Raw genomic sequence first — 57,671 nt, 5'->3', positions numbered from 1 at the left:
AGAAGGCTACCCGATTTTAGATGCAATCAGTAAACGAGATATTTTGCTTTATTATCCGTACCATAGTTTTGATGCGATTTGTGAATTATTTCGCCAAGTTTCGTTTGATCCGAATGTTATCTCGATAAAAATCAATTTATATCGTGTAGCTTCCCGCTCACGTATTATCCAAGCGTTAATTAATGCGGCGAATAACGGTAAAAAGGTTACGGTAATTATTGAATTACAAGCTCGTTTTGATGAAGAAGCGAACATACATTGGGCTAAAATGCTTACCGATAATAATATCAAAGTAGTATTTTCATCGCCGGGTTTTAAAATCCATTCCAAGCTCTTTTTAATCAGCCGTATGGAAGAGGGCAATTTAATGGAATACGCACACGTAGGCACAGGAAATTTCCATGAAAATACCGCAAAAATTTATACGGATTTTGCTCTACTGACGAAGAACCCGAAAATTACCAAAGAAGTTAAAAACGTTTTCCGTTTTATTGAAATGCCTTTTAATCCGATTAAGTTTGATCATTTATTGGTTTCTCCGGTAAATGTTCGTAAAAACTTAACGGAATTGATAAGACGAGAAATCAAAAATGCGAAAGACGGCAAAAAAAGCGGTATGATTTTTAAAATCAATAATTTGGTCGATCAGGAAATTATTGATTTACTGTACGAAGCCAGCCAAGCCGGTGTAACGATAAAAATGATTATTCGAGGTATGTGCGCATTACGTGCCGGAATGAAAAATCTGAGTGAAAATATTCATATTATCAGTATCGTAGATCGATTCTTAGAACACCCTCGCGTTTATTATTTTGAAAATGAAGGCGATCCGGACGTATATATTTCATCCGCAGATTTGATGACTCGTAACTTAGACCGCCGCATTGAAGTAGGTACGCCGTTATATGACGCTCACGCAAAACAATGTGTGATCGATATCTTGAATATCCAACTTGCGGATAATGTAAAAGCTCGTATTATTGATGCGAACGAAAAAAACGAATATGTTCATAATGACAAGCCGATTTGTCGTTCTCAGATTGCCATTTATGAATATTTAGCAAATAAAGCCAACACTAAAAAGTAATTAGGGAGTTATGATGAACACAGAAAAACCGGCTGAAAACCTAGCACACTTTGCCGCCGTAGATTTAGGTTCCAATAGTTTTCATATGATGATTGTCCGTATTGTTAATGGATCAATTCAAGTATTATCTCGTTTAAAGCAACGTGTACAGCTCGCGAACGGATTAGATAACAACAATCATTTAAATCAGGTCTCAATTCAACGAGGCGTAGATTGCTTAGCACTATTTGCCGAACGTCTTCAGGGGATTCCGGTTGAAAATGTACGTACTGTAGCCACCTATACGCTTAGAACAGCCGTTAATAATCAGGATTTTTTAAAAGCCGCCAAAGCGGTTTATCCTTTCCCTATTCAAGTAATTTCCGGTCAAGAAGAAGCCGAATTGATTTATTCGGGCGTTTCTCACACCCAACCGGAAAACGGTCGCAAAATGGTAGTGGATATCGGCGGTGGCTCGACAGAAATGATTATTGGCGATGGCTTTACCTCATTACGCTGTGAAAGTCGCCATATGGGATGTGTGAGTTTTGCTAAAGCATTCTTTAAAACTGACAAAATTAATGAAAAACAATTTCAGAAAGCGCAAAAAGCCGCTTTAGCAAAAATTGAAGATTTGGCTTGGGATTACCGTAACTTAGGTTGGCAAGCCGTGTTAGGTTCATCCGGTACGATTAAAGCTATCAGCCAAGTGGTGCAAGCTAATTACCATAGCGATGTGATTACCGCCGAACATTTGCAAAAAATTATTGAACAAGTCTTAAAATTTGACAGTTTGGATAAACTTAAGATCGATGGATTGGAAGACGATCGCATCGCCTTATTTTTACCGGGATTGGCTATTTTAAGTGCGGTATTCGAAACCTTTGGTATTGAGCAAATGCGTTATTCCGACGGTGCGTTACGCGAAGGGGTAATGTACGGCTTAGAACAAAGTTTTCAAGTGGACGATATCCGCCAACGTACGGTAAACAGCTTAATGAAAAACTTTGCAATTGATCGATCCCAAGCCACTCGCGTCAATCATACCGCTGAAGTATTGGCTAAAGCATACGAGCGTTGGCATCATCCGGAACAATTCGACGAAATGCTTCGAATCTTATCCTCCGCCGCCCAATTACATGAAATCGGATTAGTACTAAATCATAGCAAAGTACAAAAACATTCCGCTTATATGTTAAAAAGTTTGGATTTACCCGGTTTTGCACTGGAACAAAAACAGCTTTTAGTTAATTTAGTCCGCTTTCACATTAAGTCTTTCAAAGCGTTAAATTTACCTAAAGACGGCTCATTCCATAAAAAGGATATGCTTGCCTTAATCGTACTATTGCGCTTAGCCGTAATTATCAATCGTTCTCGTCAAGCGGCGGAACTTACTGATAACTATACTTTACACGTCAATCACGGCGGAGAAAATTGGACATTAGAATTTGAAAAAGATTATCTGGAACGCAATCCGTTAGTGTTGAATGATTTAGCGGAAGAACAAATGACATTAAAAACGATTGGAATTCAATTTAATTATAGATAGTCAATCAGTTTCAATTTGAGAAAGGCATAGAAAAAAAGAAACCCCGTAGAAAACCTACGGGGCAAATTCTTTTGTTCTAATTCTGGAGGTATGAATCACTGTTTTATAAAAGGAGACAAATAAAACAAGAACAAAAGCAAAACTAAAGGAAATTAGTGGCTCCTCCTGCGGGACTCGAACCTGCGACATATGGATTAACAGTCCACCGTTCTACCGACTGAACTAAGGAGGAACATTTCGGAAAAAAATAATATCGCTAAACCGTTTTAGCGTCAAACGCTATAACCTAACTTGTCAATTCTTTTCAATTCTTGAACATTACCTTTCTATCCACAACAAATCTCACAATTTTGAAGTTTTGGTAGCTTCATTTCCCTTACTGAAAAATGTAAGCCGTCAATCATCAATAATTTTCCGGAGAGACTTTTGCCGATATTCAACAATAATTTAATCGCTTCCAACGCCTGCAAACTGCCGACCACACCGACAATCGGTGCAATCACGCCGGCTTCCACACAGCTTAAAGTGCCGTCACCGAATAATTGACTCAAACAGCTATAACAAGGCTCGTTTTCCGCATAAGTAAAGACTGAAATTTGCCCTTCAAAGCGAATTGCCGAGCCGGAAACAAGCGGTCTTTTTTGCGCAAAACATTGTAAATTCAGCTGATTTCTCACCGTAACATTATCGGTACAGTCCACCACTAAATCCACTCGCTCAATCAACTCGGCAAATTCGGCATCACTACATTGTTTATTAACCGCTTCAAGATTAATATGCGGATTGATTTGGCTTAAACGCATTTTTGCCGATTCCACTTTAGGCTGACCGATATTGGCATCCGTATGCAAAATTTGGCGCTGTAAATTGGATAATGAGACCTCATCAAAATCAACCAAGATCAAATGCCCGACACCGGCTGAAGCTAAATATTGCGCGGCACTACAACCCAAGCCGCCCAGCCCGACAATCAATACACGGCTGGCTTTTAGCTTTTCTTGTCCGTCAAAATCCACACTTTTTAAAATAATTTGACGGTTATAGCGCAACATTTCCTGATCGCTAAGTTCCATATTCACTCACTATCTCAATAAACTGTTAAACGGCTGAATCGTCACTTTTTCACCGGCATTCACATTGCCTCGTTCCGCTTCTAATACGATAAAGCAATTACTTTCGTAAAAGGCACTGAAAATATGCGAACCTTGCGAACCGACCGGACGAACCGCTACTTCGCCCTGTTGATTCACATAATAGAAACCGCGTTGGAAATCTTGTCGTCCCACCATTTTTTTCAAATTCGTATCCGCTATAGCGGTTAAATTTTGGGTAAGATTTGCGATGCGTTCGGCATTTACACCGGCTAATTTAGCTAATGCTGGTTGCACCAGTTGGTAAAAGGTGACTAAAGCGGAAACCGGATTACCCGGTAAACCGAAGAACCAAGCGTGTTGCAATTTACCGAAAGCAAACGGTTTGCCCGGTTTCATCGCAATTTTCCAAAAACCGATTTCACCCAGTTTTTCTAACACCTCTTTGGTGAAATCCGCTTCACCGACCGACACACCGCCGCTGGTAATTAATACGTCCGCTTGCTGTTGCGCTTGAGTGAATGTTTGTTCAAACACCGCAGGCTCATCCGGTAAAATACCAAAATCCAAAATCTCACAATTCAGTTTTTCTAACATTAAACGCACCGCAAAACGATTGGTATCATAAATTTTACCTTGTTCTAGCAGCTGACCAACCGAAGTTAATTCATCGCCGGTGGAAAGAATCGCCACTTTTAAACGGCTAAATACCGGCACTTGCGCAATACCTAACGAAGCTAACAACGGCAAAGTGGTTACATTTAATAAACTGCCTTTTGCCAATACCGATGCATCTTGTTTTACATCTTCACCGATTCGGCGAATGTTTTGCCCAAGCTTCGGCATTTTGCAAAATTTCACTAAAATTTGACCGCTTGTAAGTGTCTCTACTTCCGCTTCTTCTTGCATCACCACTACATCACAGTCTGCCGGCACCATCGCCCCAGTCATAATGCGAACACATTCGCCGGCTTTTACTTCGCCGTTAAACGGATTACCGGCAAAAGATTTACCGGCAACGGTTAAGTATTCAAATTGAGCAAGATCCGCTAAACGACACGCATAGCCATCCATTGCGGAATTATCAAAACTAGGCACGTTAATCGGGGAAAAAATATCTTCTGCCAAAATACGATTGGCACATTGATTTAGCGGTAAATTTTCGATTTTAGTCGGGGAAGGTAAGCGTTCCAACATATTGGCTAACGCTTCGGATAAAGGAAGTAATGCCATAACTATTTATAAGTACCTTAAAATGTATAAAACGATAAAGGGCGTAAATACGCCCTTTTAAAAATATCTATTGCTACTTTGATTGTTCTCTAAGTTTAGAGATTCTCTCCGCTTCTTTTTTTAAATAGTGGCTAAAATAGATAAGCGCACAACTTGCAATTAATAATAAACCAATAAATTCATAATTCATCACTTATCCTCCTCTATTATTGATAATTCACGTATTCTCTCACGGATAACCTTGGCTACGATTAGACACCAATAAGCAATAAAAAGCAAGACTACTGCATTTATGCTTTTGAATATAAATCCCTCTTTTCCGAAAAGTAATACAGGAATAGCTAAAACAGCAACTTTAGCAAAATCTTCCAACATTCTCGCCCAAGCTTCTATCGTTTCTTTTTTAGTTGGGAAGCAAAATAAATTCCACATAATTTCTCCTTTTTTTCATCGTGAAAAATGTAAAAAGAAGATGAATAAAACGCCAGTATTTTGGTGCTATTTTGCGATCAAAATCGCAAAACTCACAAACGGCATAAAATAAGGTAAAATAGCTGAATTTTGTAAACTTATCCTCAAAACAGACCGCTTATAATGATTTTTTTCACCGATCTTATCTTAAAACGTGGACAATCCGTCCTTTTAGAAAATACCTCCGTCACCATTCATACCGGTCAAAAAGTTGGACTGGTCGGCAAAAACGGTTGTGGTAAATCTTCACTTTTCGCTTTAGTGAAAGGTGAATTACAACCGGAAGGCGGCGATGTTTCTCTGCCGAAAAACTGGGCGATTTCTTGGGTAAATCAAGAAACACCGGCACTTGAAATTTCCGCATTGGATTATGTAATCCAAGGTGATCGCGAATATACCGGTTTAATGAGCCAATTAGAAAAAGCCAATCAAGAAAACAATGGTAACCAAATTGCGATGATTCACACCCAGCTGGATACGATTGACGCATGGACGATTCAAGCCCGTGCAGCAACCTTGTTAAACGGTTTAGGCTTCACTAACGAACAACTTGCTTTACCGGTAAAATCATTCTCGGGCGGTTGGCGTATGCGTTTGAATTTAGCACAAGCGTTGATCTGCCGTTCTGATTTGCTGTTACTTGATGAACCAACTAACCACTTGGATTTAGATGCGGTGATCTGGCTGGAAAAATGGCTGACCAATTATCGAGGTACGCTATTGCTCATTTCCCATGACCGAGATTTTCTTGATCCGATAATTGATCGCGTGATTCATATCGAAAATCAGCAGCTAAATGATTACACCGGTAACTACACTTCATTTGAAATTCAACGAGCAACCAAAATCTCGCAACAAAATGCCGCTTATGCACAACAGCAACGTAAAGTTGCTCATTTACAAAGCTTTATCGACCGTTTTAAAGCCAAAGCAACCAAAGCGAAGCAGGCACAAAGCCGTATCAAAGCATTGGAAAAAATGGAACTGATTGCGCCGGCTTATGCGGATAGCCCGTTTGAATTTGAATTCCGTCCGCCGCTCGCTTTGCCAAGCCCGTTATTAATGATGGAAAAAGCCAGCGCAGGTTATGGTGACAAAACCATTTTAGAATCGGTTAAGTTAAATTTAGTGCCCGGCTCACGTATCGGTTTACTCGGGCGAAATGGCGCGGGTAAATCCACGCTGATTAAATTACTCGCCGGCGAATTAGCTCCGCAAACCGGACATATTCAATTAGCTAAAGGTGTGCAATTAGGTTATTTCGCTCAACATCAAGTGGATACATTACGCTTTGATGAAAGTCCGTTATGGCATTTACAAAAAATTGCGCCGGAACTAACCGAACAAGAGGTGCGTAATTATTTAGGAGGCTTTGATTTTAAAGGCGACAAAGTAAAACAAAATGTCGGCTCGTTTTCCGGCGGAGAAAAAGCCCGTTTAGTGTTAGCGTTAATTGTATGGCAACGCCCAAATTTACTGTTGTTGGACGAACCGACCAACCATTTAGATTTAGAAATGCGTCAAGCACTCACCGATGCGCTCACTTATTATGAAGGCTCGCTAGTAGTGGTTTCGCACGATCGTCATTTATTGCGTAGTACGGTAAATGAATTTTATCTAGTACATGATAAAAAAGTGGAAGAGTTTAAAGGCGATCTGGAGGATTACCAAAAATGGCTGAACGAGCAAAATGCGCTTGAAGCTGCAAAAAATTCGGGAAATTCGACCGCTTGTACAGAGGAAAAAGCAGATAATAGTGCGGCAAATCGTAAGGAGCAGAAGCGTTTAGAGGCGGAGTTACGCCAACAAACCGCACCATTACGCAAAAAGATCACACAGTTAGAGAAAGATCTTGAAAAAGCGAGTGAAAAGCTAAATCAGTTCGAAGCATTACTGGCTTCAAGCGAGATCTATGAAGCGGAAAATAAAGCGCAACTAACAGAAACGCTCGCAAAGCAAATCGAAGCAAAAAAAGCCGTTGAAGAAATCGAAATGGAATGGCTAGACTGCCAAGAACAGCTTGAGGTATTGCTCGGCTAATTTTGCTTCCTTGGTGCATTTCTGAAATCCTAGCATGACAAAGCCGTACTAGGGCTGGAAATTCCAAATAACAAGCGGTAGGATTTGCAACTTTTTTTGCAAACCCTACCGCTTATTTTCATTTCCATACATTCCGTGGCGATTAAAACACTAAGCCACGAAATATCTATACCTTCTCACTCACCTTTTCTTCAGCTTTCGCAAAAATCGTGTTTTTAACCGAAGTTAATAATTGTTGGCGAATGGCAGAAAGTTTCGGTTTTTCGCCCGCTTGGAAAGCAACCGGACGGCAAAACTCCATCGCTTTAATGCCTAATCTTGCAGTAAGTAAACCTACACCAATGCCCTGTGCGGCACGTAACGAAAGTTTAGCGGTTAGATTTTGTGAGAAGAATTCCATACCGACATCGCTCACCACTTCAGTTGCACCGGCAAACACCATATTGGTTAATACCATCTTGAATAATTTCAAACGGCTGAAATAACCTAATTGCATACCGTAGGTTTTACTAATTTTATTAACCAATGCAATATTTCGCCATGCGACTATCAACACATCCACAACGGCTAACGGGCTAACCGCTACGATAATTGCATTTTCAGTCGCACTTTTTGAAATCATTTTTTTCACTTGCTTATCAAGCGGTGTGAGCACAGTTTCACTAAATAGGTAAAGTACTTCTTTTGCATTGTAAGCCTCATTTAATTGGCTTTGCCAACGCTGTTGCGAATGTTGTACGCTTGGCACATTTTTTAAATTCGCTACAACCTCATTGCAAAAACTTACCGCTTTTTCACCGCTTGTCGTTGAGAGTTCTGCTAAAAGTAATTGTTCGCTTACTTGCTGTTGTTGCTGATGATGACGTAAAAAAACTAACTTCCGCCATTCGCCGATAATCGCAACCACGCCGGTTAAACTGATTAAGGCAAACACAATTGCAAAAGCAAAATAAATCCATTGACTAGCTTGGAAGGTATCAATTAGCCATTGTACACTTTGTGCAATCACGGCAATGCTAAACAATCCCAACGCAAACAGTAATACTCTTACCCAAAAACGCGACGGCTTTAGGCTTTCTTCAACAATTAATTCCGCCTCAACCTCTTGATATTCCTCTTCAATTTGAATATCTTCCGAAGCCTCAAATTCCTGTTTCGCCACAAATTGTTGTTCGGTTGTGACTTCTTGTTCACTAAATATTTGTTTCTTCATTGTTTTCTCTTTTCAATTAACCACGGAATACACTCACAGCCTTTTCTGTGTATTCTGTGTTTTCCGTGGTTAAAACCCTATTGTTAAATCTCTTGATTTACCGCTCGTTCAATATGCGCTTTTAGCCCGTCATAGCCGTGTTCCGTTTTAAGTATTTGGAACAAATCTTTGGCTTCCGGATATTCTTTATCCAAATAATGTAGCCATTGCTTGATACGTGCAACATGATAAAAGCCCGAGTCATGCTCATTTTCCATATTTACATATTGAAACAGCAATTGCAGTACTTCATTCCATGCCATTTTAGGCTGATTAAATTTCACCACTCGGCTGAGGTTCGGCTTGTTTAATGCACCTCGTCCGATCATTAAACTCGAACAAGCGGTCATATTTTGACAATTTTTTGCAGATTCAAAATCCCAGATTTCGCCATTGGCAATCACAGGAATCGAAAGGCATTTTTGGATTTCGCCGATTGCCTGCCAATTAATTCGTTCCGCTCGATAGCCGTCTTGTTTAGTACGACCGTGTACGGTAATTTCATCTGCACCGCCTTGTACCACCGCATCAGCAATTTCAAAACATTGATCTGCCGAATCCCAGCCTAAACGTACTTTCACCGAAACGATCTGATCCTGTGGAACCGCTTCTCGCATTGCTTTGGTTGCACGATAAATCAAATCCGGGTCTTTTAGCAATGATGCCCCGCCATTACTGCCGTTTACCGTTTTAGACGGACAGCCGCAATTCAAATCTACTCCGTGCGAGCCCAACTCAATCGCCAACTGAGCATTTTCTGCCAGCCATTGCGGATGTTGCCCCAACAACTGTACTCGCACAGGCGTTCCCGAATCGGTTAAACCGTCTTGCAATAATTCGGGCGCAAGGCGATAAAACGCTTTCTTCGGCAATTTTTGATCCACCACTCGCACAAATTCGGAAATACATAGATCGTAATCATTTACGGCGGTGAGTAACTTTCGAACAAAGGGATCAAGCACACCTTGCATAGGTGCTAAAATAACTTTGGGTATATTATTCATTCTCTCTCAATTAAAAAGGAAAGCGGTCAATTTTTGCAAAATTTTTACCAAAAATGACCGCTTGAAATATTACGCTTACTTCCAACCTTTGGTCTTACAAATCAAATCGTAAGCCGCTTGAATTTGTTGTGCTTTTTCTTTTGCCAGCTCCATCATTTCATCCGGTAAACCTTTTGCTGCCAATTTATCCGGATGATGCTCATTCATTAATTTACGATAAGCACGTTTAACCGTATTCTGATCATCATTTTCCGACACGCCCAATACCGTATAGGCATCTTGAACATTCGGGCCACTTGGACGGTAGCCGCCATAATTTCCTTGTGACTGATGAGATGAGCCGCTCTGTTGTTGATATTGTTCTTGATAAAAACTACCGGAACGAAATTGTTGTGCGGCCATTACCATTGCAATCATTTGCTCGAATTGGAAACGACTCATCCCCATCGTTTCGGCAATGGTAAATAAAATTTGCTGCTCATTCGAGTCTAACTGCCCGTCTTGCAATGCCGCTTGCATTTGTACTTCAACGAAGAAACGTAATAAATCGGCACGCTGACCGCAAGCCTCTCTAAATTCCTGAATGACTTGACGCAAAGGAAAATCAGCCTCTTTACCTAAAGTAAATGCTTGTTGGGCGAGCTGTTGAGCATTTGCATCTAACTTAAGACGCACCATTAATTGACGCGCCAAATGAATATCATCTTCCGTCACTCGACCTTTTGCCTTAGCAATATGTCCCAACACTGCAAATGTGGTTTGAGTAAATAATGACTGGCGGGTAAGATTTTTACCGAAAACGGATGAACGAACCGAGCCTAATTCATAAAGTTTTTTATCGGCCAAATGCCCGATAAATAATCCAAGTAAACCGCCAAAAATACCACCGAATAACTTATAGCCAATAAAAAAGCCGATAATTTTTCCAATAAATTGCATATGATTCCTTAATTTCTATTCATAAGAAGAATATTCACTAAAAGTAATAATATTTTAGCTTAAAAAGCTGAAAAAATAATTAAATCTTTCTATTTGTTCTCGTAAACATAAACATCAGTAAGCCGGAAATAAAGACAATTAAATACCCCAAAATACTCCAGCCGTCCGGAAATTGTTCGAATATAAGAGCACCAAGCAATGCGCTAAATAATACGGAAGCATAGCTGTAAATCGAAATATCCTTGGCCGCCGCATACTTATATGCCAATGTCACACAGAACTGACCGACCGTTGCGGTCATACCGGATAAGACTAAATAATTGATTTGAATTGCAGTTATGGGGACGAAATCTAAAAAAACAAATGGCAATAACACGATGGTAGAAAATGCGGAAAAGAAGAATACAATAGTATTTGAAGTTTCCGGCTTGCTTCTCTGCCCTAAAACGCGTAAGCAAAGATAAGCCAACGCCGCAAAAATTGCCCCGATTATCCCGACAAAATACGGCAAAAATCGAATTTCCAAAGCAGGTTTAATAATAAATAGCGCACCGACAAATGCCAATAAGCATAATCCCCATTGTACTAAAGAAGCCTTTTCTTTTAAAAAAATAGCCGACAAAATGATTAAAATAAAGGACGTGAGTTTACCAATCATATCCACATCACTTAATACCAAGTGATCAATAATATAAACTCCGCATAAAATACCGAGTAGTCCGGTAATGGAACGTAACAACAATATTGTTCTGTTTTCCGATTGCCCTAAAAAGGATTGTTTGTTTCGCCAAATTATATAACCGCTAATTAAAGCTGTAATTGCATTACGGAAAATCGCTTTCTCTGCTAGCGGTAGCTCTCCGGCTAAACGCATAAAAAGAGCCATTAGAGAAAAACCTAATGCGGAGAATAAAATACAAATAATTCCCTTAACTAAGGGGGAAATGCGATTCCAAAAGTTCATCATTATCGTTGCAAATAAATGCGGAAATTTAACCGCTTATAAAATAAATAAAGCCCTGAAAATTCAGGGCTTTATTTTGTCTATTCAGTAATGAAATACAAATTAGTATTCTAATACTGCACGACGGTTTTTAGCGTAGTCAGCTTCAGTGTGACCTAACACAGCTGGTTTTTCTTCACCGTAAGAAACAGTTGAAACTTGGTTAGCACCTTTAGTTGCTAAGTAGTTTTTAACTGCATCTGCACGACGTTGACCTAACGCGATGTTGTACTCTGGAGTACCACGTTCGTCAGCGTGACCAGCAACTGTTACTTTACCGTTTGCTGATGTTAAGTATGCAGCGTGTGCATCTAAAAGTTGTTGGTACTCACCTTCAACCGCATAGCTGTCGAAACCGAAGTACACAGTGTTGTAACGAGTTTGTAAATCTTGTGCTGTCATACCGCCAAATTGGCCTGCTGCGCCATTTGCGTTAGCGTTTGCGTTTGCATTGTCTGATGAGCTGCTGCAAGCTGCTAATACGAATGCTGGTGCCGCAATCATCAATACTTTTGCTAGTTTTTTCATTTGTTGCTCCTAAAAAGAATTTTATTTTATTTAGTCAAATACGGTGACCAAGCAGGAAACTTGAATTGTCCACCTGCTCCCGGCAAGTTAGCTTTGAAACGGCCATCTGCGGACACCAATTGTAGCACTTTGCTCGTACCTTTGGTAGAGCTATAGATAACCATAATACCATTTGGCGAAATACTTGGACTTTCATCTAAAAACGTTGAACTTAAAACTTCCGTGCCACCCGAAGCAAGATCACGTTTTACAACTTTATCACCGGCAATCATGATTAAATTCTTACCATCAGACGATACTTTAGCGTTATAGCTACCGCTACCGCCCATAGGGCTTACGCCACCGCCTGATGAACTCATTCTATACACTTGCGGCGAACCAGCTCGGTCTGAAGTAAAGTAGATTGTACTACCGTCAGGAGACCAACTCGGCTCGGTATTATTTCCCGCATTCGCTGTTAATTTCGATGGAGAACCGCCACCTGCACCAACAACATAAATATTCAACTCACCGTCTTGGTTTGACGCAAATGCAATACGTGAACCGTCAGGAGAGAATGCTGGCGCACCATTATGTCCTTTTAACGCCGCCACTACACGACGAGAACCGGAACGCAAGTCATGTACCACCACTTGAGCTTTTTTATTCTCAAAAGTTACATAGGCCAGTTTACCACCTTCCGGCGACCACTCCGGCGACATTAACGGTTCTTTACTTTTCACTACCGTAAAAGCATTATAACCGTCATAATCGGATACGCGCAATTCGTATGATGATACACCACGTTGTACCACATATGCAATTTTTGTTCTGAATGCACCGCGAATCTGTGTGATTTTTTCAAATACTTGGTCACTTACTGTATGCGCACCTTGACGAATCTGCGCTGCTGGTACATTAAAAGAACCTTGTGCAAGCACTGCAGCCGGATTACTTAACGTATCAACTAATTGATAAGCAACATTATAACCGCCGCCGGCCGGACTCACTTGACCGACAACAACCGTATCTACCCCGATGTCTGTCCATTGTTGAGAATTCACTTCTGCAGCCGAACCGGGCTGTGCAGGTAATTTAGAACGTTCTACAGGGGTAAACTTACCGCTATTACGTAAGTCATCAGCAACGATTTGCCCCACATCAGCAGGTACTCCGCCATTTGCTTTAAATGGAACAACCGCAATAGGTTGTGCCATACTGACGCCCTCATCAACTGAAATCACTACATCGGAATCAGCCATAGCAAAATGGCTAAAAACTAATGTAAAAACGCCGATAATACTCGTTAAACGAGATTTTAATTTCATTTTAAACCTCTAGGTTATTATAAAACTTTCAAACCAAATTTAATAATCGGAGATTTATATTTATTATAAGTCTCTTCATTTGGTGCTCTAGGTACATTTCTTGCCGCACTAATTGCAGTTACCGCCGCGCGACAAATATCATCCGGACCTGATAATACTTGATGATTAGTGATATTACCTGCCGGGTCAATAAAGATCTTAACTTGGCATTCACGTCCGCTAAAACTCGGATCTACACGATAAGTCCTTGCTAATTTTTTCTTAATTAGCTGAGCATATCCGGTATCCGCAACACCTTTTCCATCTCCGATCCCCTTGGAATTGCCATTGCCTTGTGAACCCGCAGTATTTTTATTGCCGCCTTTACTAGAACCGCCACCAATATCTCCGCCACTTAGGAAGTCATCGAGTGCTTTACTATTTTTAGCTTGAGTGGCTTTTGCTGCAGCATCCGCTTTAGCTTTTGCATCGGCAGCCGCTTTCGCTTTTGCTTTTGCTTCTTTCTCAGCTTTTTCTTTAGCTTCTTTTTCTGCCTTAGCATTGGCTTCTTTTTCGGCTTTAGCCTTAGCTTCTTTTTCCGCCTTCGCTTTGGCTTCTTTCTCCGCTTTTTCTTTAGCTTCTTTTTCTGCCTTCGCTTTAGCTTCTTTCTCTGCTTTTTCTTTGGCTTCCTTTTCAGCTTTTAGCTTCGCTTCTTTTTCTGCTTGCTTTTGTTCTTCAAGTTTCTTTTGCTGCTCAAGTTTTTTCTGAGCTTCTTTTGCCTTTTTCTCTTCTTCAGCCGCTTTTGCCGCAGCCTCTAAATTCTTAGCTTCCGCTTCAGCTTTTAGACGAGCAGCTTCTGCAGCTTTCTTACGTGTAGCCTCTTCCGCTTGCTCTTTTTTGAGCTGTTCTTGTTTTGCAATCTCTTGCTGACGTTTTTCTTCCGCCTTTTGACGCTGCTCTTCTTTACGTTGCTCTTCTTGCTTTTTCTGCTCTTCAATCATTGCAACACGTTGTTGTTCTTTCGCCTGTTCTTCAGCTATTTCCTGAGGTGTAGGTTCTTCCTCTGCTACTTCTTCCTCCGGTTTCGGTTCTTCTTTTTCCTCTACCTTCGGTTTAGCATTGCCTTTTTTATCAGATTTTAAACGCCCATACTCAGCAGCAACCTGCCCGGTATCAACCATTACCGCCTCAAACTCTTCTCCACTTCCGCCACTACCGCCGGCTGCTTCCTCCAACGTAGTTTTAGTAAAAAATGAACCGAGTATCAACAATCCAATCAACAATGCATGTAATAGAATTGAAACTATAACCGCCAGTTCCAGTCTGTCGTTTTTAGATTTCACACATTATCCTTGCTTTTATTTGCCCTGAGTCATTAATCCTGCGTTTTTAATACCTGCGTCTTTTAAAAGAACAATCCCTTTAATCACTTCTTCATAAGGAATATTTTTTTCCGCAGCTACAAGGAAAAGAGTATTCGGGTCTTTTTGAAACGCCTCTCCGGCATATGCAATAACTTCTTGTTCGCCAAGATCTTCTTGACCGTTACTGCCCTGAACAAAATTGCCATCAATTTTTAATTTATACAAACCTACATCGGCAACTTGTAAAATGACTGGGGTTTTATCTTCATTAGATACCGATTGACTATGCTTATCTTCCGGTAAATTTACTTCGACGCTTTGGCTAATAACCGGCGCTGTTGCCATAAAGATAAGTAATAGAACAAGCAATACGTCCAAAAAAGGAACGATATTGATTTCAGATTTAATGTCATTACGTTTACGACGGTAAGACATATTTTCCTCTTATATATTAGTGAATATAAGATCCGAACTGTGTTCGGATCTACTGATGATTTATCAACAAACTCTATTATTTTTTAGAGAAAGCCTGACGATGTAAGATCGTTGTAAACTCATCGATAAAGTTCGCGTACTCTTGCTCTAATTTATTTACACGTAAACTTAAACGGTTATATGCCATAACGGCAGGAATCGCCGCGAATAAACCGATAGCCGTTGCAATAAGCGCTTCCGCAATACCCGGAGCAACCGATTGTAATGTCGCTTGTTTTACCGCACTTAATCCCATAAATGAGTGCATAATACCCCACACCGTACCGAATAAACCGATATACGGGCTAATTGAGCCTACCGTACCTAAAAACGGAATGTAACTTTCTAAGTTTTCAACTTCACGATTAAGCGCAAGATTCATTGCACGGCTAGAACCTTTCATTGTTGCTTCAGGTGCATCCGAGTTTACTTGTTGTAAACGCATATATTCTTTAAAACCGGCATAAAAAATTTGTTCTGAACCGTTCAGAGCATCACGACGATTTTCTAGCCCTTCATGCAAGCGATGTAAATCTTCGCCCGACCAGAATTTATTTTCAAACGCTAACGCATTTTTCTTTGCTTCCGTTAAAACTCTGCTGCGTTGAATAATGACAGCCCAAGATAAAATCGAGAAGCTGATTAAAATCAAGATAACAATTTTAACCACGATACTTGCCTGCATAAATAACGAGACAAGATTAAATTCAGTTTCCATTTAGTAAAACTCCAAATAAATAATTTGCTAAAAATTAGACCGCTTGTAGGACTTGTCTGATCTCGACAGGAATAGCTACAGGCTTCATTTTGGTTAAATCAACACTTGCAACGGTAACAAGGGCTGAACTCAAACAAGTATCATCTCTCCATAGCTGTTGCCGAAAAATAATCGTTGCTTTTTTTAACTCGATTATCTCTGTTTCAACACGGAGTAAATCATCAAGACGAGCCGGAATTTTGTAATCAATTTCTAACTTCTTGACAACAAAAGCAAACGACTTAACCAATAATTCTTGTTGAGAGAAACCCATTTGACGTAAAAACTCGGTACGTGCACGCTCAAAGAAACAAATGTAATTGGCATGATAAACCACACCGCCTGCATCCGTGTCCTCATAATACACTCTAATAGGGAAATTCATTCTACTTCCAAAAATTCGCAAAAATGAAAAACGCCCAAAAATTAGGCGTAAATTGCCAGCTATTTTAGAGAGAGAAAAATCGTTGTGCAATAGGAAAATGAAAATATTTTTTGAAAAGAAAATTAATAAAATAGTATGAGTTTATCTCATACTATCGTAAAGAAATTAAATACGCTAACGAACTTAAAATAATTAGGTAGCCTAGCAATGGAAGAAAGACTGTTTTCCAAAATTTATGTCTAATTTCAAAGCCAATTCCGTGAATCCATAAGATAGTCATACCATAAAAAGTAATTATAGCTCGATATACAGCTAAACCGCCAAAATGTTGTGCAAATAGATTTGAATTCATCATGATCATTACAAACATAGCGGAAGCTAAAATAAAAGAAAGGGCTTTTAACCAGCCCTTTCTTGTTATGTCATAGAGCGAATGGATCATTCACTATAACCTTATTCGTCAAATTTGCCTGTTTTCTCAATGCTTACAGTAATTACCGTTGCAAAAAGAATCGCAAGTAAAACGCCTAATACCCAAGTTACATAAAACATCTGTTTATCTCCTTAGTATGCACTTGCTTTGTTATCTTCTAAGTATTTAGCATCTAAACGACCATACATTTTGAAGTATGACCACGTAGTATAAGCTAATACTAAAGGTACAAAAATACATGCAACAACTAACATTACCGTTAATGTATATTGGCTAGCTGTCGAATCCCAAACCGTTAAACTCATTTCAGGATGAGATATTGACGGCATAATGAATGGGAACATTGATACTGCAGCAGTCACAATCACACCAATCAGCATAATTGATGATGAGAAGAACGCAAAGCCTGAACGATTCGCTTTAGAAGCCACAATCGTTAATAATGATCCTAGTACCGCTAATGCAGGAACCACCCATAATACAGGCATTTCAGCAAAGTTTCTGAACCATGCGGCACTTTCAACAGCAACAGTTTTATCCGTTAAGAATGACGGTGCATTGTGATCTAAATTGCTTGTAATTACAAAACCATCTTTGAATGATAACCAAACACCGGCTAATACGAACGCAACCAATACAACTGCTGCGGTTAATTGAGCGGTTGCTCTCGCACGATTACGCAGATCGCCTGTCGTTTTCATTTGTAACCACGTAGCACCTTGCGTAGTAAGCATCATTAAACTTACAACACCACATAATAGTGCGAACGGATTTAATAAACCGAAGAACGAACCGGTATATACCACTTGGTTAAGGTTATTAAATTCGAACGGTACGCCTTGTAATAAATTACCGAACGCTACTCCGAAAATTAATGACGGAACAAAACCACCGATAAATAAGCCCCAGTCCCAAGCATTACGCCATTTCGGACTATCAATTTTAGCTCGATACTCGAAACCTACCGGACGGAAAAATAATGCCGCCAGCACTAGAATCATCGCTAAATAGAAACCGGAGAATGATGTCGCATAAACTGTAGGCCATGCTGCAAAAATCGCACCACCGGCAGTTAATAACCATACTTGGTTACCATCCCAGTGAGGAGCAATGGTATTAATCATCACTCGACGTTCAACATTACTTTTACCAATCACCGGTAATAATGTTAATACGCCCATATCAAAACCGTCTGTAATCGCAAAACCGATTAGCAATACGACAATCAGAATCCACCAAATAAAGCGGAGAATTTCATAATCGATCATTGTACACTCCTATTATTTTGTAGATTGTTCAAAATGATAACGACCTGTCTTCAATGCACTTGGACCAAGTCTGCCATATTTAAACATTAAATACATCTCAACCACGAGGAAGATAGTATATAAGCCGCAAAGTAAACCGATTGAGATCCAAAGATCTGTCGTCGTTAATGCAGAATTTGATACGCCTGTCGGTAACATTTCATAAATTGCCCACGGCTGACGACCATATTCAGCTAAGAACCAACCTGATTCAATTGCAATCCACGGAAGCGGAATACCCCATAACATTGCTTTTAGGAATAAGCGGTTTTTACCCACTGTACCGCGCATATTTTGGATAAACGCAAAACCGATAAGTAAAAGCATTAATCCGCCGGATGCCATCATAATACGGAATGCCCAGAAAGTAGGACCTACATTAGGAATTGTACTTGCCGCAGCTTTTTGAATTTGCTCTTCCGTCGCATCAACTACGTTTGGCGTATATTGTTTAAGTAACAAACCGAAGCCCAAGTCTTTTTGAACGGCTTGGAATGCCGCTTTTTCTTCCGCAGTATAATTACCCGTACGTAATTTTTCGAGCAATGCGTATGCTTGAATACCGGTACGAACACGTTGTTCATTGATCGCACGAATATCTTTTAAACCTTTAATTTCGGTATCAAAAGAACGAGTTGCAATGATACCCGCCATATATGGAATATGAATTGAGAACTCATTTTTCATTTCAGCCGTATTCGGAAGTACTACCACGTTCCAAGCAGCCGGTGCAGGTTGAGTTTCAAATTCCCCTTCCATTGCGGCAAGTTTAGTCGGTTGAGCTTTACCGATTTCATAACCCGATTCGTCACCCATAATAGCAACTGAAATAATTGCCACTAAACCGAAGCTTGCTCCCACAGAGAATGAACGTTTAGCAAAACCGAGATCCTGACCTTTTAAGATATAGTAAGCACTAATACCTAATACGAATACCGCACCGCAAGTATAGCCCGCAGTTACCGTATGTAAGAACTTAGATTGAGTTACCGGATTTAATACTAGCTCAGAGAAACTTACAAGCTCCATTCGCATGGTTTCAAAGTTAAACTCAGAACCCACCGGGTTTTGCATCCAACCGTTCGCAACAAGAATCCATAAAGCCGAAAGATTAGAACCGAAAGCCACCGCATAAGTTGCCAATAAGTGTTTAGCTTTTGATAAACGATCCCAACCGAAGAAGAACAAACCGATGAAGGTTGATTCCAAGAAGAACGCCATTAAGCCTTCAATCGCTAACGGAGCACCGAAGATATCACCAACATAGTGAGAATAATATGACCAGTTCATACCAAACTGGAATTCCATTGTAATACCAGTTGTTACACCTAGAGCAAAGTTAATACCGAATAACTTACCCCAGAATTTAGTCATATCTTTATAAACTTCTTTTCCTGTCGTTACATAAAGAGTTTCCATTACTACAAGTACAAAAGAAAGACCTAATGTTAACGGCACGAATAAGAAGTGATAGAGTGCAGTTAATGCAAACTGCAAGCGAGAGAGTTCAACAATGTCTAACATCTCAGACCTCTTATAAAGTACAATATTTATTATTATTGATTATTTAAAACAACAAATAATCACCCAACAGAATTTTGACCTAAAACAAACACCTAATACTAATTAGGTATTTAATTTCTTTAGAATCCGCTCTCTATTCTAACCTTAAATTTAAAATTTAAAAATAGCCAATTTGTTACATCAATCACATTTCGGATAAAAGTTTTATCACTTGTTTATTACTTGTTAAAAACTTGGATATTTTTATTTAAAAAAATGTTTATTTTTATTTATTAAAAAGCGTCTTTATTTGGATACTTAGAAGTTTATCTCACATAAAAATTGACATAAATCAAATTAACAGATCTAAAAAGATCCCTTGGCTTCATATTTTGGCGTGACTTTTATTTTTCATTTGATATAATCGAAAAATCTTCATAATTTAAATGATAGTTTTCATCTATAACAAAAAAAGGTAAAACCATAATGTTAAAAAAAGTTATCACCTCCGGTATGGTTAGTGCCGTGCTTATCGCTACTATTCAGAATGCCGTAGCCGATATGAAAACATCTTCACTTTCTATGGCGAAACCTTCCGTGAGTAAACATTTGCCGTCTCAGTGCCAACAAATGTTTAGTGTTGCACATAAACTTGTTTCTGATGCAGAAAAACAACCCGGTACGCATACTCAGGTTCAAAAAATGAAAAATAAGTTATCTTCCACTAAAGAAGAAATCTTAAAAATGGAAACCGAAATGCAAGAAAAAAGCTGTAATAAAGGTTTAACCGCTCTCAATACATTGAAACAAAAACATTAATATAATTAGATTAAAAGCCTCTGAATATTTTCAGAGGCTTTTATATTTAAAACTGAATTTGATCCGTTTTTACTCTTTTCAAAACTTTTGCAAAATCCGTCCGCTTATTACGCTTTCAATAACTTATCAATAACTCGGCTCACGGCAAAAAAACCGAAGGTAGCCGTTACCATTGTCACTGCACCAAAACCGTTTGCACAGTTCATCGTTGCGGATACTTCACAGCCCTCACCCATTTTTGGGAAAATCAGTGGTTGCGTAGAGAATACACAGTCAATGCCAAACTTACGTTTTGGGTTTTGGCTAAAGTTATATTCCTTACGTAATAACGAACGCACTTTAGATGCAAGCGGATCCTGAATCGTTTTACTTAAATCGGTAATTTGAATCTGAGTCGGATCGGTCTGACCGCCTGCGCCGCCTGTAGTAATCATTCTGATCTTATTGCGCTTACAGTAAGCGATGAGTGCAGCTTTAGTTTTCACCGAGTCAATTGCATCAATCACATAATCATAACCACGATTCAAATATTCGGGGATATTCTCCGGTGTGATGAAATCATCAATAATTTCCACCACACATTCGGGATTAACCCGCTCAATACGTTCTTTCATCGCTTCGGTTTTTAATTGTGCGATTGTGCCAGTCATCGCGTGAATTTGGCGATTAATATTCGTAACACAGATGTCATCCATATCAATCATCGTAATTTTACCGATGCCCGAACGAGCAAGTGCTTCCACCGCCCAAGAACCAACACCGCCGATCCCAATCACGCAAATATGCGCTTGGCGTAATTTAGCTAAGCCTTCCGGCGTATAAAGTCGCCCGATTCCACCAAAACGTTGTTCGTAATTATCAATTCGAGCCATTATAGATTCCCATTTTTAATATTTTCTAATGCTTCCCAACGCTCGAAAGCGGCTTCTAACGCCATTTCCGCATCCGCCAGTTTTTGTAATTGTGCTTGCGTATAACTTGGATCTTTACTGAAAAAGTCTGCGCTATTAACTTCCGCCTGCAAACTTTCCATTTCCGCTTCTAAGGCTTCCATTTTTGCCGGTAATTCGTCTAACTCTCTTTGATCTTTATACGAGAGTTTTACCTTTTTAGCCGGTTCCGACTTAGCTACAAGCGGTTGTTTTTCTTCTGCTTTTTGCAAAATTTCCGCAGAATTTGACCGCTTGTTCGGCTGGTTCTGCGCAAGCGTGGCGTGGTAGTTTTCTTGTTGCTGTTTCGCATCAAAATAACCGCCCACGTATTTATTTAATACGCCGTTACCTTCAAAGAAATAACATTCCGTTACGGTATTGTCGATAAATTGACGGTCGTGGCTCACAATCAGCAATGTACCTTGATAATCCGCTAATAACTCTTCCAATAACTCAAGGGTTTCAACATCTAAGTCATTGGTTGGTTCGTCCAGAATCAACAAGTTATTCGGCTTAAGCAATAATTTAGCCAGTAATAAACGATTACGCTCACCGCCCGATAAGGCTTTCACCGGTGTCATAGCACGTTTTGGTGGGAACAAGAAATCTTGTAGATAACCTAACACGTGGCGTTTTACCCCGTTTACTTCTACGTCTTGTTTGCCATCCGCTACGTTATCCATTACCGTTTTTTCAAGATCAAGTTCGGCACGATATTGGTCGAAGTAAGCCACTTCCAGTTTCGTACCACAACGAATTGAGCCTGAAGTCGGTTGCAACTCGCCTAATAACAATTTGATAAAAGTAGTTTTTCCGCAGCCGTTTGCTCCAACTAACGCAATTTTATCGCCTCGTTGAATTGTGGTTGTGAAGTTTTTCAGCAAGGTTTTACCTTCAATTTCATAACTTGCATTTTCCACTTCGAATACGATTTTGCCGGAACGTGCGGTTTGATCGATTTGAATTTTAGCGGTTCCCTGTACTTCTCGACGATTGCGGCGTTCTTCACGTAAAGCTTTTAATGCTCGCACGCGACCTTCATTACGGGTACGGCGAGCTTTGATGCCTTGACGAATCCATACTTCTTCTTGTGCTAATTTTTTATCGAACAGCTCATTTTGTAACGCCTCGACACGCAAATCTTCCGCTTTAGTTTCTAAATACACATCGTAATTACTTGGATAAGAAACTAGCTTACCTCGGTCAAGATCGACAATGCGGGTCGCCATCTTGCGAATAAACGAACGGTCGTGCGAAATAAAGATGATCGAGCCTTTAAAATTGAGTAATAAATCCTCAAGCCAAGTAATTGCTTCCACATCCAAATGGTTGGTCGGTTCATCTAATAACAAAATATCCGGATCTGCTACCAATGCACGAGCTAATGCCGCACGGCGAACCCAACCGCCCGATAATTCGCATAAACGTTTATCCGGCTCCAATTCCAATAATTTAAGAGTATCTTGAATACGATTCTCAAACTGCCAACCGTTATTATGCTCAAGCTGTGCCTGTACATTCGATAATTTGGCTAATAGCTCATCACTATAATCAGTCTGCATTTGTTGCGAAATGTGGTGATATTGCTTTAATAAGTCGCTAAGATGCGCAATTCCTTCCGCCACATAATCAAATACCGTATCTTGAATATGACGAGGCGGATCTTGCTCAAGGCGAGTCACCACAATATCTTTTTCAAAAATCAGTTTACCGTCATCCAGCTGAACTTCGCCTGCTAACACTTTCATCAGCGTGGATTTTCCCACCCCGTTGCGTCCAACCAAACAAACACGCTCGCCCGGTTCAATATGTAATTCCGTATGATCCAATAACGGATGATCGCCAAAACCTAAATAGGCATTGGATAAATTTAGTAGTGCCATATTATTTCTCGATAATTATATTTGTGTTGGCATCTATCACACCGATAAATGCTAAATCATAAAAAATCTCGTTCTCTTATTTATTTTTTGTTACATCTTCAATTAATTTAGCAAAATCAATCGCATTTTGCTTGCTGATAACCGGTTTACCCGTTTGTGCTTCAATCTCTTTTCTTGCATTACCTGCGACCGTTCCGCCACGCTTCGCAACCGCCTTATTTTCTTCCAAACCTTGCGGATTAGTTTGACGAGTCAGCTCCGTTGTTGTCGCTTCCGCTAACATATTTAACACCAACTCAAGCGTTGTCATATTATCTCGTAAATTTTCTTTTTTTAACCCTTTGAATGTTTTGTACTCTTTGGTACTCATGCCACTCCAAGCACGGCTAATCTCATTAGTCAAAATAGCATATTCCGCACCGTGCTGAACGCCATGAGATTGCCATTCATCAGTTAATTCTTTACGTACTTGGATTGCTTGTAAACGCTGATTAATCCACTCTTTACTGTAACCCTTTTGCAAGTAGGTTTGTAGCGCACGGTCGATAGTTAATTCAGGATCAATAATTTCATCAATTCGCTCTTTTCCAACTTGAGCTAACCACAGTTTGAATGGTTCAGCTTTAGGACTTGGAATAGATTGGATTATACGGAAAATACCTGCCATATCAGAAGCATCTGTTACTCGCATTTTTCCGTCTGGAGCTATCATTTTCAACTGTACGATTTTATCGTACAGTTCAATTCCACCTTCATCTTCAGTAATTTTTCGTTTTAGATCACTCCAATAGCGACGTGGATTACTACTGCCCGTTAATGCCGCCACAATATCCACAATACTAAAAAACCATTCTTCTCGCTCTTCGTCCCATACTGAACGAATTTGGCTATTTTCAAAAAGTTTAAGCTCGTTCATTACTGTTTCCTTTTTCCTTTATGTTTTTATAATCAAAAGCGGTCGGATTTTTGCAAAATTTTACCAAAATCCGACCGCTTGTTTAGGGTCTTACGCCCTTTATTTAGACTTCTGTTGAAGTTTCTGTGTTTTCTACGTTGTCTAACACTTCGCTGTTTTCATCTTCATCGTCAGGTTCGCAAACTCGCTCTACGCTTACTACGCTTTCGTCATCTGCGGTACGGATAATACGAACGCCTTGAGTGTTACGGCCAACGAGGCTAACTTCTGCGACTCGGGTACGAACTAGCGTTCCGGCATCGGTAATCAACATAATTTGATCCGCTTCTTCAACTTGAACCGCCGCAACTACTTTACCGTTACGTTCGTTCACTTTGATAGAAACCACACCTTTGGTTGCACGAGATTTCACAGGATATTCGCCAATCACGGTACGTTTACCGAAACCGTTTTGCGTTACCGTTAGAATATCGCCTTCCGTACGTGGAATCACAAGCGATACCACACGGTCGGTATCAAGACTTACTGAAGACTCTTCCGCTTCCTCGTTTTCAATTTCTACGATTTCCGCTTCTTCAATTTCTTCACTTGAAATTTCTGTCGTAGCAAGTTTAATGCCTCGAACACCTGTTGCAGTACGTCCCATTGCACGCACCGCTTTTTCTGCAAAACGTACCACTCGACCTTGTGCCGAGAACAACATAATCTCGCTCTCGCCATCGGTAATATCAACGCCGATTAATTCATCGCCTTCGCGAAGTTTTAATGCAATTAGACCGCTTGAACGCACGTTGCTGAACGCATCTAAACTTACTTTCTTCACTACACCGCTTGCAGTTGCCATAAAGATGAATTTATCCGCACTAAATTCACCGTTCGGAATCGGTAGAATCGCAGTAATACGCTCGTTTTCTTCTTTCACTAACGGCAGAATGTTCACTATTGGCGTGCCACGTGCGCCACGACTTGCTTGTGGTAATTGATACACTTTTAATTGATATAAACGACCACGGCTTGAAAAACATAAAATCGTATCGTGGGTATTCGCTACTAATAATTTCTCGATGAAATCGTCTTCTTTCATCTTGGTAGCAGATTTACCTTTACCGCCACGACGTTGTGCTTCGTAATCTGATAGCGGTTGGTATTTCACATAACCTGCATGAGAAAGTGTGACTACCACATCTTCTTGAGCGATTAAATCTTCCATATTGATATCGCCCGAAGCCGCTGTAATTTCGGTACGGCGTTCATCACCAAATTCCGCTTTCACTTTTTCTAATTCTTCACGAATTACTTCCATTAAGCGTTCTGCACTGCTTAAAATATGTAATAATTCACCGATTTCAGTAAGCAATGCTTTGTATTCATCAACAATTTTTTCGTGTTCTAAACCGGTTAAACGGTGTAAACGTAATTCTAAAATCGCACGGGCTTGCGCTTCGGAAAGATAGTATTGACCGTCACGTACACCTAAGTTTTCCGGTAAATCTTCCGGACGTGATGCATCTACGCCGGCAGCTTCTAACATTGGTGCAACGTTACCCAATGCCCACGCGCGAGCTAATAAACCTTCACGTGCTTCATCCGCTGTTTTTGAGTTACGGATTAATTCGATAACCGGATCAATATTGGCTAATGCAATCGCTAAACCTTCTAAAATATGCGCACGCTCACGTGCTTTGCGTAATTCAAAAATGGTACGGCGTGTCACCACTTCACGGCGATGTTTCACGAATGCTTCGATAATTTGTTTTAGATTCAATACTTTCGGCTGACCGTGATCAAGCGCAACCATATTGATACCAAATGTTACTTGCATTTGAGTTAATGAGTAAAGGTGATTTAATACTACTTCACCTACTGCATCACGTTTTACTTCAATAACGATTGAGATACCTTTTTTATCCGAGTGATCTTGAATACCGCTAATGCCTTCGATTTTCTTGTCTTTCACTAACTCGGCAATTTTCTCGATCAGTTTCGCTTTGTTTACTTGATATGGAAGCTCGGTAACAATAATTTGCTCACGACCTTTTTCCGTGGTTTCTACGCTTGCTTTAGCACGCACGTAAACTTTACCACGGCCGGTACGATAGGCTTCTTCAATCCCTTTACGCCCGTTAATAATCGCCCCTGTTGGGAAATCCGGCCCCGGGATAAAACGCATTAATTCTTCAATCGAAATTTCTTCGTTTTCAATATAGGCTAAACAACCGTCTAACACTTCATTTAAGTTGTGCGGTGGAATATTGGTCGCCATACCAACCGCAATACCGGATGAACCGTTTACTAATAACGCTGGAATTTTGGTCGGTAATACATCAGGAATCATCTCTTTGCCGTCATAGTTCGGCGAGTAATCCACGGTTTCTTTATCTAAGTCCGTTAATAATTCCTGCGTAATTTTTTGCATACGTACTTCGGTATAACGCATCGCAGCCGGCGCATCACCGTCAATCGAACCAAAGTTACCTTGACCGTCAACCAACATATAACGAAGTGAGAACGGCTGTGCCATACGTACAATGGTGTCATACACAGCTGAGTCACCGTGCGGGTGATATTTACCGATTACGTCACCCACCACACGTGCAGATTTTACGTGTGGACGGTTAAACGTATTGCTGTTTTGATCCATTGAGAATAACACTCGGCGGTGTACCGGTTTTAAACCATCACGCACATCGGGTAGCGCACGTCCGACAATAACAGACATCGCATAGTCGAGATAAGACGTTTTTAACTCGTCTTCGATACTGACGGGAGTAATATCTTTGGCTAATTCGCTCATTGAAATTTCCTAATCACGTTTAAAGAAGTAGCCCTATTCATTAGGGCGAAAAATTCATTCAATTATAGCACAAAAAACAGTTGAAAGTTGGATTTTGAAAGTTGAAAATGAATACAAGCGGTTAAATTAAGAGAATATTTTGCAATTTGACCTTTTTCACTTACTTAAGACAATTTTCTATGAATAACATTGATCAAACAGAACTCGATAAATTTGAAAAAATGGCTGCTACTTGGTGGGATCCGAATGGTAGTTTTAAACCGATTCACTTACTTAATCCGTTACGCCTTGATTACATTCAACAAAAATCAAATGGACTATTCGGCAAAAAAGTGCTAGATGTCGGCTGTGGCGGAGGCATTCTAAGCGAAGCGATGGCAAAAGCCGGTGCAAATGTTACTGGTATTGATATGACTACCGAACCGCTTGAAATTGCACGAAAACATGCTGAAGAAAGCGGTTTAAGCATTGATTACCGCCAAACTACAATTGAAGATTTTGTACAAAATCAGACCGCTTGTCATGCCGAAAAATTCGATGTGATTACCTGTATGGAAATGCTGGAACACGTACCGGATCCGCTTTCGATTATTCAAAGCTGCAAAGCGTTACTCAAACCGGACGGTGTACTGTTTTTCTCCACCATTAACCGTACGCTTAAAGCCTATATGTTAGTTATCATCGGGGCGGAATACGTGCTAAAAATGTTGCCGAAAGGTACGCACGAATTTGAAAAATTTATTAAACCGGCGGAATTATTAAATTGGTGCGATATGGCGGATTTACGTTGCCAAGAAATGAAAGGCTACCATTTTAATCCTGTTACGGAAAAATTTTGGCTGAATAATGATGTAAGTTGCAATTATATTGCAATGCTCAAATAGCTTAGAAAACAAGCGGTTATTTTTGCCTAAAATCTTACAAAAACAACCGCTTGTATTTAATCTAATTTTGCAATGCCTAAATGTGCATAAGTTCGGCTAGTAGCAATACGCCCTCGTGGCGTTCGCTGTAAAAACCCCTGCTGAATCAAATAAGGTTCAAGTACGTCTTCAATCGTATCTCGTTCTTCACCGATTGCTGCGGCTAAGTTATCTAAGCCGACCGGGCCTCCGTCAAAACGCTCGACAATCGCTTGTAGTAACTTGATGTCCATAAAATCAAAGCCTTCGGAATCTACATCGAGCATCGCCAACGCTTGTTTAGCAATATCAGAGGTAATCACACCGTTATTACGCACATCGGCATAATCTCGCACACGGCGTAATAAACGGTTGGCAATTCGAGGTGTGCCACGTGAGCGGCGAGCTACTTCATAAGCACCGTCCGGCGATAAATTTAAGTTTAAGCAATCGGCACTACGTTTTACGATTGAGGTTAAATCATCTACCGAGTAAAACTCTAAACGCTGTACAATACCAAAGCGGTCACGTAACGGAGAAGTCAGTGAGCCGGCACGGGTGGTTGCCCCCACTAAGGTAAACGGCGGTAAATCCAGTTTAATTGAACGTGCCGCCGGTCCTTCGCCAATCATAATATCCAGCTGATAATCTTCCATCGCCGGATAAAGCACTTCTTCAATTGCCGGTGATAAGCGGTGGATCTCATCAATAAATAATACGTCATAAGGCTCTAAATTGGTCAGCATTGCCGCTAGATCGCCCGCTTTCTCTAACACAGGTCCGGAAGTTGTGCGAATATTCACGCCCATTTCGTTGGCAACAATATTAGCTAAGGTGGTTTTGCCCAATCCCGGCGGACCAAAAATTAATAAGTGATCTAGCGCCTCATCACGCAATTTTGCCGCTTTAATAAAGATCTCCATCTGCTCTCGTACAGACGGCTGACCGACATAATCCGCCAATAATTTAGGACGAATCGCACGATCGATGACTTCTTCCTCACGCTTCGGCGAGGCACTAATTATTCTATCTGCTTCAATCATTTAAGGTATTTTTACTTTTTAAAGAGAGGCTTTTAATGCTTCACGAATTAATTGTTCGCTGGTTGCGCCCGCTTTATTCACTTTCTTAATCATCTTCTCGGCATCAGCGAGTTTATAGCCTAACGCTACTAAAGCATCACGGGCTTCATCTGCCGGATCGTGCGAATGTGTTGCAACAATCGTTTCCACCGAATGTTCTTCAAAGAAATCGCTTTGTGCCACACCTTTGAATTTGCCTTTGAGCTCTACTAATAAACGCTCGGCTGTCTTACGCCCAATGCCCGGAATTTTAGTTAATTTGGCAAGTTCTTCATTTTCAACAGCATTGGCAAATTGTGAAACTGACATTGCTGATAAAATCGCAAGGGCTAATTTAGGCCCAACACCGTTGGTTTTAATCAATTCACGAAATAGTGTTCTGTCTTGCTTTTGTGCAAAACCAAATAATAAATGCGCATCTTCACGTACGACCAAATGCGTAAAGATTGTGGCTTCTTCACCTACTTGTGGCAAGCTGTAAAAGCTCGTCATCGGCAATAGCACTTCATATCCGACACCTTGAACATCAATTACCATTTCAGGCGGTTGTTTTTCAATAATTTTACCGTGTAATCTTCCGATCATTGATTTTATTCCAAACTAAAAAATTTGCCTTAGCATAACAGAAAACTGTATAGAATAACAGGCTAACAAGCGGTCTATTTTGGCTAATTTTTTGCAAAAAAATAGCCCGCTAATCAGCGAGCCATTTTTAATCAAATTATGCTTTTTTTCTTACCACTAATTGGCTTAAGACCACTAATGTCAATGAGAAAATAATCATAATCGTTGCTAACGCATTGACTTCCGGTGTCACACCCGTTTTCACCAACGAGAAGATTTTTAACGGTAATACTTCATAGCTTGGGCTGGTAACGAATGATGAAACCACTACGTCATCCAACGAAATGGTAAAGCTTAATAACCAACCGGAAATAATCGACGGTAATGCCAACGGTAAAATAATTTTACGTAAAATCGTTACTTCGCTTGCACCTAAATCTTTCGCTGCTTCTAACATCTTGCCATCAAAATCGCTTAAACGAGATGAAATAGTAATGACCACATAAGGCAAACAGAACGTAATATGCGCAATTAATAACGAAATAAAACCAAGTTGCACACCTAAAATCATAAATAGCACTAATAAAGAAACTGCCATCACGATATCCGGCGACATCATCACGATAAACAGTAAACCACCGACCATTTGCTTACCACGGAATTTATAGCGGTATAGCGCAATCGAAGTTAATGCCCCTAAAACAGTTGAAAATGTTGCGGCAAAAAACGCAATCGTTAATGAGTTCATCGTCGCTTGCACTAACGTATCATTAGCGAATAAACGCTCATACCAGTTCCAACTGAATCCTTTCCATTGTAAGCCGTAACGGTCTTCGTTAAATGAGTTTACCACCAAAATAATAATCGGAATATAAAGGTAGGCAAACACCACGAACATAAAAAAGTTTCTTAAGGTCTTTTTCATTATTCAAGCTCCACCTTTTTATTTAATAATTTATTTGCACGGTAATAAACATATAACATTAACGCCATTAACACGGTAAGTGCGATACTTACTGCCGAACCTAATGCAAATTGGTTGGTATTTAAGAACAAGCTCTTAATAATATTACCGATTAACGGTGTTTTACCACCACCTAATAAGTCAGCAACATAGAACATTCCCATTGCCGGTAATAATACTAATAAACAACCTGCCACAATCCCCGGCATTGTCAGCGGAATGGTTACACGCACAAAACGTTGGAACGCATTCGCACCTAAATCTTTTGCCGCTTCTAATAAACGACCGTCAATTTTCTCGATAGAGGAATAAAGCGGTAAAATCATAAACGGTAACAGTATATATACTAAACCGATAATAATCGCCAATTCAGAGTTTAATAAACGAAGCGGTTCGTCAATTAAGCCGATTGCCAATAACGCCTCGTTTAATACGCCTTTCACACCTAAGAAAATTTTAATACCGTAGATACGGATCAGCGAGTTTGTCCAAAACGGCAATACGACTAAAAATAACAAAATCGGACGAATCTTCGCCGGCATTTTAGCGATAATAAACGCAAACGGATAACCGATGATTAAACAGAAAAACGTTGCTATCGCCGACATTTTAAACGAGTTCCACAATACCGTTGCATAGGTATCGTTGAACAACTGCGTATATGCGTCAAGGCTAAAGATGAAATCTACAAAGTATGCGCTTTGGCGGTTTTCGGTTAAAAAGCTGATTAACAGTACCAATACGTTCGGTACGAGTACAAAAAGCAACAACCAACCGAAGATAACCGAAACCGTTCCGGCTTGGAATTTGTTGTTAGCAATCTTCATCGTTGAGTACAACCTCCCAACCTTCATACCAAGTTAATGCCACTTTTTGACCGACCTCGTGATCGATATTCGGATCATCTTCGTTAAAGAATTCACTTACCAATACCGTCATACCGTTATGATCAAGTTTCACGCTTGATTCTAACGTCATGCCTTTATAGTTACGATCTAAAATATGACCGACAATCGCTTTTGAGCTTTCGTTTTCATCCAGCTCTTCGATCAAAATATCTTCCGGACGTAACAATACTTTCAGTTTTTGATTCGGCTGTACATCCATATCTTCCACTTTAATATTACAAATACGACCTTCTACATTCGCTTTCACATTACGGGCATCGACACGTTCAATCACGGTTGCGTCAAATACGTTGATTTCACCGATAAAACGAGCGACAAATAAGTTACTCGGTTCTTCATAGATTTCTCGAGGCGTACCGTCTTGCGCAATCTTACCGCCGTTCATAACGATAATACGATCAGACATGGTTAATGCCTCTTCTTGATCGTGGGTAACGAAAATAAAGGTAATGCCTAACTGACGTTGTAATGCTTTTAACTCGTTCTGCATTTCTTTACGCAATTTATAATCAAGTGCAGAAAGCGATTCGTCCAATAATAATACTTTCGGCTTATTCACTACCGCACGGGCAATGGCAATACGTTGTTGCTGACCGCCCGAAAGCTGAGCCGGTTTTTGTTCCGCTCTATCTTCCAAACGCACCATACGTAACGCTTCCATTACGCGAGGTTTGATTTGATCATTCGGCACTTTTTGCATACGTAAACCGAACGCCACGTTTTCAAAAATCGTCATATGCGGGAATAACGCATAACTTTGGAAAACCGTATTGACCGGACGTTGTTCGGCCGGAACGTTAGATACATCTTGACCGTCAAGAATGATCGAACCTTCCGTCAAGTCTTCAAAACCCGCAATTAAACGTAACGCTGTTGTCTTACCGCAGCCTGAAGGACCTAAAATAGTTAAAAACTCACCGTCATTAATGGTTAAATTTAAATTTTTAAGAATCGTTTTGCTACCATAGCTTTTCGTCACATTGCGTAGTTCGATGATTGGTTTTTGTTCTAACTGTTCCATCTACTTTTGTCTTCCCCCTAGGGCATAAAATGAAAATGCAAAATCTGAATTATTTTCAGAGCGAGTGCGTAACTATACGCATAAAATTAACTGCTAATGATATAGCGAACAGCTCAATTTTAAAAGCAAAAATTTGATTTTTAAGGCATTTATTTCGGTCGAGAGCCACTAAATAAGCGGTTAAATTTCGCTGATTTTTTGTAATGTTAAATTAGTTTCAATTCTTCGATACAGATCGCAAAATTTTAAAGAAATTCGACCGCTTGTTGTCTTTCGGCTAGAATATCGCGGTTTAAAAAGTGGCTGAAAATAAAGTAAATAAAAGTAGATAAAATGAAATTAAATGATCAACAACAACAAGCGGTGGAATATGTAACGGGCGCTTGCCTTGTGTTAGCGGGTGCAGGCTCGGGCAAAACGCGTGTCATCATTAATAAAATCGCTCATCTGATTGCGCATTGCGGTTATTCACCGAAGCAAATCGCAGCGGTAACCTTTACCAATAAAGCGGCACGTGAAATGCGTGAGCGAGTTGCCCATTCCATCGGTAAAGAAAACAGCAAAGGGCTAACCATTTCGACTTTCCACACGCTTGGTTTTGAAATTTTAAAACGTGAGTATAAATTACTAGGTTTCAAATCCGGTATGACGTTGTTTGATGAACACGATCAACTCGCATTACTCAAACATTTGTTACCGGAAAATGCGGCGGAAGATAAAGATTTACTCAAAGCATTGATTTCTACTATTTCCAACTGGAAAAACGATCTGCTTTCGCCCGAAATGGTATTAACGTGTGTGCGAGATGAGCGCGAGCGTGTGTTTTCGCATTTTTATCAGCTCTACCAAAATCAGTTAAAAGCCTACAATGCGCTTGATTTTGACGATTTGATTATGCTGCCAGTATTGCTGTTCCGCCAATTTCCGGAAGCGAAAACCCGTTGGCAGCAGAAAGTCCGTTATTTACTGGTGGACGAATACCAAGATACCAATACTAGCCAATATGAGCTGATCAAATTATTAGTAGGCAATGAGGCAAATTTCACTGTGGTAGGTGATGATGACCAATCGATCTATTCGTGGCGTGGCGCAAAACCAGAAAATATGCAACGTTTGCGTGAAGATTTCGATTTAAAAGTGATTAAACTGGAGCAAAATTACCGTTCCAGCCAACGCATTTTGCATTGCGCCAATATTTTGATTGATAACAACGATCATATTTTCCAAAAACGCTTATTTTCGAATTTAGGTGAAGGCGAAAAATTAAATGTTATCGAAGCCAAAAATGAAGAACATGAAGCGGAACGTATTGTCGGGGAATTGATTGCCCATCGTTTTTCCAACAAAACTAAATACAAAGATTATGCGATTTTATATCGTGGTAATCATCAGTCTCGCTTGCTGGAAAAATTGCTGATGCAAAACCGTATCCCCTACAAAATTTCCGGAGGAACATCGTTTTTCGCCCGTGCCGAAATTAAAGATATGATGGCTTACTTGCGTTTAGTAGTGAATCAAGACGATGATGCGGCGTTTTTACGTATCGTTAATACCCCAAAACGGGAAATCGGTGCGGTAACGCTGGAAAAATTAGGCTTACTTGCCAATGAAAAACAGGTCAGCTTGTTTGAAGCGATTTTCGATTTTGAATTGATTCAACGTCTGACACCCAAGCCCTATCAAGCATTGCAAGATTTTGCCCGTTGGATTGTCGAAATTGCCGACCAAGCGGAACGTTCCGATCCGATTGAAGCGGTAAAAGATTTATTGGCAAAAATTCAATACGAAGCCTATTTGTATGAAACGGCTACTTCGCCGAAAGCGGCTGAAATGCAAAGCCGTAACGTGCAAACGTTGTTTGAATGGGTACAAAGTATGCTGGAAGGTGATGAAATCGAAGAGCCGATGACGTTGGTGCAAGTGGTAAACCGCCTGACGTTGCGTGATATGTTAGAACGCGGTGAAGACGATGATGAAGCGGACCAAGTGCAATTAATGACGCTGCATGCTTCGAAAGGCTTGGAATTTCCGCACGTTTTCTTAGTCGGTATGGAAGAAGGCATTCTGCCGCACCAAACCAGTCTAGATGAAGATAATGTCGAGGAAGAACGCCGTCTTGCTTACGTGGGCATTACTCGAGCGCAACAAACGCTGACATTTTCACTCTGTAAAGAACGCCGCCAGTACGGTGAAATTATCAAACCGGAACCAAGTCGCTTCTTACTTGAATTACCACAAGACGATTTAGTTTGGGAAAGTGAAAAACCGAAAATGACCGAGGAACAGAAAGTCGAAAAAACTTCCGCCAATATCGCCAACCTAATGGCGATGCTAAAAGCGAATAAAAAGTAGGATTTTCCTCACATTGGTAGGGGCTAACCGTGTTAGTCCTTATTAATAACGAGTTATTTGGTTTTATATTATCTCATATAGCCGTTGATGATTCTGCCTAATTTGCGAACGAAGCACACTCTCCGACTCAGTCCTTAATGTCACTAATTGCGCCAATATTGCTTGTAATTGCTGTGAAATACGCGCATTTTCCAAACTTTCGTGTTGCCATGGGCTATCGGTTTCAATCAGTAAACGATCAAGCGGTAAGTTTTTGGCGATTTTTTGCGTTTTCGGATTCCATAAAATATCCGGCGTGACACTAGCGAAATAAGGGGTACGAAGAAAACGTTCAAGCGAATCATCATCGGTTTTAAACCAATGGAAATGAGCGTGTTGAACTTGGTATTTTTCCAGCAAATCTAGCATTATCGCCACATCATCATGCACGATGTGCAAATTTAGCGGTAAATTTAACCGCTTGCTTAATGCAACAAATTGTTCCAATAAGGCAAGATAGGACCGATAATCTAGCTTAGGATTCTGTCGTTTTAGATAATGCGGTAATCCCACTTCACCGATAGCGGTCAAATTTGCTCGATTTTTTACAATCCAATCCAATAACGCTTGTTGCTGTTTATCCTCAATTAATACTTGTTCAGGATAAAAACCTGCCGCAATTTGGATTTTCGGAAACTTTTGTTTAAATGCTAATAACGTTTCCGCACTCGCTAAATCGGTACTGACTGCCAATACGCCTTGCAGCAAAGGATCGCTCACTATCCGCTCTATTTGGCTTACATCAAGCTGATCTAAATGAATATGACTATCAAACATCTCTTTCTTATCTCTATTTACAAGCGGTTAAATTTGCAAAAAATTCTGCAAATTCGACCGCTTGCTACTGATTAGCTATGTTGTAGCGTATCAAAAATCACTTCGGCAAGTTGTTTTGAAATGCCAGGTACAGATTGAATCTCTTCTAAAGTTGCGGCTTTCACCCCTTGCATACCACCGAGATATTTTAGTAACGCTTGGCGACGTTTTGCTCCAACACCGGCAATTGATTCCAGCCCGCTTTCCGTAAAGGCTTTTTGGCGTTTTTTGCGGTGTCCGGAAATCGCATGATTATGAGATTCATCACGAATATGTTGAATCAAATGCAAAGCAGGACTGTCCGGCGGTAAGTGAATTTCCTTATCCCATTTGCTGATCAATAAGGTTTCTAAGCCGGCTTTTCTTTCCACGCCTTTCGCTACACCGATTAACAACGGTTTACGCTTATCCCAACTGACATTTAATGAAGCAAAGGTTTCTAACGCTCGATTAAGCTGCCCTTTCCCACCGTCAATAAAAATAATATCCGGAATTTTTTCTTCTTCTAAATGACGGTCATAACGTTTTAATAAGGCTTGTTCCATTGCCGCATAATCATCGCCGCCGGTAATGCCTTCAATGTTAAAACGGCGGTAATCCGATTTTAACGGTCCGTTTTCATCAAACACCACACACGAAGCGACCGTTTGATTACCCATTGTGTGAGAAATATCGAAACACTCCATCCGCTTGATTTCCGCTAAATTGAGTAATGCTTTGAGTGAATCATAACGTTGGCGAATATGCGTATCTTGTTTAAGTTGTAAAGTAAGAGCGGCTTCTGCATTGGTTTTCGCCAATGCTAAATAGCGGCTTTTATCACCACGAATATTTTTATCGGCAATACTGACTTTATGCCCCGCTTGTTCCGACAGCACATTGGCTAATGCCGCCGATTCACTTAACGGCTGATCGATAATAATTTGATTCGGTATCGTGCGATGTTGGTTCATCTGTAGATAAAACTGACCGACAAAAGTATCTGCCAATTCGGTTAAATCGGTATTGTTCGGCACTTTAGGAAAATAGGAACGATTGCCCAATACCTTACCGTGGCGCACAAATAAAATATGTACGCAAGCAATGCCGTGCTGATAAGCGATCGAAATAATATCCAGATCATCTAGACGTTCATTAGACACAAATTGTTTTTCTTGTACCGCTCGCACAGATTGAATCTGATCGCGAAAACGAGCTGCCGCTTCAAAATCCAGCTCTTGTGCAGCATTTTCCATTTTTTGTACCAAATGCTCAACCACTTGCCCATCTTTACCTTGTAAAAACAAACGGACTAAATTTACTTGGTTATCATATTCCGCTTGTGAGTAATAACCCTCTACACAAGGAGCAAGACAACGCCCGATTTGATATTGCAAACAAGGGCGAGAACGGTTTTTATAATAACTGTCTTCACATTGGCGGATCGGGAATAATTTTTGCAGTAAGTTTAGCGTTTCACGCACTGCCCCTGCATTCGGATACGGACCGAAATATTCGCCGGCAATTTTTTTACTACCGCGAAACGAAGTAATTCGAGGGTGCTGATGCTTTGTGAGTAAAATATACGGATAGGATTTATCATCACGCAAAAGCACGTTGTACTTCGGCTGATTCTCTTTAATGTAATTATGTTCAAGCAGTAACGCTTCCGTTTCCGAATGGGTAATTGTGGTTTCAATATGATGAATGTTAGCAACTAACGCTTCGGTTTTCTTACTGGCGAGTTGGCTGCGAAAATAACTGGATAAGCGTTTTTTGAGATCTTTGGCTTTACCGACATAGATAATGGTATTTTTCACATCATACATGCGGTAAACACCGGGAAGGTGAGGTACATCGGCAAGAAAGGCTTTGGCATCAAACATAAACAACATTTAGCATCTAGTTAAATAAGAATTAAAGTTATGATAACCAATATTTACCGATTAGGATACTTTCCTGATAAAGCTGACTAAATGTACACAGAAAAGCGGTTATATTTATAACCGCTTTTGCAAATGGATTTATCCAAAAACTAATTTCTTAGAAGCTATAGTTCATACCCAGTTTAAATTCACGTCCCGGGCTTGGCGGCGTAACTTGAAGATTTCTTTGGCTATGGCTGCGATAGAACTTATTACCGATATTTTTAACCGTAAAATTCACATTGAAGTTATCTTGGTTAAGCGGCTGCCAGTTTACAAAAATATCATGCACACCGTATCCGATACGTTTTCTCGTTTCAACTTTCGGTGCAGCACCCGTTTTATACTCTTTAGATTGAGCGTAACGACCTAACCAGCCGATTTCTAAACTCGGCTCAACAAATTTATAAGAAACACCGGTACTCCATTGACGACCTTGCGGAATAACATTCAGCGGATCATTAGAAAGCGCAAAATCCGCTTTCGGATCAGCATAAGACACGCCGGCAGTTAATTTTAAAGCATTCCATTGATAATCCAGTTCCGCTTCATAACCTTTCGTTTTTAAGGTTCCCGCATTACTAATGATACTATTGGTCGTTTGATAGAAGTTTTTCACTCGCTGTTCAAACACACTGCCTTTTAAATTGAAATCACTATATTTCCATTCAAAACCGACTTCCGCTAAACGTACATCTTCGGTTTTGAGTTTAGGATCAATAAAACGTAAACCTCGCGCTTTATCTAATGAGCCGCGGTTATCGGTTATGGTATTCGCCGAAGCTAAAATAGGACTACGACTTGCATAATTCAGCTTAGCATTTAAGGCAAAATTCGGTGTAACATCCCAAATCAATCCGAAACTTGGATTTAATTTGTTATCGGATACCGATTTAGTACCGGCAAGCGGTTTACCGTTTTTATCAACTTTACCTGCCGTATCCAAATTATAATAATCATAGCGTAGCCCTGTGGTTAAAGTCAGTACTTTGCCTAAAGACCAAATACCTTCGGCATATAATCCGTATTCCGATTTTTGTTCGCCTTTAATATAGCCGAATGAATTTTGACTACTTGTTTGCTCTTTACGTAGATTCACACCGTATTTAAACAAATGCTCTCCGCCGAACTCACTGGTAAAGCCTAAATTAGCTCCGGAGGTTTTTGTTTTGGAACTACGCTGATAACCCGTTAATTTATTTTGTTGATAATCTTCTCGCTTATCAGTACCTAAAATATAAAATACATTGGCTTTCATCTCTCGGGCAAATCCCAGATCTTTCGCATCATATTCAAGATTGTAGGTGCGTTTTGTCGTATTTGCATTTACCGGACGGCTATTAAAAATCATTTCAAAGCGATCTTGTCCGGCACCATAAAATGACTCTTGACGAAAACTTAAACCGATACGCTGCTTATCAGTAATATCGTAGCCAAATTTCGCTAGATAATTACCTTGGCGGCGAGCGGTATTATTTACTACGCGACTGTTCAGATTAACGGAGTCTGAATAACCTCTGCCCGCCTTATAGTTTTTATCGTCTCCCCAACTTCCTAATAAGAGTACGTCTAGGTTATTCGCCTGTCCATAGAGTGAAAGCGAACCGTTAATACCACGATTACTATTGTATTCGGAACCGATACGCGCACCGAAGGTTCTTCCGTCCTTAAGTAAATCTTTCGCCGAAACGGTTTCGGCACGAATAACACCGTCCGTTATACCGATACCGGCACTGGCGGAACCTGCACCTTTATCAATTTTAATTGATTTCACCATAGACGGGTCTAATTGAAAACGACCTTGGTGATACCATTGTTGAGTATTAGTCGAAGTATTATCGACAATCATACCGATACGATCTTGCCCTGCTCCGCGAATCGAGATGTATTGTGCCGAAACGCTACCTCCTCCGACATTCACGTCCGTACGATTCGCCAGTAATTCACGTAGGTTACTAATATTTCGTGTATGATTGACCGTAGGTTGAGCTTGAACTTCCACCGTATCAAGTGTAGCTTGATTAGCCTCCGCATAGCCGGCGACAGCTAAACTAATTAAGCTTAATTTAAAGATTGTTTTTTTATGCATTATGTGTCTCCTTTTATTAAAATTGCTCAAGTTTAAATAAAAACAATTATCATTTCAATTTATTTTACGCATAAAAAAAGCGAGATATAATCTCGCCTTTATAATTTCGCTTTAATTATGATTTTAACAAACTACTTTTTGCCGCTCTTAAATACTGAATCATAGACCAAAGGGTTAAACCGGCAGCAATGTAAAGCAAAATCCAAGCAAGCACTTCCATTGCAAAATTAAATCGCCATAACATTCCGCCTAATGCTAGCATTTGTGCGGTTGTTTTAAATTTTCCCCACATGGAAACCGCAACACTGGCTCTCTCTCCCAATTCCGCCATCCACTCTCTTAATGCGGAAATAATAATTTCTCGTGCAATCATAATTGCCGCAGGAATAGAAATCCACCACGTATGGTAATATTCCACTACACATACTAATGCCACCGCAACCAATACTTTATCTGCAACCGGATCTAAAAACGCACCCAATTGAGTAGTTTGATTCCACTTTCTTGCCAAATAACCGTCAAAAGCATCGGTAATAGATGCTATGAAAAAAATAAGGGTGGAAATTTCAGCGGCATACCAATCGGCAGGCAAGTAAAAGGCAATCACAAACAGAGGAATGAGTACAACCCGAAATAAGGTTAAATAGGTAGGGAAATTCAGTTTCATATAATGGCATTAGCAAAGTAAACGTTGGGTTATTCAAGTGTATCACACTCATAAGAAAATTTTTAACTATTGCATAGATAAAGTCAATTGACTTTGGCTAAATTTGTCGCTAATTTACACTTGATTTATGGAAGTTTGTCCATATATAAATAAAAATTTTGTTCAACTTAAAGGAAACAATATGGAAAATCGTGTGATTAGCGGTGCGGCAAGTAACGAATCATTACTCAGCACTCATAAAGTATTACGTAATACTTATTTATTACTTTCAATGACGCTAGCCTTCTCTGCGGTAGTTGCTTTTGCGGCAATGTCAATGAATGCGCCCGCATTACCTTGGTGGGGATTATTAATCGGTTTCTACGGTTTATTATTCCTTACTAATGCAACTGCAAACAGTAGTGCAGGTATTCTAAGCGTATTTGCTTTAACCGGCTTTTTAGGTTACACCTTAGGACCTATTTTAAACCGCTATATCGGTGCCGGTTTAGGCGATGTTGTCGCTCTTGCATTGGGTTCAACCGCATTAGTATTCTTTGCTTGTTCGGCTTACGTGCTAACGACCAAAAAAGATATGTCATTCTTATCCGGTATGATGATGGCATTATTTGTGGTGTTACTCGTTGGGATTATTGCTAACATCTTCTTAGCAATTCCGGCATTAAGTCTTGCAATGAGCGCATTATTTGTTGTGTTCTCAAGCGGCGCGATTTTATTAGGTACCAGCAATATTATTCACGGTGGCGAAACCAATTATATCCGTGCGACAGTAGATTTATACGTATCGATTTACAATCTATTCTTAAGCCTATTACAAATTTTCGGCGTATTAGGTAGTGACGATTAATCTAAAACAAATTTGAGAGTAAGTGCCACGTCCGTGGCACTTTTTATTTATATGCATTACATTGAATTAAACGAAAAAAAATATCCAACCGATGCTTCAGGCTATTTAACTCACCTTGAAGATTGGTCAGAAGCGCTTGCAATTGAAATTGCAAAGAAAGAACAAATTGTACTGACAGATGAACACTGGGAGATCATCTTTTTAGTGCGTGATTTCTATCAAGAATATAAAACGTCTCCGGCAATCCGAATGTTAGTTAAAGCAATGGCGCAAAAATTCGGTGAAGAGAAAGGAAATAGCCGTTATTTGCAGCGTTTATTTCCTGACGGTCCGGCAAAACAAGCGACCAAAATTGCCGGTTTACCTAAACCCATAAAATGTTTATAATTATTATTAATTGAGATTTATTCTCAATTTCATTCAGAATGAAATTCATGATTAAAAGGAGAAACTATGAAACTTTCATTTTTAAAACAAGCATTTGTGGTTGCATTAGGTTTAAGCGCAACACTCGCTATGGCTGCACCATTCAAAGTCGTCACAACATTTACCGTGATCCAAGATATTGCGCAAAATGTTGCCGGTGATAAAGCGGTTGTCGAATCCATCACCAAACCCGGTGCGGAAATTCATGATTACCAACCGACACCGAAAGATATTGCTAAAGCACAAAAAGCGGATCTTATCTTATGGAACGGTATGAATTTAGAACGTTGGTTCGAACGTTTCTTTGAAAATGTAAAAGGTAAACCGGCCGTTGTGGTAACTGAAGGTATTACACCAATTGCTATCACCGAAGGTGAATATAAAAATTTACCGAACCCGCACGCTTGGATGTCATCGGCTAATGCATTGCAATATATTGAAAATATTCGTGCTGCATTAGTGAAATACGATCCGAAAAATGCCGAAAGCTATAACCAAAATGCTAAAGTTTATGCAGAAAAAGTAAAAGCGATTGCTGAACCGTTACGCCAACGTCTGTCAGTCATTCCTGAAGCACAACGTTGGTTAGTTACCAGTGAAGGGGCATTCAGTTATTTAGCACAAGACTATCAATTAAAAGAGCTTTATCTCTGGGCAATTAATGCTGAAGAACAAGGTTCGCCGCAACAAGTAAAAAAAGTAATTGACGGTGTAAAAGCCAACAATATCCCTGTTGTTTTCAGCGAAAGCACCGTATCGGATAAACCGGCTAAACAAGTTGCTAAAGAAACCGGTGCATTATACGGCGGTGTGTTATATGTTGATTCACTTTCAACTAAGGATGGTGCTGTTCCAACTTATTTAGATCTATTAAAAGTCACTATAAGTACAATTGTGGACGGTTTTGAAAAAAGTAACAAATAATATGCTATCTGTTCCTACTTCCATTTCTGTTGAAAAGCTAAGTGTCCGTTATAACAACGGGCACTTAGCCTTACATGACGTTTCTTTCCAACTGAAAAACGGTACGATTTGTGCTTTAATCGGTGTGAACGGCGGCGGTAAATCCACGCTGTTTAAAAGTTTAATGGGATTAGTCAAACCTCAAACCGGTACAATTCTGTTAAACCAAATGCCGATTCAACAAGCATTGAAACAAAATCTGGTTGCTTATGTGCCGCAAAGTGAAGAAGTCGATTGGCAATTTCCGGTTTCCGTTTACGATGTCGTTATGATGGGACGCTACGGCTATATGGGATTGCTACGCCGTCCTTCATCTCTTGATAAACAAAAAGTGATGCAAGCGATGGAACGAGTGGACATTTGCCATTTACAACACCGCCAAATCGGTGAACTTTCCGGCGGACAGAAAAAGCGCGTGTTTCTTGCTCGAGCATTGGCACAAGAAAGTCAGATTATTTTACTGGACGAGCCGTTTACCGGCGTTGATGTCAAAACCGAAAATGCCATCGTTGAATTGTTGCAGCAACTGCGTAGCGAAGGACATTTAGTTTTAGTTTCAACTCATAATTTAAACAGCGTACCTAGCTTTTGCGATCAAGTATTGATGATAAACCGCACTTTACTGGCCGCAGGTAAAACCGAAACCACCTTTACTACCAAAAATCTGGAAAAAGTCTTTGGCGGTGTACTGCATTATCTTGCTAAAGATATTGGATAGATTGATAAAGACCGCCAAAAGCAAGCGGTCTTTTTTTCGTATTTTTTAACATTATGTAATTGGTTACATAAAAGCGATTAAATTTAATCTAAAACCGAGTAGTTTCTATATATCTCTTTTCACAAAACTCACTAACATCGGCTGCACAATACGTGCATAATCTTGCGTATTTAAAATAATTGAACATTCTAGCGTACCGGCGTTAAAAGCAAGCTCATCGTAGCGTTCAAGTAAACTAGGATCTGCAATAAGTTTAAGATCCGGATGAAAGCTAAAAGGTGGAATCGCACCAAATACACAATCTGTAAGTTCATCAACTTCTTTAGGGCTAGCAAGAGACGCCTTTGTACCGCCTAAGTATTGGGCGATTTGATTTAAATCCGCCTGCTCATCGGCTGGTAAAATAGCAAGTACCGCTTGTTTTACACCATTTCCTTTGATTTTACACACCAAGGCTTTTGCCCCTTGCCCGATTTCCGTACCACGAATTTTCGCAACCTCTTCCGATTTACCGGCACTCACATGACGGACTACTCGATAACGAGCTTGATGTTGGTCTAAAAGTGCGGTCAAATTTTCAAATATTTTTTCCGACATATTATTTCCCTTAATTAATGATCTGATTTCAGCCCGGCACCACACATTGTAATTAAGCAATCTTCGACTGCACCATATAGCTCACAGTAATGAAGATAAGCTGCATAGTTGGCTGCGGTAGTGTGTTCACAATAAATCCCTTTTTTGGCTAAAGCATTTCGTGCCGCAAGAATTTTATCTTCCGGTGCATGAACAAAACGAATCGCATATTTTTCCGCATAAGCTAAAATTTCACTTGCTCGCATAGGCTGCCCAATGGCAATACCTTCGGCGATAGTCGGCTTAATCTCAACCTGTTCTGCAAATTTTTGCCCTTTTTTGACCGCTTGCAATAATGGATCACAATATTCGCTTTGTAATGCAATAATCGTTGGTATTTCATCAATAACGCCACTTTCCAACAAATGTTCTAGTCCTTTAATGACACCAATAAACAAAGTACCGTTTCCAACCGGAACGACAATATGTTTTGGAATCCGCCCGAGCTGTTCAAACATTTCATAAATATACGTTTTCGTACCTTCGTAGAAGAAGGGGTTATACACGTGATTGGCATAATAAACGCCCTCATTTTCAACTTTAGCACGACATACATCGGCACAATGATCACGGCTACCTTTAATCACATTAGCTTTAGCACCATGCGACTCAATCATATTAATTTTTTTCGGCGATATTCCTTCCGGTACAAAAATTTCACATTGAATACCCGCTTTAGCGCAATAGGCTGCGACACTATTTCCTGCATTACCACTACTATCTTGTACCACCGAATCAACACCAATCGACTTACAATGACTGATAAGCACCGCCGCACCACGGTCTTTAAAGGAAAGCGTTGGCATAAAGTAATCCATTTTTAATAATACATTTTCATCAAAACGGACTATCGGCGTCATCCCCTCACCCAAAGAAATATCACGCCAACTTTCATCTTGCAAAGCGATAAATTTTCGATAACGAAATAAGCTCCACTCATGCTGATCAACCTGATTGAGATCAAATTTAGGTGGCTGATAATCTAATGACCATAACCCGCCACATTGACATTTTGCTTGGCGAGTAGATACCGGCGCAATTTGTTGGCATTGATTACAGATAAATTTCATATTGATTCTCCTAAGCAAATTCGGCAACCGCATCAATTTCGATAAGTGCGTTGTAATGCAAATTACCGCAAGGTACAACAGTACGAGCAGGTTTGTGTGAACCGAAAAAATCAGCATAAACTTGATTCACCGTATCCCAATAAGCTACATCGGGAATATACACACGGCATTGCACCACATCATTTCTACTAAGACCGGCAGCGGCGAGTACTTGAGCTAAATTAGCGAGAGCTTGTTTGGTTTGAACGGCAATATCGCCAACAATTTTTCCTTCAGTATTAAATGGAAGTTGTCCCGATACATACAACATACCGTTGGATTTTATTGCCGGTGAATAATGCCCTTTACTTTGATTCGGTAGAATAATTTCCATTAGCGTTTTCCTCTTACTTCATCTAAATAACTATAAATAGTCACTTTATTCACGCCTAATTTTTCAGCAGCTTTCTCAATACTGCCTTTCATTAAAAACAAGCCTTTTTGTTCCATAAAACGAATCTTTTCAATTTTTTCATCCCGAGACATTGTTTGAACAGATTGTCCGTTTAAAATTTTATCCATTAAATTTTCTACCATTGCAGAAAGCGGAAGTTCTTCCGTTTCAACTGTTTGCTCAGTTTGTTTTATCTGATTTAGGTTAGGCAATAAGGTATTTAAGTAAGCGATTTGCTCAGTAATCGGTGTTGTGTCAATGTTGATACATAAAGCACCAACCAGCTGTTGGTTTTGGTCAAAAATCAGTTGCGTGGATGAACGAATAAGTTTACCCTCGACTTCAAAATAGTAATTGGCTACATAGTTATTATTCAACTTATCCGATAACATCACTTCCTTAACCAAATGGTCAAAATTCTGGCCCGGTTTACGATGTGTAACATCGCCGGCAACATACACAACCGAATACTCAGGGCGGTTTAAATCATGCAAAACCACTTCACAACTTTTTCCGAACGTTTCAACTAACATATCTGCCATCGAAGCATAAGGGATAAGAATTTGGTTCATAGTATCTCCGTAGAATTTTTTATATAGGATATATAAAATTTTATATACCATCAATAAATTTATATAATTTCTTATATAAATCCATTGAAAATTATACAGAGTTGCCCCTCCCCTTAAATTTTCCTTGTAATTTTGCTCAATTTTGCTAAATTCTTCAGGTTATTTTGCTATTTTTTAAAGGTCTAACCATGAACCAATTAGATTTAATCAAATCTTCAATCAAATCGATTCCTGACTATCCGAAAGCAGGTATTATTTTCCGTGACATTACCTCATTATTAGAAGTGCCGGAAGCATTTAAGGCAACCGTAGATGCCATCGTTGCCGAATTTAAAGATAAAGGTATTACTAAAGTCGTCGGAACAGAATCTCGCGGCTTTATCTTTGGTGCACCGGTAGCACTTGCGTTGGGCGTACCTTTTGTATTAGTGCGTAAACCGAAAAAATTACCTCGTGAAGTGATTTCACAATCTTATGCTTTAGAATATGGCGAAGATACGTTAGAGATCCATTTAGATTCAGTAAAAGAAAGTGACAACGTATTAGTTGTAGACGATTTATTAGCAACCGGCGGTACGATTGACGCTACGGCAAAATTAATTCGTCGCTTAGGTGGTAAAGTAGAACACGCAGCCTTTGTGATTTGGTTACCGGATTTAGGCGGAAAAGAACGTCTAGAAAAAGAAGGCATCAATTCATTCACATTGGTTGAGTTTGCCGGTCATTAATATTTCTTAGTACGGAATACTATTCCGTAACACATAAGAGTCGCAATGAGTTATCAAGTTTTAGCCCGTAAATGGCGTCCGCAACGTTTTTCTGAAGTTGTCGGGCAGCAACACGTTTTATCTGCATTAGAAAATGGTCTGCGTGAAGGCAGACTTCATCACGCCTACCTGTTTTCCGGTACACGTGGAGTGGGTAAAACTTCGATTGCACGCCTATTTGCAAAAGGCTTAAACTGTGAAACAGGTATCACTGCAACGCCATGTGGTGAATGTGCAAATTGTAAAGCGATCGAAGAAGGTCGCTTTATTGATCTGATTGAAATTGATGCGGCTTCACGCACCAAAGTCGAAGACACACGTGAGTTGCTTGATAATGTTCAATACAAACCAACAGTCGGACGCTTCAAAGTTTACCTGATTGACGAAGTGCATATGCTTTCTCGTCACAGTTTCAATGCTCTACTTAAAACGCTGGAAGAACCTCCGGAATACGTAAAGTTCCTACTGGCAACGACAGATCCACAAAAACTTCCGATCACGATCTTATCCCGTTGTATGCAATTCCATTTGCGTGCGTTGGATCAAGCTCAGATCGCAAACCATCTCGAATTTATCCTGCAACAGGAGAATATTCCCTACGAGTCAGCTGCTATTGAAAAACTAGCAAAAGCAGCCCAAGGTAGTATTCGTGACTCATTAAGTTTAACTGATCAGGCAATTGCAGTAAGTAATGCAAATATTAGCTTACTAATCGTACAGCAAATGCTCGGTTTAATTGATGATCACCAGCCAATCGAATTAGTCACCGCACTTGCCCAAGCAGACGGTGAAAAAGCAATGTCAGTTATTCAATCCGTTGCTGAAAAAGGGGTTGATTGGTCACAACTACTCTCGGACATTGCCCAAACGTTACATCAAATTGCGATGCTTCAGTTGCTCAAAAATAGTGAGCAGGAACAAACTCAGCTGCATTTTTTAGCAAAACAAATTGCGCCTGAAGACGTACAATTTTTCTATCAGTTAATGCTCAGCGGTAAAAAAGAACTGGAATTTGCGCCGGAACAACGTGCCGGTGTAGAAATGACTATTTTACGTGCATTGGCTTTCCATCCTAAACGTGCTGAAGAAATTAATCGCCAACCGGTAAGGGAAGTTGTTCAAACAACAGCGACTGTATCGCATACACCGCAGCAAAATATTGAACAGCTCAAAGCACGTCTAACACAAAACCACACACCGCAAGCGGTTAATTCTGCTCAAAATTTTGCAACACAACCCGCTGCAAAAATACCGGAAAATTCAACCGCTTATCCGCAGCCCGCCGCAAGCGCAGTTGAAAGCGGTTCAGCGTCTGTGTCACCGGCACTTGCAGCAATGCAAGCCCGTAAACAGTTGCAGCAAACTCAGGCACAACTTACTCAAAACGAAAAAAAAAGCCTGAGTTAGCTAAACCGGCTATTTCATCGGCGAGCAGACCAAATTCACAAAATACGCCAAGTTTACAAGAGCGTTTTATGAATTTGGCAACTGAGCAACAAACGCAAGCTCAGCTTCAACCAACAAAGCAACCAGAAAAACCATTAAGCGATGAAGATTATCGCTGGACGTGGCTCAATCCCGAATTAGAAACCCAAAATGAAAGCACTAAACCATCCGATATCAAACAAGCGATCTTGCAAGAGCGTACGCCGGAATTAGTGGCAAAAACAATCGCATTATCTTGCGAGCAAGACGAATGGTGCCAAATTGTGAATGAATTAAAACTCGGTGGTTTATCTCGTCAAGTGGCATTAAACAGTTATTTGGCCGAAAAACAAGGTGAACAGCTTACATTGATCCTCAAACCGGCAATGGCACATTTAGATAATGCCGAATCTCGCCAAAGCTTAGCAACAGCCTTACAAGAAAAAGGCCTTAGCTATGAATTGAGTATCGGCGAGAGTACAGAACATAAAACACCGCTTGAAATTCGTCGAGCCATTTTCGAACATTTAACGCTCGAAGCGAAAAAAGCACTTACCAATGATGAAAAATTAATGTTGCTACGCCAAGCATTTGATGCGGAAATCGATGAAAGTACAATTCGAGCCGTTGCAGAGAATAAAGAATAATGAAAGCCCTAGAAATCAAAAATCTTATCAAAACTTATCCGACCGGCGTTCAAGCAGTAAAAGGAATCGATCTTAGTGTAGAACAAGGCGATTTTTACGCACTACTTGGCCATAACGGTGCAGGTAAATCGACTACCATTGGGATTATTAGTTCGCTAGTAAATAAAACCAGCGGCAGCGTAAAAGTATTCGGCTACGATCTTGATACGCAAAAAATTCAGCTTAAACAGCAAATCGGGCTGGTACCGCAAGAATTTAACTTCAATCAGTTTGAGAAAGTGATTGATGTCTTAACTCAGCAAGCCGGTTATTACGGTATTTCGCATAAAGAAGCGGTAAATAGAGCCGAAACTTGGTTGAAAAAACTCGATCTGTGGGAAAAACGAAATCATCTTACCCGAGAACTTTCCGGTGGTATGAAACGCCGAGTGATGATAGCTCGAGCTTTAATGCATAATCCGAAATTACTGATTTTAGATGAGCCTACCGCCGGTGTCGATATTGAGCTACGCCGCAGTTTATGGGATTTTTTACGTGAACTGAATCAGCAAGGCACCACTATTATTTTAACCACTCACTATTTGGAAGAAGCGGAAAACCTTTGCCGCCATATCGGTATTATTCAAAACGGCTTATTGGTTGAAAACACCTCAATGAAAGCCTTGCTCTCCAAATTAGAGACGGAAACTTTCGTGCTAGATTTACAAAAAAAATCGGAAAATCAACCGCTTGAAATTCACGGCTATCCTACGCAATGGCTAGATGAAAACACGCTGGAAGTGGAAGTAAAACGTGAACAGGGTTTAACTAATCTGTTCCAACAAATTGCACGACAAGATGCGGAAGTACTTAGTATGCGTAACAAGTCTAACCGCCTTGAAGAACTCTTTATGAAAATGGCAAATTAATATATGAATTTAACTGGATTTTTTACTCTTTCCGCCAAAGAATCTCGCCGTATCATTCGCATTTGGCGTCAGACTCTTGTGCCGCCGATTATTACTACAACACTCTATTTTCTTATTTTTGGTAAACTTATCGGTGGGCGTATCGGTGAAATGAACGGGGTCGGTTATATGCAATTTATTGCACCGGGACTAGTAATGATGAATGCGATTACCGCTTCTTACGTAAATACCGCTTCATCCTTTTTCCTCAGTAAATTTACGCGTAACTTTGAAGAATTGCTGGTTTCACCACTTTCGACGCATAATATTATTTGGGGTTATGTGATGGGAAGTATTGTACGAGGCGGATTAGCCGGCATTTTAGTGATGTTGGTCGCACTCTGCTTCGTATCGTTTGATATTCATTCGTGGGCAATTATTTTACTGACTTTATTAATGACAACCATTGCCTTTGCACTCGGTGGATTAATTAATGCGGTATATGCAAAATCATTCGATGATGTCGGATTAATTCCGACTTTTGTTTTAACTCCTCTTACTTACTTAGGCGGTGTGTTTTACTCGATTTCGCTTTTACCCGAATTTTGGCAAACCGTATCCAAATTTAATCCGATTGTGTATATGATTAACGGCTTCCGTTACGGTTTTTTAGGTATTAGTGATGTGTCGGTATCCTATACTTTCGTAGTGTTAATTTTATTTATTACCGTGTTATACTACATCGCCTTTTCATTGATTGAGAAGGGCGTCGGGCTTCGTAGCTGATTTTCTTTGCCAAGGATAACACGAGAGAGATTTGCTAAAGTCAGCTAAAAACCGACCGCTTGCTCTCGTGTTAAATGCTTTAAAGGAATTTCAATATGAAACGATTATCTAAAACTTTCTTTATTGGAGCGTTAGTGCTTTCATCGCCTTTCGCATTCTCTCAAGACATTACTGTCTTTGCCGCTTCATCAATGACTAATGTATTGCAAGAAATCCAACAAGATTTCACTAAGCAATATCCTGATGATAACCTTATCTTTTCCTTTGCCTCCAGTTCGGTATTAGCTAAACAAATCGAACAAGATGCGCCGGCAGATGTATTTATTTCCGCTGATCTAAAATGGATGGACTACTTAAAAGAAAAACAGCCTACCAAAACTCAAAATATCCGTCATCTTGTCAAAAATGAGCTGGTTTTAATTGCACCAAAAGACAGTTCATTAGTAGCAAGCGATATACAAGCGGTCGATTTTGCTAAAATTTTAGTCAATAGCTATTTATCTGTTGGCGATCCAGCACATGTACCGGCAGGCAAATACGCAAAAAAAGCATTGGAATATTACGGCTTATGGCAGGCTGTTGAGCCAAAACTTGCTCGGGCTAAAAATGTACGTGATGCGCTTTCATTCGTTGAACGTGGTGAATCGCCATTAGGTATTGTGTATTCCACAGATGCTAAAGTATCCGATAAAGTCAAAGTCATTGCCATATTTCCGACTGAAAGCTATGGGGAAGTCGTTTATCCTGCTGTAACACTGAGTGATAAATCAGAGGCAAAAGCATTTTTAGACTTCCTCTATACCCCTGAAGCGAAAGCAAAATTTAAAGCGGCGGGTTTCTACCCCGTTAATTAATCTCACAAAAGGGATAGCTTATCGCTATTCTTTTTCTTCAATGGTTAATCACTCATGCTTAATTTTACCCCTCAAGAACTTGATGCTATTTTCTTAAGTTTGAAAGTCGCTTTACTTGCGGTTGCTTTATCGTTGCCGTTAGCAATCTTGATCGCATGGTTACTATCCCGTAAACAATTCTGGGGAAAAAACTTATTAAACGGTATTGTCCATTTACCGCTTGTATTACCGCCGGTGGTTATCGGTTATTTACTATTAGTTTCAATGGCGAAAAAAGGTGTAATCGGTCGGTATTTATGGCAGTGGTTTGAATTTTCGTTTAGTTTTTCTTGGAAAGGTGCGGTACTTGCTTCAATGGTGATGGCATTTCCGTTGATGGTTAGATCGATCCGTTTGACATTAGATGCGGTCGATCCGAAATTAGAACAAGCCGCTAGAACATTAGGCGCATCTCCGTTAAAAGTCTTTTTTACGCTTACCCTGCCGCTTTCCTTTTCGGGTATTATCGCTGGAGCCGTACTCGGCTTTGCCCGTTCACTAGGCGAATTTGGTGCAACAATCACCTTTGTTTCCAATATTCCGAATCAAACTCAAACTATTCCGTCCGCACTCTTTACTTTTATCGAAACACCGGACGGTGAATTGGCTGCCGCACGTTTATGTGCCGTTTCGATTATGATTTCCTTAATTGCGCTGTTTGCTTCCGAATGGTTTGCCGAAAAGCAAAAACGCTTACTGAATTAACTTATGCTTCAATTAAATCTACATCAAACGCTCGGACAACTTGAGTTAGCGGTAAAGCTAGATATCCCGAATAAAGGCGTTACCGCTATTTTCGGGCGTTCCGGAGCTGGTAAATCGAGTTTAATCAATCTGATTGCAGGTTTATCTACCCCACAAAAAGGCTATATCCGCCTTAATCAACAAACTTTATTCGATAGCGAACAAGGGATTAATCTGGCGCCGGAAAAACGAAAAATCGGTTATGTGTTTCAAGAACATCGACTTTTTCCGCATTACACGGTTGAGAAGAATCTCAAATACGGTTACAAGCGGTCGGATTCCGTCCATTTTTTGCAAATCGTACAATTACTTGGCATTGAGCATCTACTTACTCGTTTTCCTGCCAGTCTTTCCGGTGGCGAAAAGCAACGTGTCGCAATCGGTAGAGCGTTATTAAGCGAACCGCAACTATTGCTGATGGACGAACCGCTATCCGCACTTGATTTGCCCCGTAAACAAGAATTGATCGATTATTTAAGCAAACTTGCCGCTCAAATTGAGATCCCGATTTTATATGTCAGCCACAGCATAGAAGAAATCATTCGTTTGGCGGATAACCTTATTTTACTCGAACAAGGTAAAGTTACGCTTTTTGACAGTGTTACTAACGTATGGCACCACCCTGCATTTACCGCTTGGCAGCCGGATTCACAAAAAGTCAGTTTATTAGAATTACCAATTCACTCTTATCAACCCACTTATAAAATGGTTGGTTTAAATATTGGTTCGCAGCAAATGTGGATAAATGAAACCCCGCACTATCAAATCGGTGATAAATTGCGTATTACGATTGCCGGTAAAGATGTTTCAATCAGTTTAGAAAAACCAAATAACAGCTCTATTCGTAATACATTGAAAGGAAAAATTACTGAGATTCTTTCACATTCGGATCGAATGGATATTGCCGTAGTCATTGATATTTATACAATATGGGCAAGTATCAGCTTATGGTCGTTCGATGAACTTGCATTAAAAAAAGGACAAGACGTGTATTTACAAATCAAAAGCGTTTCTTTGTAGAATTGCAAAAATTTAGTAAAATACAACCGCTTACAAAGAGAAAAAATATGCCTATTGTTAATCAATCTTCGCTTGTGCCTTATAGTGCCGAACAAATGTATCAACTCGTAAACGATTACGAAAAATATCCGCAATTTTTATCCGGCTGTGTCGGAGCTCAAACGATTAGTCGTGGTGATAATGAGTTGGAAGCCGAATTGCAAATTCAAAAACTAGGTATCAGCCAAAGTTTTAGTACACATAATAAAATGATCTCTAACGAACGAATTGAAATGAAACTGGTCAACGGCCCGTTCCGACAATTACAAGGAGCTTGGACATTTCAGCCGTTTGACGAACAAAGTTGCAAAATTTCACTTTATTTAGAATTTGAGTTTTCAAATCCCGTAGTAGGAATGGTATTCGGAAAAATATTTAATGAGCTTACGCTAAAAATGGTCAATGCTTTTAAACAACGTGCGAAAGAGGTGTATGGTGTCTGATATAGAGAAAATCGAAGTAGAAGTGCTTTTTGCCTATCCGAATAAGCATTTTTTAAAGAAAATCACTCTTGATGCGGCTACGACTGTCCAAAATGTTATTCTACAATCCGGTATTTTAGAAAAATACACTGAAATTGATTTAAGAACCAACAAAGTCGGTATTTTTAGTCGTCCGGTCAAGCTAACCGATATGGTGGAAAACGGTGATCGTATTGAAATTTATCGCCCGCTAATTGCCGATCCGAAAGAAATTCGCCGTAAACGAGCTGCCGAACAGAATAAAAAATAGTAAAAAGCACGAAACTTTATTTCGTGCTTTTATTCTTCGTAATACTATCTTCTATATTTACCCGCCATGGACTGATATACCGTATTCTCGTTTGATAGAATCATATACTTCTGATTCAGAATGGAGAGCTGAGAATTTAATTCCGTATTCAATGCGCTAATCCATTCACGGAACTCCGATACGCCTTGTTCATAACGATTTTTATAATAGCTACTGATACGTTTGTCATGCTCATACGCCTGTTGTAAGGTCGCATAACTGCTAAGTGATTGTTGATAAGCATAGTAGTGGCTATCAATTTCATTTAATGCACTTGTTACCGTCTGTTCATAATTTAACTTCGCCGTCATATAATCCGACTCGGAAATTTTCACATTATTTTTTACTCGATTCCAATCTAAGAAGGGTAAATCAAATGAAATTACGCCGTTACCGACCGGATTATCGCTAATATTTGCAACTTTCGATGCACTGGCTGAAATTGAACCGCCGAGCGTAACTGTCGGGAACCAACTTTTTTCTGTCGCAGTCAAGGATTTAAATGCGCTTTGTAAACGATTTAAACGAGCTACAACATCCGGACGATTTGCAATTGCCGATACCGGTACATTTAAATCAATACCTTGCAATTTAACACCTAAAATACTCGGATAACGAGCCGGTAATGCTTGATTCGGTTTTAAATTTAGCAAATTACGTAATGTTTGCTCTGCAGTTTTGAGATTGGTACGAACCGAAATTAAACTATTACGTGCGTTTAACGTTGCCTGTTGAGCTTGTTCTACCGCTAAACGATCGATTGCACCTGCGGCATACTTATTATTTAAGATAGTTGAAATCTGCTGATAATTATTAATCGTACGTTCAATCACAGCGATCGCATCTTTATAATAGGCAATTTGATAATAAGTCGAAACAACAGAGTTTAATAATGAAAGACGTGTCGCTTTTAAATCTTCAACCGTCGCTTTATGCTCCCATTCCGCCGCACTTGCCGCATCCGCTAGACGATGCCATAAATCAAGTGTGTAACTTAATTTAAAACTTGTCGTATTTGAAATAGTCGATACACCTGTTGAAACTTGATTTGACGTAGAACCGACACCTTTCGCTGCAGATGTAGAACCTGATCCGCTAAAAGTCGGCACTAAATTCGCACCGACTAAATTCGCATTATACAGTGCTCTATTTACTGCAATGGCACTTTTCGCTAAATCCAGGTTGTTAGCAATCGCTTGATCAACAAGCGAATTTAACTGACTATCATTATAGCCTTGCCACCATTGTTCATTAATCTGAAATTGCTTAGTAATCTCTTCGTACTGCTGATAAGTTGCTTGTGCTTGTTCGATCGAACCGTCCGCACTTAATTTTGTTGTTGAACAAGCCGATAAGGCAAGTACAACGGAAAGTGTTAAAGCTAATTTTGAAAGTTTCATATTATTTCCTACAAACTGCTATCCATCGGAGAAACTATATTTAAATAAAGGCTATTATTAAGCCAATCAGAATAAAAAAATAGTTCGTTTAGGTAAATTTTTACTAAATTTAGTCCGCTTATTCCGAGAGTAATTGACGAATCAACTTTTGATGTCGAACCGCCTGAGCCGATTGTTTCAAACGTTCCGAAGTCAAAATACTTTTTAATTCGCTTAATGCGGTTTGAAAATCATCATTAACAATCACATAATCAAATTCATTGTAATGAGACATTTCCGATACTGCTTCAGCCATTCTTTTACTAATCGTTTCTGCGGAGTCTTGTCCTCTGCCGATTAAACGTTTTTCCAATTCCTCACGAGAAGGCGGTAAAATAAAAATAGTCTTTACATTCGGAACTTTATTACGAATTTGACGGGCTCCCTGCCAATCAATATCTAAAAATACATCAATCCCATTCTCCAGACTCTTTTCTATCATCGGCAAAGAAGTACCGTAATAATTACCGAATACTTCAGCCCATTCTAAAAAATGCCCTTGCTCAATTAATGATTCAAATTCGGTATGATTCGTAAAATAATAATGTACCGCATGCGATTCACCCGGACGAGGGTTACGTGTGGTATGCGAAATAGAAAGTTGAACTTCCGAACGAGGTAAATCCGCTAATAATGCATTGATTAACGATGATTTACCGGCACCGCTTGGCGCGGAAAGAATGTAAAGATTACCTAACATAACAATGATTTATGATTGAAAATGAGAAAGTTAAAATTGAAAATGGAGAACCAATCTTAATCAGTTCTCCATTATTCACGAATTACTTACGTGCAAGAGGCGGAACAAACGTGATGCCTAAGTCCCAAGGTTGTTCAATCCACGTTTCTTGAGGAATATCAATCACATAGTCATCAACTAACGGTGCACCCGCCGGTTTAGCGAATACAGTGACAAATTTCGCTTTAGGATACATTTTACGGATTTCTTTCGCCGTATTACCGGTATCAACTAAATCATCTACGACAATAAAACCTTCGCCGTCAGTTTGTGCAGCGTGTAATACTTTTAATTCACCTTGTTCATCATGGTCATAGCTGGAAATACATACGGTTTCAACATGACGGATACTTAATTCACGCGCAAGTACCGCAGCCGGGAATAAACCGCCGCGACTTACCGCAATAATGCCTTTCCATTGAGATGCAGGTAAAAGACGTTCCGCTAATTTACGGGCGTGCATATGGAACATATCCCAAGTTACAACATATTTTTCGTTTGTGTATTTTTCACTCATAAAAAGTCCTAGATAAAAAAAAGCGGTGCCAAGACACCGAATAAAAAAATTGCGTTATTCTAACCTAAAAAGCGCATTCGTGCTATCATTTCCATTGTTCTTCAACAATAGCGGTCAAATTTTTGCAAAATTTTACGAATTTTTGACCGCCGATAAATAATTAGATAAATACTAGAGGTAAATATGTCTGAAATCACAAAACTTTCTCCGACTTTATTATGGCAATGGTTCGATAAAGTCTGTGCGATTCCTCACCCGTCTTACCATGAAGACCAACTTGCGGAATTTATCGTTGATTGGGCAAAATCCAAAAATTTATTTGCCGAACGAGATGAAGCGGGAAACGTATTAATTCGTAAACCGGCTACGCAAGGTATGGAAAATCGTTGTGCTATCGCACTTCAAGCTCATTTAGATATGGTGCCGCAAGCAAATGCCGCTACTCAGCATGATTTTCTCAAAGATCCTATTCAACCTTATATTGACGGAGAATGGGTAAAAGCCAAAGGAACGACGCTAGGTGCCGATAACGGTATTGGGCTTGCCTCTTGTCTCGCCGTATTAGAAGCGGATGATATCGCTCATCCTGCACTCGAAATCTTACTGACGATGAGTGAAGAAGTCGGGATGGAAGGTGTCTTAGGCTTACGTCCGAATTGGCTACAATCAAATATCATGATTAATACCGATACCGAGGAAAACGGTGAAATTTATATCGGATGTGCCGGCGGCGAAAACATTAACTTATCGCTTCCGCTTCAATATGAAACAAATGCTCACGATTCTGCATTGCAAATTACTTTAAAAGGCTTGCAAGGCGGGCATTCTGGCTGTGATATCCATACAACGAGAGCTAACGCTATCAAATTAATGGCAAGAATCTTAGCAGAGATACAAACACATTATCCGATTCAAATTTCTGCTTTAAAAGGCGGCTCTGTACGTAATGCGATTCCACGTGAAGCTCAAGTAACTTTAACCGTTGCTGCAAATCA

The 57,671-nt window shown here is 39.9% G+C and carries 56 protein-coding genes, 1 tRNA gene and 1 pseudogene (2 of these 58 only partly in view); 20 read left to right on the top strand and 38 right to left on the bottom strand.

Annotated features, from left to right (window positions below; genetic code table 11):
• Together ppk1 and ppx are read left to right on the top strand one after the other, a co-directional pair.
• On the top strand, nt 1-1,087 hold the 3' portion of the coding sequence (gene ppk1, locus NYR63_RS01705; RefSeq protein ID WP_279457883.1) for a polyphosphate kinase 1. The gene continues 1,004 nt to the left of window position 1, outside the view; only the last 1,087 of its 2,091 coding nucleotides appear in the window; its start codon lies beyond the left edge, outside the window; its stop codon occupies nt 1,085-1,087.
• A 13-nt stretch (nt 1,088-1,100) separates the two neighbouring features.
• Nucleotides 1,101-2,615, top strand: coding sequence for an exopolyphosphatase (gene ppx / locus NYR63_RS01700; RefSeq protein WP_279457882.1), 1,515 nt, complete (start codon nt 1,101-1,103; stop codon nt 2,613-2,615).
• 156 nt (nt 2,616-2,771) lie between these two features.
• On the opposite strand, the gene NYR63_RS01695 is transcribed toward ppx, so the two are convergent.
• The 4 genes from NYR63_RS01695 to NYR63_RS01680 all read right to left on the bottom strand — a co-directional run bounded on the left by NYR63_RS01695 (nt 2,772) and on the right by NYR63_RS01680 (nt 5,371).
• Nucleotides 2,772-2,847 (bottom strand) — tRNA-Asn (locus tag NYR63_RS01695).
• Between the two features lie 94 nt (nt 2,848-2,941).
• Nucleotides 2,942-3,688: a molybdopterin-synthase adenylyltransferase MoeB gene (gene moeB / locus NYR63_RS01690; RefSeq protein WP_279457881.1), complete on the bottom strand. Its 747-nt coding sequence runs from the start codon at nt 3,686-3,688 to the stop codon at nt 2,942-2,944.
• 9 nt (nt 3,689-3,697) lie between these two features.
• Nucleotides 3,698-4,939, bottom strand: a complete 1,242-nt coding sequence (gene moeA, locus NYR63_RS01685; RefSeq protein ID WP_279457880.1) for a molybdopterin molybdotransferase MoeA — start codon at nt 4,937-4,939, stop codon at nt 3,698-3,700.
• Nucleotides 4,940-5,128: 189 nt separating this feature from the next.
• Entirely contained in the window at nt 5,129-5,371 is a 243-nt protein-coding gene (locus NYR63_RS01680) for a hypothetical protein (RefSeq protein WP_126374916.1), read from the bottom strand.
• A 162-nt stretch (nt 5,372-5,533) separates the two neighbouring features.
• Between NYR63_RS01680 and NYR63_RS01675 the strand changes: the two genes are divergently transcribed.
• Entirely contained in the window at nt 5,534-7,450 is a 1,917-nt protein-coding gene (locus NYR63_RS01675; protein ID WP_279457879.1) for an ABC transporter ATP-binding protein, read from the top strand.
• 166 nt (nt 7,451-7,616) lie between these two features.
• Here NYR63_RS01675 and NYR63_RS01670 read toward each other — a convergent pair whose 3' ends face one another.
• From NYR63_RS01670 to NYR63_RS01605, 14 genes are all read right to left on the bottom strand, one after another.
• Entirely contained in the window at nt 7,617-8,663 is a 1,047-nt protein-coding gene (locus NYR63_RS01670; RefSeq protein WP_279457877.1) for a YcjF family protein, read from the bottom strand.
• A gap of 83 nt (nt 8,664-8,746) precedes the next feature.
• Nucleotides 8,747-9,706: a tRNA dihydrouridine(16) synthase DusC gene (gene dusC, locus NYR63_RS01665; RefSeq protein WP_279457876.1), complete on the bottom strand. Its 960-nt coding sequence runs from the start codon at nt 9,704-9,706 to the stop codon at nt 8,747-8,749.
• Nucleotides 9,707-9,781: 75 nt separating this feature from the next.
• Complete coding sequence (gene djlA, locus NYR63_RS01660) at nt 9,782-10,645, bottom strand: co-chaperone DjlA (RefSeq protein WP_279457875.1); 864 nt, start codon at nt 10,643-10,645, stop codon at nt 9,782-9,784.
• A gap of 79 nt (nt 10,646-10,724) precedes the next feature.
• On the bottom strand, nt 10,725-11,612 hold the full coding sequence (locus tag NYR63_RS01655; protein ID WP_347710245.1) for a DMT family transporter: 888 nt from the start codon (nt 11,610-11,612) through the stop codon (nt 10,725-10,727).
• 99 nt (nt 11,613-11,711) lie between these two features.
• The gene (gene pal, locus NYR63_RS01650; RefSeq protein WP_279457874.1) at nt 11,712-12,176 is read right to left on the bottom strand and encodes a peptidoglycan-associated lipoprotein Pal; all 465 of its coding nucleotides are present in this window, start codon (nt 12,174-12,176) and stop codon (nt 11,712-11,714) included.
• 26 nt (nt 12,177-12,202) lie between these two features.
• Nucleotides 12,203-13,483 (bottom strand): Tol-Pal system beta propeller repeat protein TolB, encoded by a 1,281-nt coding sequence (gene tolB, locus NYR63_RS01645; RefSeq protein ID WP_279457873.1) that lies wholly within the window; start codon nt 13,481-13,483, stop codon nt 12,203-12,205.
• Nucleotides 13,484-13,500: 17 nt separating this feature from the next.
• Nucleotides 13,501-14,805, bottom strand: a complete 1,305-nt coding sequence (gene tolA / locus NYR63_RS01640) for a cell envelope integrity protein TolA (RefSeq protein WP_279457872.1) — start codon at nt 14,803-14,805, stop codon at nt 13,501-13,503.
• A gap of 15 nt (nt 14,806-14,820) precedes the next feature.
• Nucleotides 14,821-15,261, bottom strand: a complete 441-nt coding sequence (tolR, locus tag NYR63_RS01635) for a colicin uptake protein TolR (protein ID WP_005600403.1) — start codon at nt 15,259-15,261, stop codon at nt 14,821-14,823.
• A 76-nt stretch (nt 15,262-15,337) separates the two neighbouring features.
• Entirely contained in the window at nt 15,338-16,018 is a 681-nt protein-coding gene (tolQ, locus tag NYR63_RS01630) for a protein TolQ (protein ID WP_279457870.1), read from the bottom strand.
• Nucleotides 16,019-16,052: 34 nt separating this feature from the next.
• Complete coding sequence (gene ybgC, locus NYR63_RS01625) at nt 16,053-16,442, bottom strand: tol-pal system-associated acyl-CoA thioesterase (RefSeq protein ID WP_279457869.1); 390 nt, start codon at nt 16,440-16,442, stop codon at nt 16,053-16,055.
• Between the two features lie 151 nt (nt 16,443-16,593).
• The gene (gene ybgE, locus NYR63_RS01620; RefSeq protein ID WP_279457868.1) at nt 16,594-16,884 is read right to left on the bottom strand and encodes a cyd operon protein YbgE; all 291 of its coding nucleotides are present in this window, start codon (nt 16,882-16,884) and stop codon (nt 16,594-16,596) included.
• 11 nt (nt 16,885-16,895) lie between these two features.
• The gene (locus tag NYR63_RS01615) at nt 16,896-16,994 is read right to left on the bottom strand and encodes a CydX/CbdX family cytochrome bd oxidase small subunit (protein WP_005619000.1); all 99 of its coding nucleotides are present in this window, start codon (nt 16,992-16,994) and stop codon (nt 16,896-16,898) included.
• Nucleotides 16,995-17,006: 12 nt separating this feature from the next.
• Complete coding sequence (cydB, locus tag NYR63_RS01610; RefSeq protein WP_279457867.1) at nt 17,007-18,143, bottom strand: cytochrome d ubiquinol oxidase subunit II; 1,137 nt, start codon at nt 18,141-18,143, stop codon at nt 17,007-17,009.
• Between the two features lie 12 nt (nt 18,144-18,155).
• Complete coding sequence (locus tag NYR63_RS01605) at nt 18,156-19,706, bottom strand: cytochrome ubiquinol oxidase subunit I (RefSeq protein ID WP_279457866.1); 1,551 nt, start codon at nt 19,704-19,706, stop codon at nt 18,156-18,158.
• Nucleotides 19,707-20,171: 465 nt separating this feature from the next.
• On the opposite strand from NYR63_RS01605, the gene NYR63_RS01600 reads away from it, so the two are divergent.
• Complete coding sequence (locus tag NYR63_RS01600; protein ID WP_279457865.1) at nt 20,172-20,504, top strand: DUF5339 domain-containing protein; 333 nt, start codon at nt 20,172-20,174, stop codon at nt 20,502-20,504.
• Nucleotides 20,505-20,611: 107 nt separating this feature from the next.
• On the opposite strand, the gene tcdA is transcribed toward NYR63_RS01600, so the two are convergent.
• The 4 genes from tcdA to gyrA form a co-directional block, all read right to left on the bottom strand.
• Complete coding sequence (tcdA, locus tag NYR63_RS01595; RefSeq protein ID WP_279457864.1) at nt 20,612-21,376, bottom strand: tRNA cyclic N6-threonylcarbamoyladenosine(37) synthase TcdA; 765 nt, start codon at nt 21,374-21,376, stop codon at nt 20,612-20,614.
• Nucleotides 21,376-23,319: an ABC transporter ATP-binding protein gene (locus tag NYR63_RS01590; RefSeq protein WP_279457863.1), complete on the bottom strand. Its 1,944-nt coding sequence runs from the start codon at nt 23,317-23,319 to the stop codon at nt 21,376-21,378. The genes tcdA and NYR63_RS01590 overlap by 1 nt, the downstream gene beginning before the upstream one ends.
• A 76-nt stretch (nt 23,320-23,395) precedes the next feature.
• The gene (locus NYR63_RS01585) at nt 23,396-24,235 is read right to left on the bottom strand and encodes a BRO family protein (protein WP_279457862.1); all 840 of its coding nucleotides are present in this window, start codon (nt 24,233-24,235) and stop codon (nt 23,396-23,398) included.
• 103 nt (nt 24,236-24,338) lie between these two features.
• Nucleotides 24,339-27,029, bottom strand: coding sequence for a DNA topoisomerase (ATP-hydrolyzing) subunit A (gyrA, locus tag NYR63_RS01580; RefSeq protein WP_279457861.1), 2,691 nt, complete (start codon nt 27,027-27,029; stop codon nt 24,339-24,341).
• 179 nt (nt 27,030-27,208) lie between these two features.
• Between gyrA and ubiG the strand changes: the two genes are divergently transcribed.
• Nucleotides 27,209-27,913, top strand: coding sequence for a bifunctional 2-polyprenyl-6-hydroxyphenol methylase/3-demethylubiquinol 3-O-methyltransferase UbiG (gene ubiG, locus NYR63_RS01575; protein ID WP_279457860.1), 705 nt, complete (start codon nt 27,209-27,211; stop codon nt 27,911-27,913).
• 56 nt (nt 27,914-27,969) lie between these two features.
• Here the strand turns inward: ubiG and ruvB are convergent, their stop codons facing one another.
• From ruvB to potA, 5 genes are all read right to left on the bottom strand, one after another.
• Nucleotides 27,970-28,974 (bottom strand): Holliday junction branch migration DNA helicase RuvB, encoded by a 1,005-nt coding sequence (gene ruvB, locus NYR63_RS01570; protein WP_005600359.1) that lies wholly within the window; start codon nt 28,972-28,974, stop codon nt 27,970-27,972.
• Nucleotides 28,975-28,992: 18 nt separating this feature from the next.
• Nucleotides 28,993-29,598, bottom strand: a complete 606-nt coding sequence (gene ruvA, locus NYR63_RS01565; RefSeq protein ID WP_005600357.1) for a Holliday junction branch migration protein RuvA — start codon at nt 29,596-29,598, stop codon at nt 28,993-28,995.
• 136 nt (nt 29,599-29,734) lie between these two features.
• Entirely contained in the window at nt 29,735-30,502 is a 768-nt protein-coding gene (potC, locus tag NYR63_RS01560; RefSeq protein WP_039708954.1) for a spermidine/putrescine ABC transporter permease PotC, read from the bottom strand.
• Nucleotides 30,502-31,368 carry a spermidine/putrescine ABC transporter permease PotB gene (gene potB, locus NYR63_RS01555; RefSeq protein WP_005603539.1) on the bottom strand — a complete coding sequence of 289 codons (867 nt, stop codon included), beginning with the start codon at nt 31,366-31,368 and terminating at the stop codon, nt 30,502-30,504. Before potB ends, potC begins: the two co-directional genes overlap by 1 nt.
• Complete coding sequence (gene potA, locus NYR63_RS01550; RefSeq protein WP_005596185.1) at nt 31,355-32,470, bottom strand: spermidine/putrescine ABC transporter ATP-binding protein PotA; 1,116 nt, start codon at nt 32,468-32,470, stop codon at nt 31,355-31,357. The genes potB and potA overlap by 14 nt, the downstream gene beginning before the upstream one ends.
• A gap of 333 nt (nt 32,471-32,803) precedes the next feature.
• Between potA and rep the strand changes: the two genes are divergently transcribed.
• Complete coding sequence (gene rep, locus NYR63_RS01545) at nt 32,804-34,822, top strand: DNA helicase Rep (RefSeq protein WP_279457859.1); 2,019 nt, start codon at nt 32,804-32,806, stop codon at nt 34,820-34,822.
• 63 nt (nt 34,823-34,885) lie between these two features.
• On the opposite strand, the gene NYR63_RS01540 is transcribed toward rep, so the two are convergent.
• The 4 genes from NYR63_RS01540 to pgsA all read right to left on the bottom strand — a co-directional run bounded on the left by NYR63_RS01540 (nt 34,886) and on the right by pgsA (nt 40,337).
• The gene (locus NYR63_RS01540) at nt 34,886-35,638 is read right to left on the bottom strand and encodes a TatD family hydrolase (protein WP_279457858.1); all 753 of its coding nucleotides are present in this window, start codon (nt 35,636-35,638) and stop codon (nt 34,886-34,888) included.
• Nucleotides 35,639-35,709: 71 nt separating this feature from the next.
• The gene (uvrC, locus tag NYR63_RS01535) at nt 35,710-37,542 is read right to left on the bottom strand and encodes an excinuclease ABC subunit UvrC (RefSeq protein WP_279458521.1); all 1,833 of its coding nucleotides are present in this window, start codon (nt 37,540-37,542) and stop codon (nt 35,710-35,712) included.
• Between the two features lie 157 nt (nt 37,543-37,699).
• Entirely contained in the window at nt 37,700-39,670 is a 1,971-nt protein-coding gene (locus NYR63_RS01530) for a TonB-dependent receptor domain-containing protein (RefSeq protein WP_279457857.1), read from the bottom strand.
• Between the two features lie 115 nt (nt 39,671-39,785).
• Complete coding sequence (gene pgsA, locus NYR63_RS01525) at nt 39,786-40,337, bottom strand: CDP-diacylglycerol--glycerol-3-phosphate 3-phosphatidyltransferase (RefSeq protein ID WP_279457856.1); 552 nt, start codon at nt 40,335-40,337, stop codon at nt 39,786-39,788.
• 181 nt (nt 40,338-40,518) lie between these two features.
• Between pgsA and NYR63_RS01520 the strand changes: the two genes are divergently transcribed.
• From NYR63_RS01520 to NYR63_RS01505, 4 genes are all read left to right on the top strand, one after another.
• Entirely contained in the window at nt 40,519-41,184 is a 666-nt protein-coding gene (locus NYR63_RS01520; RefSeq protein WP_279457855.1) for a Bax inhibitor-1 family protein, read from the top strand.
• 51 nt (nt 41,185-41,235) lie between these two features.
• Nucleotides 41,236-41,571, top strand: a complete 336-nt coding sequence (locus NYR63_RS01515) for a TusE/DsrC/DsvC family sulfur relay protein (RefSeq protein ID WP_279457854.1) — start codon at nt 41,236-41,238, stop codon at nt 41,569-41,571.
• Nucleotides 41,572-41,637: 66 nt separating this feature from the next.
• The gene (locus tag NYR63_RS01510) at nt 41,638-42,534 is read left to right on the top strand and encodes a metal ABC transporter substrate-binding protein (protein WP_005603528.1); all 897 of its coding nucleotides are present in this window, start codon (nt 41,638-41,640) and stop codon (nt 42,532-42,534) included.
• 1 nt (nt 42,535) lies between these two features.
• Entirely contained in the window at nt 42,536-43,291 is a 756-nt protein-coding gene (locus NYR63_RS01505) for a metal ABC transporter ATP-binding protein (protein WP_279457853.1), read from the top strand.
• Between the two features lie 105 nt (nt 43,292-43,396).
• On the opposite strand, the gene NYR63_RS01500 is transcribed toward NYR63_RS01505, so the two are convergent.
• Genes NYR63_RS01500 through NYR63_RS01485 form a run of 4 tightly spaced genes read right to left on the bottom strand, consistent with a single transcriptional unit; the run spans nt 43,397 to nt 46,002 of the window.
• Nucleotides 43,397-43,888: a YbaK/prolyl-tRNA synthetase associated domain-containing protein gene (locus tag NYR63_RS01500; RefSeq protein ID WP_279457852.1), complete on the bottom strand. Its 492-nt coding sequence runs from the start codon at nt 43,886-43,888 to the stop codon at nt 43,397-43,399.
• Nucleotides 43,889-43,902: 14 nt separating this feature from the next.
• On the bottom strand, nt 43,903-44,997 hold the full coding sequence (locus NYR63_RS01495) for a threonine synthase (protein WP_279457851.1): 1,095 nt from the start codon (nt 44,995-44,997) through the stop codon (nt 43,903-43,905).
• Between the two features lie 10 nt (nt 44,998-45,007).
• Complete coding sequence (locus NYR63_RS01490) at nt 45,008-45,370, bottom strand: RidA family protein (protein ID WP_279457850.1); 363 nt, start codon at nt 45,368-45,370, stop codon at nt 45,008-45,010.
• Entirely contained in the window at nt 45,370-46,002 is a 633-nt protein-coding gene (locus NYR63_RS01485; RefSeq protein ID WP_279457849.1) for a helix-turn-helix transcriptional regulator, read from the bottom strand. The genes NYR63_RS01490 and NYR63_RS01485 overlap by 1 nt, the downstream gene beginning before the upstream one ends.
• 188 nt (nt 46,003-46,190) lie before the next feature.
• Between NYR63_RS01485 and apt the strand changes: the two genes are divergently transcribed.
• The 9 genes and pseudogenes from apt to NYR63_RS01440 all read left to right on the top strand — a co-directional run bounded on the left by apt (nt 46,191) and on the right by NYR63_RS01440 (nt 53,942).
• Nucleotides 46,191-46,730 carry an adenine phosphoribosyltransferase gene (apt, locus tag NYR63_RS01480; protein ID WP_279457848.1) on the top strand — a complete coding sequence of 180 codons (540 nt, stop codon included), beginning with the start codon at nt 46,191-46,193 and terminating at the stop codon, nt 46,728-46,730.
• A 45-nt stretch (nt 46,731-46,775) separates the two neighbouring features.
• Nucleotides 46,776-48,841: pseudogene (dnaX, locus tag NYR63_RS01475) on the top strand (DNA polymerase III subunit gamma/tau).
• Nucleotides 48,841-49,749: an ABC transporter ATP-binding protein gene (locus tag NYR63_RS01470; protein ID WP_279457847.1), complete on the top strand. Its 909-nt coding sequence runs from the start codon at nt 48,841-48,843 to the stop codon at nt 49,747-49,749. The pseudogene dnaX and the gene NYR63_RS01470 overlap by 1 nt, the downstream one beginning before the upstream one ends.
• A gap of 3 nt (nt 49,750-49,752) precedes the next feature.
• A complete protein-coding gene (locus tag NYR63_RS01465) occupies nt 49,753-50,514 on the top strand; it encodes an ABC transporter permease (protein WP_279457846.1) in 762 nt (253 codons plus the stop codon).
• A gap of 95 nt (nt 50,515-50,609) precedes the next feature.
• Nucleotides 50,610-51,368 carry a molybdate ABC transporter substrate-binding protein gene (modA, locus tag NYR63_RS01460; protein WP_279457845.1) on the top strand — a complete coding sequence of 253 codons (759 nt, stop codon included), beginning with the start codon at nt 50,610-50,612 and terminating at the stop codon, nt 51,366-51,368.
• A gap of 54 nt (nt 51,369-51,422) precedes the next feature.
• Nucleotides 51,423-52,112: a molybdate ABC transporter permease subunit gene (gene modB, locus NYR63_RS01455; protein WP_279457844.1), complete on the top strand. Its 690-nt coding sequence runs from the start codon at nt 51,423-51,425 to the stop codon at nt 52,110-52,112.
• Nucleotides 52,113-52,115: 3 nt separating this feature from the next.
• Entirely contained in the window at nt 52,116-53,171 is a 1,056-nt protein-coding gene (modC, locus tag NYR63_RS01450; RefSeq protein WP_279457843.1) for a molybdenum ABC transporter ATP-binding protein ModC, read from the top strand.
• Nucleotides 53,172-53,218: 47 nt separating this feature from the next.
• The gene (locus tag NYR63_RS01445) at nt 53,219-53,653 is read left to right on the top strand and encodes a type II toxin-antitoxin system RatA family toxin (protein WP_279457842.1); all 435 of its coding nucleotides are present in this window, start codon (nt 53,219-53,221) and stop codon (nt 53,651-53,653) included.
• The gene (locus NYR63_RS01440; RefSeq protein ID WP_279457840.1) at nt 53,643-53,942 is read left to right on the top strand and encodes an RnfH family protein; all 300 of its coding nucleotides are present in this window, start codon (nt 53,643-53,645) and stop codon (nt 53,940-53,942) included. The genes NYR63_RS01445 and NYR63_RS01440 overlap by 11 nt, the downstream gene beginning before the upstream one ends.
• A gap of 44 nt (nt 53,943-53,986) precedes the next feature.
• Here NYR63_RS01440 and tdeA read toward each other — a convergent pair whose 3' ends face one another.
• The 3 genes from tdeA to gpt all read right to left on the bottom strand — a co-directional run bounded on the left by tdeA (nt 53,987) and on the right by gpt (nt 56,676).
• The gene (gene tdeA, locus NYR63_RS01435) at nt 53,987-55,381 is read right to left on the bottom strand and encodes a toxin/drug exporter TdeA (protein WP_279457839.1); all 1,395 of its coding nucleotides are present in this window, start codon (nt 55,379-55,381) and stop codon (nt 53,987-53,989) included.
• 118 nt (nt 55,382-55,499) lie between these two features.
• Complete coding sequence (gmk, locus tag NYR63_RS01430; RefSeq protein WP_279457838.1) at nt 55,500-56,120, bottom strand: guanylate kinase; 621 nt, start codon at nt 56,118-56,120, stop codon at nt 55,500-55,502.
• Nucleotides 56,121-56,202: 82 nt separating this feature from the next.
• Nucleotides 56,203-56,676 (bottom strand): xanthine phosphoribosyltransferase, encoded by a 474-nt coding sequence (gene gpt / locus NYR63_RS01425; protein WP_005600318.1) that lies wholly within the window; start codon nt 56,674-56,676, stop codon nt 56,203-56,205.
• Nucleotides 56,677-56,859: 183 nt separating this feature from the next.
• Between gpt and NYR63_RS01420 the strand changes: the two genes are divergently transcribed.
• Nucleotides 56,860-57,671 carry the 5' portion of an aminoacyl-histidine dipeptidase gene (locus NYR63_RS01420; protein WP_279457837.1) on the top strand. It continues 643 nt past the right edge of the window, so the window shows 812 of its 1,455 coding nt (coding positions 1-812); the start codon lies at nt 56,860-56,862; its stop codon lies beyond the right edge, outside the window.

It is taken from the genome of Actinobacillus genomosp. 1 (genome assembly GCF_029774175.1).
Classification (GTDB): Bacteria; Pseudomonadota; Gammaproteobacteria; order Enterobacterales; family Pasteurellaceae; genus Actinobacillus.
This window is presented reverse-complemented; position numbering and strand designations above follow the sequence as displayed.

Excerpts from the sequence above, each read along its gene's own strand:
- potA (WP_005596185.1), bottom strand. The coding sequence starts at position 32,470 with ATGGAACAGTTAGAACAAAAACCAATCATCGAACTACGCAATGTGACG.
- potC (WP_039708954.1), bottom strand. The coding sequence starts at position 30,502 with ATGAAAAAGACCTTAAGAAACTTTTTTATGTTCGTGGTGTTTGCCTAC.
- NYR63_RS01490 (WP_279457850.1), bottom strand. The coding sequence starts at position 45,370 with ATGGAAATTATTCTACCGAATCAAAGTAAAGGGCATTATTCACCGGCA.
- NYR63_RS01510 (WP_005603528.1), top strand. The coding sequence starts at position 41,638 with ATGAAACTTTCATTTTTAAAACAAGCATTTGTGGTTGCATTAGGTTTA.
- dusC (WP_279457876.1), bottom strand. The coding sequence starts at position 9,706 with ATGAATAATATACCCAAAGTTATTTTAGCACCTATGCAAGGTGTGCTT.
- moeA (WP_279457880.1), bottom strand. The coding sequence starts at position 4,939 with ATGGCATTACTTCCTTTATCCGAAGCGTTAGCCAATATGTTGGAACGC.
- pgsA (WP_279457856.1), bottom strand. The coding sequence starts at position 40,337 with ATGAAACTGAATTTCCCTACCTATTTAACCTTATTTCGGGTTGTACTC.
- potB (WP_005603539.1), bottom strand. The coding sequence starts at position 31,368 with ATGAAGATTGCTAACAACAAATTCCAAGCCGGAACGGTTTCGGTTATC.
- ppx (WP_279457882.1), top strand. The coding sequence starts at position 1,101 with ATGAACACAGAAAAACCGGCTGAAAACCTAGCACACTTTGCCGCCGTA.
- NYR63_RS01585 (WP_279457862.1), bottom strand. The coding sequence starts at position 24,235 with ATGAACGAGCTTAAACTTTTTGAAAATAGCCAAATTCGTTCAGTATGG.
- uvrC (WP_279458521.1), bottom strand. The coding sequence starts at position 37,542 with ATGTTTGATGCCAAAGCCTTTCTTGCCGATGTACCTCACCTTCCCGGT.
- NYR63_RS01655 (WP_347710245.1), bottom strand. The coding sequence starts at position 11,612 with ATGATGAACTTTTGGAATCGCATTTCCCCCTTAGTTAAGGGAATTATT.
- gmk (WP_279457838.1), bottom strand. The coding sequence starts at position 56,120 with ATGTTAGGTAATCTTTACATTCTTTCCGCGCCAAGCGGTGCCGGTAAA.
- NYR63_RS01600 (WP_279457865.1), top strand. The coding sequence starts at position 20,172 with ATGTTAAAAAAAGTTATCACCTCCGGTATGGTTAGTGCCGTGCTTATC.
- moeB (WP_279457881.1), bottom strand. The coding sequence starts at position 3,688 with ATGGAACTTAGCGATCAGGAAATGTTGCGCTATAACCGTCAAATTATT.
- NYR63_RS01465 (WP_279457846.1), top strand. The coding sequence starts at position 49,753 with ATGAATTTAACTGGATTTTTTACTCTTTCCGCCAAAGAATCTCGCCGT.
- ubiG (WP_279457860.1), top strand. The coding sequence starts at position 27,209 with ATGAATAACATTGATCAAACAGAACTCGATAAATTTGAAAAAATGGCT.
- tolQ (WP_279457870.1), bottom strand. The coding sequence starts at position 16,018 with ATGGAAACTGAATTTAATCTTGTCTCGTTATTTATGCAGGCAAGTATC.
- cydB (WP_279457867.1), bottom strand. The coding sequence starts at position 18,143 with ATGATCGATTATGAAATTCTCCGCTTTATTTGGTGGATTCTGATTGTC.
- NYR63_RS01445 (WP_279457842.1), top strand. The coding sequence starts at position 53,219 with ATGCCTATTGTTAATCAATCTTCGCTTGTGCCTTATAGTGCCGAACAA.
- tcdA (WP_279457864.1), bottom strand. The coding sequence starts at position 21,376 with ATGGCTCGAATTGATAATTACGAACAACGTTTTGGTGGAATCGGGCGA.
- NYR63_RS01470 (WP_279457847.1), top strand. The coding sequence starts at position 48,841 with ATGAAAGCCCTAGAAATCAAAAATCTTATCAAAACTTATCCGACCGGC.
- djlA (WP_279457875.1), bottom strand. The coding sequence starts at position 10,645 with ATGCAATTTATTGGAAAAATTATCGGCTTTTTTATTGGCTATAAGTTA.
- modA (WP_279457845.1), top strand. The coding sequence starts at position 50,610 with ATGAAACGATTATCTAAAACTTTCTTTATTGGAGCGTTAGTGCTTTCA.
- apt (WP_279457848.1), top strand. The coding sequence starts at position 46,191 with ATGAACCAATTAGATTTAATCAAATCTTCAATCAAATCGATTCCTGAC.
- NYR63_RS01485 (WP_279457849.1), bottom strand. The coding sequence starts at position 46,002 with ATGAACCAAATTCTTATCCCTTATGCTTCGATGGCAGATATGTTAGTT.
- pal (WP_279457874.1), bottom strand. The coding sequence starts at position 12,176 with ATGAAAAAACTAGCAAAAGTATTGATGATTGCGGCACCAGCATTCGTA.
- ruvB (WP_005600359.1), bottom strand. The coding sequence starts at position 28,974 with ATGATTGAAGCAGATAGAATAATTAGTGCCTCGCCGAAGCGTGAGGAA.
- ybgE (WP_279457868.1), bottom strand. The coding sequence starts at position 16,884 with ATGATCCATTCGCTCTATGACATAACAAGAAAGGGCTGGTTAAAAGCC.
- ybgC (WP_279457869.1), bottom strand. The coding sequence starts at position 16,442 with ATGAATTTCCCTATTAGAGTGTATTATGAGGACACGGATGCAGGCGGT.
- NYR63_RS01680 (WP_126374916.1), bottom strand. The coding sequence starts at position 5,371 with ATGTGGAATTTATTTTGCTTCCCAACTAAAAAAGAAACGATAGAAGCT.
- NYR63_RS01530 (WP_279457857.1), bottom strand. The coding sequence starts at position 39,670 with ATGCATAAAAAAACAATCTTTAAATTAAGCTTAATTAGTTTAGCTGTC.
- tolR (WP_005600403.1), bottom strand. The coding sequence starts at position 15,261 with ATGTCTTACCGTCGTAAACGTAATGACATTAAATCTGAAATCAATATC.
- NYR63_RS01515 (WP_279457854.1), top strand. The coding sequence starts at position 41,236 with ATGCATTACATTGAATTAAACGAAAAAAAATATCCAACCGATGCTTCA.
- ruvA (WP_005600357.1), bottom strand. The coding sequence starts at position 29,598 with ATGATCGGAAGATTACACGGTAAAATTATTGAAAAACAACCGCCTGAA.
- tdeA (WP_279457839.1), bottom strand. The coding sequence starts at position 55,381 with ATGAAACTTTCAAAATTAGCTTTAACACTTTCCGTTGTACTTGCCTTA.
- NYR63_RS01670 (WP_279457877.1), bottom strand. The coding sequence starts at position 8,663 with ATGAAGAAACAAATATTTAGTGAACAAGAAGTCACAACCGAACAACAA.
- NYR63_RS01520 (WP_279457855.1), top strand. The coding sequence starts at position 40,519 with ATGGAAAATCGTGTGATTAGCGGTGCGGCAAGTAACGAATCATTACTC.
- tolB (WP_279457873.1), bottom strand. The coding sequence starts at position 13,483 with ATGAAATTAAAATCTCGTTTAACGAGTATTATCGGCGTTTTTACATTA.
- NYR63_RS01675 (WP_279457879.1), top strand. The coding sequence starts at position 5,534 with ATGATTTTTTTCACCGATCTTATCTTAAAACGTGGACAATCCGTCCTT.
- gpt (WP_005600318.1), bottom strand. The coding sequence starts at position 56,676 with ATGAGTGAAAAATACACAAACGAAAAATATGTTGTAACTTGGGATATG.
- gyrA (WP_279457861.1), bottom strand. The coding sequence starts at position 27,029 with ATGAGCGAATTAGCCAAAGATATTACTCCCGTCAGTATCGAAGACGAG.
- NYR63_RS01540 (WP_279457858.1), bottom strand. The coding sequence starts at position 35,638 with ATGTTTGATAGTCATATTCATTTAGATCAGCTTGATGTAAGCCAAATA.
- NYR63_RS01495 (WP_279457851.1), bottom strand. The coding sequence starts at position 44,997 with ATGAAATTTATCTGTAATCAATGCCAACAAATTGCGCCGGTATCTACT.
- NYR63_RS01505 (WP_279457853.1), top strand. The coding sequence starts at position 42,536 with ATGCTATCTGTTCCTACTTCCATTTCTGTTGAAAAGCTAAGTGTCCGT.
- NYR63_RS01615 (WP_005619000.1), bottom strand. The coding sequence starts at position 16,994 with ATGTTTTATGTAACTTGGGTATTAGGCGTTTTACTTGCGATTCTTTTT.
- modB (WP_279457844.1), top strand. The coding sequence starts at position 51,423 with ATGCTTAATTTTACCCCTCAAGAACTTGATGCTATTTTCTTAAGTTTG.
- NYR63_RS01440 (WP_279457840.1), top strand. The coding sequence starts at position 53,643 with ATGGTGTCTGATATAGAGAAAATCGAAGTAGAAGTGCTTTTTGCCTAT.
- NYR63_RS01590 (WP_279457863.1), bottom strand. The coding sequence starts at position 23,319 with ATGGCACTACTAAATTTATCCAATGCCTATTTAGGTTTTGGCGATCAT.
- rep (WP_279457859.1), top strand. The coding sequence starts at position 32,804 with ATGAAATTAAATGATCAACAACAACAAGCGGTGGAATATGTAACGGGC.
- NYR63_RS01500 (WP_279457852.1), bottom strand. The coding sequence starts at position 43,888 with ATGTCGGAAAAAATATTTGAAAATTTGACCGCACTTTTAGACCAACAT.
- NYR63_RS01605 (WP_279457866.1), bottom strand. The coding sequence starts at position 19,706 with ATGTTAGACATTGTTGAACTCTCTCGCTTGCAGTTTGCATTAACTGCA.
- modC (WP_279457843.1), top strand. The coding sequence starts at position 52,116 with ATGCTTCAATTAAATCTACATCAAACGCTCGGACAACTTGAGTTAGCG.